Annotated in this window: 35 protein-coding genes and 1 pseudogene; 8 read left to right on the plus strand and 28 right to left on the minus strand. The window is 73.4% G+C overall.

Translation table 11 applies throughout. The features are described 5' to 3' along the window. Positions 1-64 precede the first annotated feature (64 nt). Positions 65-664 (plus strand): aminoacyl-tRNA hydrolase, encoded by a 600-nt coding sequence (pth, locus tag ACFWEG_RS13705; protein WP_387213724.1) that lies wholly within the window; start codon positions 65-67, stop codon positions 662-664. 91 nt (positions 665-755) lie between these two features. On the opposite strand, the gene ACFWEG_RS13710 is transcribed toward pth, so the two are convergent. Both ACFWEG_RS13710 and ACFWEG_RS13715 read right to left on the minus strand, forming a co-directional pair. After that, entirely contained in the window at positions 756-1,427 is a 672-nt protein-coding gene (locus ACFWEG_RS13710) for a TetR family transcriptional regulator (protein WP_387213727.1), read from the minus strand. Continuing rightward, entirely contained in the window at positions 1,427-2,410 is a 984-nt protein-coding gene (locus ACFWEG_RS13715; protein WP_387213632.1) for an acyl-CoA desaturase, read from the minus strand. Before ACFWEG_RS13715 ends, ACFWEG_RS13710 begins: the two co-directional genes overlap by 1 nt. Positions 2,411-2,772: 362 nt before the next feature. Between ACFWEG_RS13715 and ppc the strand changes: the two genes are divergently transcribed. Beyond that, complete coding sequence (ppc, locus tag ACFWEG_RS13720) at positions 2,773-5,451, plus strand: phosphoenolpyruvate carboxylase (protein ID WP_387213730.1); 2,679 nt, start codon at positions 2,773-2,775, stop codon at positions 5,449-5,451. Positions 5,452-5,515: 64 nt separating this feature from the next. Here the strand turns inward: ppc and ACFWEG_RS13725 are convergent, their stop codons facing one another. The 3 genes from ACFWEG_RS13725 to ACFWEG_RS13735 all read right to left on the minus strand — a co-directional run bounded on the left by ACFWEG_RS13725 (position 5,516) and on the right by ACFWEG_RS13735 (position 7,440). Beyond that, the gene (locus ACFWEG_RS13725; RefSeq protein ID WP_387213635.1) at positions 5,516-6,139 is read right to left on the minus strand and encodes a Uma2 family endonuclease; all 624 of its coding nucleotides are present in this window, start codon (positions 6,137-6,139) and stop codon (positions 5,516-5,518) included. 135 nt (positions 6,140-6,274) lie between these two features. Continuing rightward, positions 6,275-6,637, minus strand: a complete 363-nt coding sequence (locus tag ACFWEG_RS13730; protein ID WP_387213638.1) for a VOC family protein — start codon at positions 6,635-6,637, stop codon at positions 6,275-6,277. Beyond that, a complete protein-coding gene (locus tag ACFWEG_RS13735; RefSeq protein ID WP_387213641.1) occupies positions 6,634-7,440 on the minus strand; it encodes a trans-aconitate 2-methyltransferase in 807 nt (268 codons plus the stop codon). Before ACFWEG_RS13735 ends, ACFWEG_RS13730 begins: the two co-directional genes overlap by 4 nt. Before the next feature lie 88 nt (positions 7,441-7,528). On the opposite strand from ACFWEG_RS13735, the gene ACFWEG_RS13740 reads away from it, so the two are divergent. Continuing rightward, positions 7,529-8,026, plus strand: a complete 498-nt coding sequence (locus ACFWEG_RS13740; RefSeq protein ID WP_387213644.1) for a MarR family winged helix-turn-helix transcriptional regulator — start codon at positions 7,529-7,531, stop codon at positions 8,024-8,026. Here the strand turns inward: ACFWEG_RS13740 and ACFWEG_RS13745 are convergent. From ACFWEG_RS13745 to galT, 4 genes are all read right to left on the minus strand, one after another. After that, positions 7,985-8,788 (minus strand): LuxR C-terminal-related transcriptional regulator, encoded by an 804-nt coding sequence (locus ACFWEG_RS13745; RefSeq protein WP_387213647.1) that lies wholly within the window; start codon positions 8,786-8,788, stop codon positions 7,985-7,987. The genes ACFWEG_RS13740 and ACFWEG_RS13745 overlap by 42 nt on opposite strands. 326 nt (positions 8,789-9,114) lie before the next feature. Then, the gene (gene galK, locus ACFWEG_RS13750) at positions 9,115-10,359 is read right to left on the minus strand and encodes a galactokinase (RefSeq protein ID WP_387213650.1); all 1,245 of its coding nucleotides are present in this window, start codon (positions 10,357-10,359) and stop codon (positions 9,115-9,117) included. Positions 10,360-10,366: 7 nt separating this feature from the next. Then, a complete protein-coding gene (gene galE / locus ACFWEG_RS13755; RefSeq protein WP_387213653.1) occupies positions 10,367-11,347 on the minus strand; it encodes a UDP-glucose 4-epimerase GalE in 981 nt (326 codons plus the stop codon). Next, on the minus strand, positions 11,344-12,384 hold the full coding sequence (galT, locus tag ACFWEG_RS13760) for a galactose-1-phosphate uridylyltransferase (protein ID WP_387213656.1): 1,041 nt from the start codon (positions 12,382-12,384) through the stop codon (positions 11,344-11,346). Before galT ends, galE begins: the two co-directional genes overlap by 4 nt. Positions 12,385-12,662: 278 nt before the next feature. On the opposite strand from galT, the gene ACFWEG_RS13765 reads away from it, so the two are divergent. Further along, complete coding sequence (locus ACFWEG_RS13765; protein WP_387213659.1) at positions 12,663-14,366, plus strand: sodium:solute symporter family protein; 1,704 nt, start codon at positions 12,663-12,665, stop codon at positions 14,364-14,366. 20 nt (positions 14,367-14,386) lie between these two features. Then, complete coding sequence (locus ACFWEG_RS13770; RefSeq protein WP_387213662.1) at positions 14,387-14,686, plus strand: hypothetical protein; 300 nt, start codon at positions 14,387-14,389, stop codon at positions 14,684-14,686. 236 nt (positions 14,687-14,922) lie between these two features. Here the strand turns inward: ACFWEG_RS13770 and ACFWEG_RS13775 are convergent, their stop codons facing one another. From ACFWEG_RS13775 to rsmI, 10 genes are all read right to left on the minus strand, one after another. Further along, the gene (locus ACFWEG_RS13775) at positions 14,923-15,630 is read right to left on the minus strand and encodes a LuxR C-terminal-related transcriptional regulator (protein ID WP_387213665.1); all 708 of its coding nucleotides are present in this window, start codon (positions 15,628-15,630) and stop codon (positions 14,923-14,925) included. A 217-nt stretch (positions 15,631-15,847) separates the two neighbouring features. After that, positions 15,848-17,545: a PQQ-binding-like beta-propeller repeat protein gene (locus ACFWEG_RS13780; RefSeq protein WP_387213668.1), complete on the minus strand. Its 1,698-nt coding sequence runs from the start codon at positions 17,543-17,545 to the stop codon at positions 15,848-15,850. A gap of 58 nt (positions 17,546-17,603) precedes the next feature. Beyond that, the gene (locus ACFWEG_RS13785; protein WP_387213671.1) at positions 17,604-19,286 is read right to left on the minus strand and encodes a PQQ-binding-like beta-propeller repeat protein; all 1,683 of its coding nucleotides are present in this window, start codon (positions 19,284-19,286) and stop codon (positions 17,604-17,606) included. Positions 19,287-19,529: 243 nt separating this feature from the next. Continuing rightward, entirely contained in the window at positions 19,530-21,338 is a 1,809-nt protein-coding gene (locus ACFWEG_RS13790) for an ABC-F family ATP-binding cassette domain-containing protein (RefSeq protein WP_387213674.1), read from the minus strand. 102 nt (positions 21,339-21,440) lie between these two features. Beyond that, a complete protein-coding gene (locus ACFWEG_RS13795; RefSeq protein ID WP_387213677.1) occupies positions 21,441-22,493 on the minus strand; it encodes a 4-(cytidine 5'-diphospho)-2-C-methyl-D-erythritol kinase in 1,053 nt (350 codons plus the stop codon). Beyond that, positions 22,490-23,380, minus strand: a complete 891-nt coding sequence (gene rsmA / locus ACFWEG_RS13800) for a 16S rRNA (adenine(1518)-N(6)/adenine(1519)-N(6))-dimethyltransferase RsmA (RefSeq protein WP_387213680.1) — start codon at positions 23,378-23,380, stop codon at positions 22,490-22,492. The genes ACFWEG_RS13795 and rsmA overlap by 4 nt, the downstream gene beginning before the upstream one ends. 104 nt (positions 23,381-23,484) lie before the next feature. Beyond that, positions 23,485-24,867, minus strand: a complete 1,383-nt coding sequence (locus ACFWEG_RS13805; protein WP_387213683.1) for a ubiquitin-like domain-containing protein — start codon at positions 24,865-24,867, stop codon at positions 23,485-23,487. Between the two features lie 97 nt (positions 24,868-24,964). Next, the gene (locus ACFWEG_RS13810; RefSeq protein ID WP_387213686.1) at positions 24,965-25,834 is read right to left on the minus strand and encodes a TatD family hydrolase; all 870 of its coding nucleotides are present in this window, start codon (positions 25,832-25,834) and stop codon (positions 24,965-24,967) included. 69 nt (positions 25,835-25,903) lie between these two features. Continuing rightward, positions 25,904-26,287, minus strand: coding sequence for a hypothetical protein (locus tag ACFWEG_RS13815; RefSeq protein WP_387213688.1), 384 nt, complete (start codon positions 26,285-26,287; stop codon positions 25,904-25,906). A 186-nt stretch (positions 26,288-26,473) separates the two neighbouring features. Further along, complete coding sequence (gene rsmI, locus ACFWEG_RS13820) at positions 26,474-27,349, minus strand: 16S rRNA (cytidine(1402)-2'-O)-methyltransferase (protein ID WP_387213691.1); 876 nt, start codon at positions 27,347-27,349, stop codon at positions 26,474-26,476. A gap of 240 nt (positions 27,350-27,589) precedes the next feature. Between rsmI and ACFWEG_RS13825 the strand changes: the two genes are divergently transcribed. Next, positions 27,590-29,338 (plus strand): dolichyl-phosphate-mannose--protein mannosyltransferase, encoded by a 1,749-nt coding sequence (locus tag ACFWEG_RS13825; RefSeq protein ID WP_387213694.1) that lies wholly within the window; start codon positions 27,590-27,592, stop codon positions 29,336-29,338. 38 nt (positions 29,339-29,376) lie between these two features. Beyond that, positions 29,377-29,979 (plus strand): TlpA family protein disulfide reductase, encoded by a 603-nt coding sequence (locus ACFWEG_RS13830; RefSeq protein ID WP_387213697.1) that lies wholly within the window; start codon positions 29,377-29,379, stop codon positions 29,977-29,979. Positions 29,980-29,999: 20 nt separating this feature from the next. On the opposite strand, the gene ACFWEG_RS13835 is transcribed toward ACFWEG_RS13830, so the two are convergent. The 9 genes and pseudogenes from ACFWEG_RS13835 to ACFWEG_RS13875 form a co-directional block, all read right to left on the minus strand. Further along, on the minus strand, positions 30,000-30,500 hold the full coding sequence (locus ACFWEG_RS13835) for a DUF3515 family protein (protein WP_387213700.1): 501 nt from the start codon (positions 30,498-30,500) through the stop codon (positions 30,000-30,002). A 166-nt stretch (positions 30,501-30,666) separates the two neighbouring features. Beyond that, positions 30,667-31,512, minus strand: coding sequence for an EamA family transporter (locus ACFWEG_RS13840; RefSeq protein ID WP_387213703.1), 846 nt, complete (start codon positions 31,510-31,512; stop codon positions 30,667-30,669). Between the two features lie 209 nt (positions 31,513-31,721). Next, positions 31,722-32,228 (minus strand): annotated as a pseudogene (locus ACFWEG_RS13845) (YbaK/EbsC family protein); the annotation flags it as partial. A gap of 247 nt (positions 32,229-32,475) precedes the next feature. Next, positions 32,476-34,131 (minus strand): penicillin-binding transpeptidase domain-containing protein, encoded by a 1,656-nt coding sequence (locus ACFWEG_RS13850; RefSeq protein WP_387213706.1) that lies wholly within the window; start codon positions 34,129-34,131, stop codon positions 32,476-32,478. A gap of 146 nt (positions 34,132-34,277) precedes the next feature. Then, positions 34,278-35,942: a penicillin-binding transpeptidase domain-containing protein gene (locus ACFWEG_RS13855; protein ID WP_387213709.1), complete on the minus strand. Its 1,665-nt coding sequence runs from the start codon at positions 35,940-35,942 to the stop codon at positions 34,278-34,280. Between the two features lie 131 nt (positions 35,943-36,073). Further along, positions 36,074-37,210 (minus strand): serine hydrolase domain-containing protein, encoded by a 1,137-nt coding sequence (locus ACFWEG_RS13860; protein WP_387213733.1) that lies wholly within the window; start codon positions 37,208-37,210, stop codon positions 36,074-36,076. Between the two features lie 199 nt (positions 37,211-37,409). After that, the gene (locus ACFWEG_RS13865; protein WP_387213712.1) at positions 37,410-38,183 is read right to left on the minus strand and encodes an energy-coupling factor ABC transporter ATP-binding protein; all 774 of its coding nucleotides are present in this window, start codon (positions 38,181-38,183) and stop codon (positions 37,410-37,412) included. Continuing rightward, positions 38,171-38,932 (minus strand): cobalt ECF transporter T component CbiQ, encoded by a 762-nt coding sequence (gene cbiQ, locus ACFWEG_RS13870; RefSeq protein ID WP_387213715.1) that lies wholly within the window; start codon positions 38,930-38,932, stop codon positions 38,171-38,173. Before cbiQ ends, ACFWEG_RS13865 begins: the two co-directional genes overlap by 13 nt. A gap of 1 nt (position 38,933) precedes the next feature. Continuing rightward, positions 38,934-40,013, minus strand: a complete 1,080-nt coding sequence (locus ACFWEG_RS13875; protein ID WP_387213718.1) for an energy-coupling factor ABC transporter permease — start codon at positions 40,011-40,013, stop codon at positions 38,934-38,936. A 311-nt stretch (positions 40,014-40,324) separates the two neighbouring features. On the opposite strand from ACFWEG_RS13875, the gene ACFWEG_RS13880 reads away from it, so the two are divergent. Then, positions 40,325-40,762, plus strand: a complete 438-nt coding sequence (locus tag ACFWEG_RS13880) for an SsgA family sporulation/cell division regulator (RefSeq protein ID WP_387213721.1) — start codon at positions 40,325-40,327, stop codon at positions 40,760-40,762. The last annotated feature ends 34 nt before the right edge of the window (positions 40,763-40,796 follow it).

Raw genomic sequence — 40,796 nt, forward strand, 5'->3', positions numbered from 1 at the left:
CCTCCGAGCGGGACGGCGGTCGTGTCGTGTACGTGTCGCACCCGTGTAAGAAGGAGCCATGACGATGACGGACGCCGACCCCTCGGCCCCCTGGCTGATCGCCGGCCTCGGCAACCCGGGCCCGGAGTACGAGGCCAACCGGCACAACGTGGGGTTCATGGTCGCCGACCTGCTCGCCGCCCGGATGGGGGCGAAGTTCAAGCGGGCGGGCAAGGCGCAGGCGCAGGTCGTGGAGGGCCGGATCGGCCCGCCCGGGCCGTACAGCCGGCGGGTGGTCCTGGTGAAGCCGATGTCGTACATGAACCTGTCGGGCGGTCCGGTCACGGCGCTGCGGGACTTCTACAAGGTGCCCACCGCGCACGTCGTCGCCGTCCACGACGAGCTGGACATCGACTACGGGACGCTGCGGCTGAAGCTGGGCGGTGGCGACAACGGCCACAACGGGCTGAAGTCGATGACGAAGGCGATGGGTCCCGACTACCACCGGGTGCGGTTCGGGATCGGCCGGCCGCCGGGCCGGATGCAGGTCGCCGACTTCGTCCTGAAGGACTTCTCCTCGACCGAGCGCAAGGAGCTGGAGTACCTCGTCGACCGCGCGGCGGACGCGGCGGAGGCGCTGGTGGTCGAGGGCCTGGAGCGGGCGCAGAGCACGTACAACAGCTGAGCGCGCGTGGGCTTCCCGCCCACGACGAGGGGCCGCCTGCGCACCTGCCCGGGCGGCCCCTGCCCGCTCCCGGTCCCGCCGGATCGCGGGTTCAGTTCTTGCGGTGCCCTATCAGCCGCGGCTTCTGCTCCAGGCCGTCCAGGCCGTGCCAGGCCAGGTTGACCAGGTGCGCGGCGACCTCCGCCTTCTTGGGCTTGCGGGCGTCCAGCCACCACTGCCCGGTGAGGGCGACCATGCCGACGAGGGCCTGGGCGTAGAGCGGGGCGAGCTTGGCGTCGAAGCCGCGGTTCTTGAACTCGGTGCCCAGGATGTCCTCGACCTGGGTCGCGATGTCGCTGATCAGCGACGCGAAGGTGCCCGTCGACTGCGCGACGGGCGAGTCGCGGACCAGGATGCGGAAGCCGTCGGTGTACGTCTCGATGTAGTCGAGGAGCGCGAACGCCGCCTGCTCGCACAGCTCCCGCGGGTGGCCCGCGGTGAGCGCGCCGGTGACCATGTCGAGCAGCATCCGCATCTCGCGGTCGACGACGACCGCGTAGAGGCCCTCCTTGCCGCCGAAGTGCTCGTAGACCACCGGCTTGGAGACCCCGGCCTTCGCCGCGATCTCCTCCACCGACGTGCCCTCGAAGCCCTTCGCGGCGAAGAGCGTGCGACCGATGTCGAGCAGCTGCTCCCGGCGCTCCTTTCCCGTCATCCGGGTCCGTCGCGTGCGCCGGGTCTTTCCGCCGTCCTGACTGCTCTGCTCGATCGCCACGCTCTCCATCATGCCGCTTGCGCGGTGTCTTCCTTGCGGCGGGACGCGATCCGGGAGGCGGAGGGCCACCGGACGTCGTACGCCCAGCCGAGCTTCTCGAACCAGCGGATCAGCCGGGCGGAGGAGTCGACCTGGCCCTTCATGACGCCGTGCCGCGCGGAGGTGGGGTCCGCGTGGTGCAGGTTGTGCCAGGACTCGCCGCAGGACAGGACGGCCAGCCACCACACGTTCCCGGAGCGGTCGCGCGACTTGAAGGGGCGCTTGCCGACGGCGTGGCAGATCGAGTTGATCGACCAGGTGACGTGGTGCAGCAGCGCGACGCGGACCAGGGAGCCCCAGAAGAAGCCGGTGAAGGCGCCCCACCAGGACATGGTGACCAGGCCGCCGACGATCGCCGGGATCGCGAGCGACAGCATCGCCCACCAGATGAAGTCCCGCGAGATCCGCCGGATCGCCGGGTCCTTGATCAGGTCGGGGGCGTACTTGGACTGCGAGGTCTGCTCCTCGTCGAACATCCAGCCGATGTGGGCCCACCACAGGCCCTTGAGCAGGGCGGGGACGGTCTCGCCGAAGCGCCACGGGGAGTGCGGGTCGCCCTCCGCGTCGGAGAACTTGTGGTGCTTGCGGTGGTCGGCGACCCAGCGCACGACCGGGCCCTCGACGGCCATCGACCCGGCGATCGCGAGCACGATCCGCAGCGGGCGCTTCGCCTTGAACGAGCCGTGCGTGAAGTAGCGGTGGAAGCCGACCGTGATGCCGTGGCAGCCCCAGAAGTACATGCCGACCAGGAGGCCGAGGTCCAGCCAGCTCACCCCCCAGCCCCAGGTCAGCGGAACCGCAGCCAGCACGGCCAGGAACGGCACGACGATGAAGACGAGCAGCGCGACCTGCTCGATCGTCCGCTTCTGCTCCCCGCCGAGCGTGGCGGGCTCAGTGGGGTCCGTGTCCCCTCCTTGCGAGGTGTCGCGGATCAGGTCTGGACTGGTGGTCATGGGGGTCCCCTGGGGGGTGAGGGTGAGATGAGGTGCAGCCGTCTTCCGGCCGCCGAGCGGCTACGGGACCGTAACCTACGGCGTCGTAAGTATGGCAGCCCCCATCCGCTGGACAAGAGGTTGCGGGAACCCGCCGGTGGCGGGCACATATCCTGGGTGCGTCGTCGGACAGCGCGGTCCGCACATCGTTTCCGTGTTCGAGTTCCCTCCCAGACGTGCTCAAACTGCAAGGAGCCGCACCTGTGAGCAGTGCCGACCAGGCCGCCGAGGCTGTCAAGCCCGCCGAGACCCCGGCTGACCAGCCCGTCGTCTCCCCCACCCCGCCGACAGCACCCACGACAAGTCCCGAGCTCCGCGCCGACATCCGCCGACTCGGCGACCTCCTGGGCGAGACCCTCGTCCGCCAGGAGGGTCCCGAGCTGCTCGAACTCGTCGAGAAGGTCCGGGCGCTGACCCGCACCGACGGCGAGGCCGCCGCCCAGCTGCTCGGCGAGACCGAGCTGGAGACCGCCGCCAAGCTGGTGCGGGCGTTCTCCACCTACTTCCACCTCGCCAACGTCACCGAGCAGGTGCACCGCGGGCGGGAGATGCGCGCCCGGCGAGCCGCCGAGGGCGGGCTGCTCGCCCGGACCGCCGACCGGCTGAAGGACGCCGACCCCGAGCACGTCGCCCGGACGGTCGCCAACCTCAACGTGCGCCCGGTGTTCACCGCGCACCCCACCGAGGCCGCCCGCCGCTCGGTCCTCAACAAGCTCCGCCGGATCGCCGAGCTGCTCGAGACGCCCGTCATCGCCTCCGACCGCCGCCGCGTCGACCTGCGGCTCGCGGAGAACATCGACCTCGTCTGGCAGACCGACGAGCTGCGCGTGGTGCGCCCCGAGCCCGCCGACGAGGCCCGCAACGCCATCTACTACCTGGACGAGCTGCACGCCGGCGCGGTCGGCGACGTCCTGGAGGACCTGGCCGCCGAGCTGGAGCGGGTCGGCGTCGAGATCCCGGCCGGCACCCGCCCGCTGACCTTCGGCACCTGGATCGGCGGCGACCGCGACGGCAACCCGAACGTGACCCCGCAGGTCACCCGGGACGTGCTGATCCTCCAGCACGAGCACGGCATCACCGACGCCATCGAGCTCGTCGACGAGCTGCGCGGCTTCCTCTCCAACTCCATCCGCTACACCGGCGCCACCCAGGAGCTCCTGGACTCGCTCGCCGCGGACCTGGAGAAGCTGCCCGGCATCAGCCCCCGCTACAAGCGGCTCAACGCCGAGGAGCCCTACCGGCTCAAGGCGACCTGCGTCCGCGAGAAGCTCGTCAACACCCGCGAGCGGCTCGCCAAGGGCCTCGCGCACGAGCCGGGCCGCGACTACCTCGGCACCGCCGACCTCGTCGCCGACCTGACCCTGCTGCAGACCTCGCTGCGCGCCCACAAGGCCGGGCTGTTCGCCGACGGCCGGATGGACCGCACCATCCGCACGCTCGCCGCGTTCGGCCTGCAGCTCGCCACGATGGACGTCCGCGAGCACGCCGACGCCCACCACCACGCGCTCGGGCAGCTCTTCGACCGGCTCGGCGAGGAGTCCTGGCGCTACGCCGACATGCCGCGCGACTACCGGCAGCGCCTCCTCGCCAAGGAGCTGCGCTCGCGCCGCCCGCTGGCCCCCTCCCCGGCCCCGCTCGACGCGGCCGGCGAGAAGACCCTCGGCGTCTTCCACACGGTCCGCGACGCGTTCGAGCGGTTCGGGCCCGAGGTCATCGAGTCGTACATCATCTCGATGTGCCAGGGCGCCGACGACGTCTTCGCCGCCGCCGTCCTCGCCCGCGAGGCCGGGCTGCTCGACCTGCACGCCGGCTGGGCCAGGATCGGCATCGTGCCGCTCCTGGAGACCACCGACGAGCTGCGCGCCGCCGACGTCATCCTCGACGAGATGCTCGCCGACCCCTCCTACCGGCGGCTCGTCGCCCTGCGCGGCGACGTCCAGGAGGTCATGCTCGGCTACTCCGACTCCTCGAAGTTCGGCGGCATCACCACCTCGCAGTGGGAGATCCACCGCGCCCAGCGCCGGCTGCGCGACGTCGCGCACCGCTACGGGGTGCGGCTGCGGCTCTTCCACGGCCGCGGCGGCACCGTCGGGCGCGGCGGCGGCCCCTCGCACGACGCGATCCTCGCCCAGCCCTGGGGCACCCTGGAGGGCGAGATCAAGGTCACCGAGCAGGGCGAGGTCATCTCCGACAAGTACCTCGTCCCCTCGCTGGCCCGCGAGAACCTCGAACTGACCGTCGCCGCGACCCTGCAGGCCTCCGCCCTGCACACCGCGCCCCGCCAGTCCGACGAGGCGCTCGCCCGCTGGGACGCCGCCATGGACGTCGTCTCCGACGCGGCCCACGGCGCGTACCGGCGGCTCGTGGAGGACCCGGACCTGCCGGCGTACTTCTTCGCCGCGACACCCGTCGACCAGCTCGCCGACCTGCACCTGGGGTCGCGGCCCTCCCGCCGGCCCGACTCCGGCGCGGGGCTGGACGGGCTGCGGGCCATCCCGTGGGTGTTCGGCTGGACGCAGTCCCGGCAGATCGTCCCCGGCTGGTTCGGCGTCGGCTCCGGGCTGCGCGCGCTGCGCGAGGCCGGGCTCGACACCGTCCTCGGCGAGATGCGCGAGCACTGGCACTTCTTCCGCAACTTCATCTCCAACGTCGAGATGACGCTCGCGAAGACGGACCTGCGGATCGCCCGCCACTACGTCGACACGCTCGTGCCGGAGAACCTGCGGCACATCTTCGACGCGATCGTCGCCGAGCACGAGTTGACCGTCGCCGAGGTGCTGCGCATCACCGGCGAGGACCGGCTGCTCGGCGCGCAGCCGGTCCTGGAGTCCACGTTCGAGATCCGGGACGCCTACCTCGACCCGATCTCCTACCTCCAGGTCGCGCTCCTCAAGCGCCAGCGCGACGCGGCGGCCCGCGGCGAGGAGCCCGACCCGCTGCTCTCGCGCGCCCTCCTGCTCACCGTCAACGGTGTCGCGGCGGGCCTGCGCAACACGGGCTGACCGGTCCGTAGCGCGTCAGAAGGCCCCGGGACCTTGGTCCCGGGGCCCCTCCCGCGCGTCCGCCTCAGCCGCGCGTGACGCCCTTCCCGATCACGAAGCCCTTCGCCGGCCCCGACGGGACGACGGCGTCCGTCCCGTACGGGACGCGGTGCTCGTCGTTGTAGACGGCCTTCTTCGGATCGGGCGCGGCGAGGATCACGACGGCGCCGTCACCGTCGTGGTCGTCGACCAGCACGGAGACCGGAATGCCGGCCCGCGCGTACTCGCGGCGCTTGCGCTCGCGGTCGCGCTGGATGTTCCGGTGGCCGGGCGATACGACCTCGATCACGAGAGGGACGGCGGCGGCGCCAACGCCGAGATCGTCCTCGTCGGGAACCTCGTCAAGTTCGGCCGGAGCTACAACGATGTCCGGAATCCAGGCCTTCCGGCGATGGATGACGTTGATGTCCTGATAGGCCGTGAACTCGCCGGCCGCCAGATGCGCGTCCAGAGCGCGGCGGACCCGATTGATGAGTACGGCGTGACGCCGGCGACCGGTAGGTGACACCTCGATGGACCCCTCGATGATCTCGGCCCGGTATCCCTCGGGAAGGTCCATGGCCTTCCACGCCTGCCACAGGATCTCGTCCAGTTCGGATACGGAGTCGTCGGCCACGGTCGAGAACACCTCGGTTGCGAGAGCGGTCATCAGGAAGCACCTCCTCCATCAGTGTGGGCACGGCTGCCGTGACGGCACAAGCGATACGCCCACGCTACGAGCGCGCTGCGGCTCGCGGTCCTGAACGCCGGACGATCACCCGTTCGTGGAAGCTCAGGCCATGGCTCACGCCGCCGGCTCCAGGAACTCCAGGCGGTTGCCCGCCGGGTCGGTGGTGTGGAAGCGGCCGTGTCCGGGGAGCGCGGTGTCCCAGGTGAGGTGCACGTCGTGGGCGGTCAGGCGCGCCGCGAGGGTGTCGAGGGAGGAGACGCGGAAGGCGGGGTGGGCCTTGGGGGAGGGACGGTGGGCGGGGTCGATGCCGAGGTGGAGCTGGACGGGTCCGACCTGGAACCAGCAGCCGCCGCGGGCGGCGAGGGCGGGCGGTTTGGGGATCTCCGGGAGACCCAGGACGCCGGTGTAGAAGGCGCGCAGGGCGGGTTCGGTGTCGGGTGGCGCGGCGAGGAGGACGTGATCGAGGCCGATGATCATCGGAGGGTCTCCGTGCGGGTGGCGACGGCGAAGAGGCGGCGGAAGGGGAGGAGGGTCGTGCCGTCCGCGCCCGGCGGGTAGGCGTCGCGGAGGAGTGCGGCGTACTCCGCGAGGAACGCGGTGCGGGACGCCGGGTCGTCGGCGAGCGCGGTGAGGACGGGGCGCAGGGCGGTGCCCTTGACCCAGTCGAGGACGGGGTCGTCGCCGGTGAGGGGGTGGAGGTAGGTGGTCTCCCAGACGTCGGCCGTGCCGCCGAGCGCCGACAGGCGGGCGTGGTACTCCGCCGGCGTCGGGACGGAGTCGTGCCGCAGGAGGCCCCCGAGCCGGTCGGCCCACCGCGCCGACCCGCACAGCTCCCGCAGCAGCGTGTGCGACGGCGCGTCGAAGTTCCCCGGCACCTGGAAGGCGAAAACGCCCCCGGGCCGCAGGCCGGCGACCAGCGCCGGGAAGCGCTGCGCGTGCCCCGGCACCCACTGGAACAGCGCGTTCGACACGATCAGGTCGTACACGCCCGGCTCCGGCGTCCACTCCCCCGCGTCGGCGAACGCGAAGGACAGCCGGTCGCCCGCGTGGGCCGCGGCCCGCTCCAGCATCCGCGGCGAGTTGTCGTAGCCGGTGACCCGGGTCCGGGGCCACCGCTCGCAGAGCAGGGCTGTGACGTTGCCCGCCCCGCAGCCGAGGTCGGCGACGCGCCCGGCGGCATCGGGCGGGAGCGGGATCCGGGCGAGCAGGTCGAGGAAGGGGCGGGTGCGGTGGTCGGCGTGGCGGAGGTACTGGGCGGGGTCCCAGACGGGTGAGTTCATGCCGCGAGCATCCCGCCGCAACTATCTCGATGTCAAGACACTTGACGTCAAGAGACTTCACGTCGAGGCACCCTCTAGACTGATCCTCATGGAGGACGAGGTCGATCGACTGGTGGCGGCGTGGCGCCGGGAGCGCCCCGACCTCGACGTGGAACCGCTCGAGGTGCTCAGCCGGGTCAGCCGGCTCGCCCGGCACCTGGACCGGGCCCGCCGGCTCGCGTTCGCCGAGCACCAGCTGGAGCCCTGGGAGTTCGACGTCCTGACGTCGCTGCGCCGCGCCGGCGCGCCCTACCAGCTCTCCCCCGGACAGCTGCTGACGCAGACGCTGGTGACGTCGGGCACGATGACGAACCGGATCGACCGGCTCGCGAAGAAGGGCCTCGTCGAGCGGCTCCCGGACCCCAGCGACCGCCGCGGCGTCCTCGTCCGGCTGACCGCCCTCGGCCGGGACCGCGCGGACCAGGCGCTGGCCGGGCTCCTGGAGCAGGAGCGGGCCATCCTCGCCGAGCTGTCCCGCGCCCAGCGCGGCGACCTCGCCGGCCTGCTACGCCAGCTGACCGCCCCGTTCGACAACATCCCCGGCTAGCCCGGGCCCGCCGAGGTCGGCCGGCCCGACGCCCGCCCGCCGGGCGAGCGCGACCGCCGCGAGGGTGGAGTGCACCCCGAGCTTGCCGAGCACGTTCTGCATGTGGGTGCGCACCGTGTGCGGGGAGAGGAACAGCCGCTCGGCGACCGCCTTGCGGCCGAGCCCGGCGACCATGCACCGCAGCACCTCCCGCTCGCGCGGGGTCAGCGACTCCACCAGGCGCTCGCTCTCGGTGCGGTGCTTGCGCGCCGCGGTCAGCTCGCGCAGCACTCCGGTGAGCAGCGCCGGGGGCAGGTGCGTCTCGTCGCGCAGGACGCCGCGGATGACGGCGAGCAGCCGCTGCAGCGAGCAGTCCTTGGCGACCCAGCCCGACGCGCCCGCCTGGAGGGCGAGCGCGGCGCGGCGGGGGTCGTCGCGCTCGGCGAGGACGACCGTGCGCACGCCGGGCTGGTGGGTGCGCGCGCCGACGACCAGCGAGAGCCCGTCCACCAGGCCGTCGTCGCCGACCGAACCGACCGGGGCGGGCCGGTCGGGCACGGCGCGCGGGGCGGGGACGGCGGGGGCGGCGGCGCCCAGGTCCGCGTCGACGAGCATGACGTCGAACCGGCGGCCCTCGGCCGCGGCCCGCTCCAGCGAGCGCAGGGCGGCGGGGCCGCTGCCGGCCGCGGCGACGTCCACGTCGGGCTCGGCGGCCAGCGCGGCGGCCAGCGACTCGGCGAAGATGCGGTGGTCGTCGACCACCAGGACCCGGATGCGTACCACTTGAACCCCCATGGCGCCGGGGGACGTACCCGCGCGGGTGCGGCGCCCGTAGTCGGGACGGCGGCTCGGGCCGCGCGGCCGCCGCCGCGCAGCTCGCCGCAGGAGCCCGGTTCGGACGTCCTGCCCGGCGTTCGGGCGCGGTGCCCGCGGGTGTCGCCCCGTGATCGGCACCGGCCCCCACCGGTGCTGAGCATCAGAGTACGGGCCGGGGCGCGGGAGGGAAGGGGGTTCGCCAACAAAACGGACCGCCCGGGCGGGAGCGCGGGCGCCGCCCGCACGCCCCCGCCCGCCCGGCGGTCCGTCGCCGTGCGCCGTCGGGCTCCGCGTCAGCCCAGCCGGCGCGCCCCCGCGGAGGGGAGGGCGGGGAAGACCCGCGGGGCGCCGTACCCGGCCTCGGCGAAGGCCTCGGCGACCGCCTTGGTGACGGCGTCCTCCGCGTCCGCGTCGACCAGGACGATCGCCGAACCGCCGAAGCCCCCGCCGGTCATCCGCGCGCCGACCGCGCCCGCGGCCACGGACGCGGAGACCACCAGGTCGAGTTCGGGGGACGAGACCCGCAGGTCGTCGCGGAGCGAGTGGTGGCCCTCGATCAGGACCGGGCCGATCGACCGGATGTCGCCCGCCCCCAGCAGCTCCGCGATCCGCACCACGCGGTGGTCGTCGGAGACGATGTGCCGGACGTAGCGGACGACGTGCTCCTCGGCCTCGGCGGACAGCCGGTCCAGGGCGTCGGCGAGGCCGTCGAAGGGGACGTCCCGCAGATGGGTCACGCCCAGGCGCCGCGCGCCCTCCTCGCACCCCGCGCGCCGCTCGGCGTACGCCCCGTCGCCCAGCGCGTGCTTGACCTGGGTGTCGACGACGAGGAGGCGCAGGCCCTCGGCGGCCGGGTCGAACGGCACCTGGACGAGGCTCAGGTCGCGGCAGTCGAGGTGGATCGCGTGGCCCTCGACGGCGCAGGCGGAGGCCGTCTGGTCCATGATCCCGCTGGGCACGCCGACGAAGTCGTTCTCCGCGCGCTGTCCGATCCGGGCGATCTCCGGCCGGGTCAGGCCGAGGGCGTGCAGGTCGTTCAGGGCGAGCGCGGTGACGACCTCCAGGGCGGCCGACGACGACAGCCCGGCGCCGGTGGGGACGGTCGAGGAGAGGTGGACGTCCGCGCCGAGCCGGACCGCCTCGTGCCCGGCCTCGCGCAGCGCCCAGACCACCCCGGCGGGGTAGCCGGCCCAGCCGACGTCGCCGAGCGGGGACAGCTCGTCGACGCGAAGCTGGACGACGCCGCCGTCGACGTCGGCCGAGTGCAGCCGCAGCACGCCGTCGGTGCGCCGGGAGACGGCGGCGACGGCGGCGTGCGGGAGGGCGAGGGGCATGACGAAGCCCTCGTTGAAGTCGGTGTACTCGCCGATCAGGTTGACCCGACCGGGCGCGGCCCAGACGCCCTCGGGGGCGCGCCCGTAGAGCCGGGTGAAGTCGGCCGCGACCCGTGTCGCGGCGGCGGCCGGGTCGGGGGTCTCCCCCTCGGGGACGTCGACGGCGGGCTCGGTCGCGTCGGTCGCGGCGGTGTCGGTGCTCATGCGGTGCTCACTCCCCCTTGGGGCGCCGGGCGAAGTCCCAGGCGTCCGAGACGATGCCCGCGAGGTCCGCGCGGGACGGGTTCCAGCCGAGCCGCTCGCGGGCGGTGTCGGCGGAGGCGACCAGGACGGCCGGGTCGCCGGGGCGGCGGGCGGCGGCGGTCTCGGGGACCTCGTGGCCGGTGACCTTGCGGACGGTCTCGATGACCTCGCGGACCGAGAAGCCGTTGCCGTTGCCGAGGTTGCAGATCAGGTGCTCGCCGGGGACGGCCTTCGCGGCGGCGAGGAGGTGGGCCTCGGCGAGGTCGGCGACGTGGATGTAGTCGCGGACGCAGGTGCCGTCGGGGGTGGGGTAGTCGTCGCCGTAGACGTGGATGGAGTCGCGGCGGCCCTGGGCGACCTGGAGGACGAGCGGGATGAGGTGCGACTCGGGGTCGTGGCGCTCGCCCTGCGCGCCGTAGGCGCCGGCCACGTTGAAGTAGCGCAGGCTGACGGCGGCCAGGCCGTGGGCCGTGCACTCGCCGCTGATCATGTGGTCGACGGCGAGCTTGGACGCGCCGTAGGGGCTGGTGGGGCTGGTGGGGAAGTCCTCGGTGATGGGCGACGAGGCGGGTTCGCCGTAGGTCGCGGCGGTGGAGGAGAACACCAGGGTGCGCACGCCGGCCTCGCGCATGGCGGTGAGCAGGGCCATGGTGCCGCCGACGTTGTTGGCCCAGTACTTCTCCGGCTTCGCGACGGACTCGCCGACCTGGCTGGAGGCGGCGAAGTGCAGGACGCCGTCGTAGGAGGAGTCGAGCCAGCGGGCGGCGTCCTGGATGCGGCCCTCGACGAACTCCGCGCCGGCGGGGACGCCCTCGCGGAAGCCGGTGGACAGGTCGTCGAGGACGGTCACCCGGTGGCCGGCCTCCAGCAGGTGCTGGGCGACGACCCCGCCCACGTATCCGGCGCCGCCGGTGACCAGGTACTTCCGGGGGTTTTCCGCAGTGCTCACGTGCTGGCTACCTCTCGCAGTCGCTCGGCCGCGGTCTCCGGCGGCACGTCGTTGATGAACACGTTCATGCCGGACTCGGAACCCGCGAGGAACTTCAGCTTGCCGGAGGTACGGCGGATGGTGAAAAGCTCCAGATGCAGGGCGAACTCCTCCCGCCCCGGCTCGTCGACGGGCGCTTGGTGCCAGGCGGCGATGTACGGCGTCGGCGGTGCGTCCTCGCCGAAGATCCGGTCGAAGCGCTTGAGCAGCTCCAGGTAGATCCGCGGGAACTCCGCGCGCGCGTCCTCGTCGAGGGCGAGCAGGTCGGGGACCCGGCGGCGGGGGTGCAGGTGCACCTCGTAGGGCCAGTGGGCGGCGTACGGCACGTAGGCGACCCAGTGCTCGCCCGCCAGGACGACCCGCTCGCCGGCGAGTTCGTCGGCGAGGACGTCGTCGAAGAGGTTGCGGCCGGTGGCCTCGCGGTGCTCGGCGAGGGAGCGGAGCATCAGGGCCGTGCGCGGGGTGGTGAAGGGGTAGCCGTAGATCTGGCCGTGGGGGTGGCCGAGGGTGACGCCGATCTCGGCGCCGCGGTTCTCGAAGCAGAACACCTGCTGGACCGAGGGCAGCAGGGACAGCTCGCGGGTGCGGTCGGTCCAGGCGGCCAGGACGAGCGCGGCCCGGTCCTCGGAGAGGTCGGCGAACGACGTGTCGTGGTCGGAGGTGAAGCAGACGACCTCGCAGCGCCCGGAGTCGCCGGCGAGCGACGGGAAGCGGTTCTCGAAGACGGCGACGTCGTAGTCGGAGTCGGGGATCTCGCTGAGCCGGCCCTCGCGGCTGGGGCAGAGCGGGCACTCGTCGGCCGGGGGGTGGTAGGTGCGGCCCTGGCGGTGGGAGGCGACGGCCACGGAGTCGCCGAGCAGCGGGTCGCGGCGGATCTCGGAGGCGGTGGCGACGGCATCGAGGGGGCGCCGGTCGACGGCGTCGCGCGTGACGTCGTCGCGGGCGTCGTAGTAGAGCAGCTCGCGGCCGTCGGCCAGCCGCGTCACCGTCTTCTTCACTTCGGGGCTCCCCCAGGTCTCGCAGCTCGTCGCGGCATCGCCGTCATCCAACACAACCCAACATAACAAATCACCATCACACAGAGGCGTCAACAGGGTCAGCGGGGGCAGGAGGTTTCCGCGCCGGTCTGCGTGCGGGCAGCGGCACAGGACAAAAGGCACATCTCTGTCGACACGATCACGAACAAACAAAGATCCCCATCGGATCTGTTCAGTTCTTGGACGCAGAGGCGTAAGTTCCGGTCTGTTCCGTTCACGCAATGAAGCGAGTGCCCCCCATGCCACACGCGCAACTGACCCAGCAGGTGCACCCGGTGCACCTGGCCGACGGGCTCCGGCTCCCGACCAACGGCCTGGACTACGCGATCCTGGCCATCTACTTCGTCGTCGTCCTGGGCATCGGCTTCGCCGCGCGCCGCTCGGTGAAGACCAGCCTGGACTTCTTCCTCTCCGGCCGGTCCCTGCCCGCGTGGGTGACGGGGCTCGCCTTCGTCGCGGCGAACCTGGGCGCGACCGAGATCCTGGGCATGGCCGCGACCGGCGCGCAGTACGGCGTCGCGGTCGTCCACTGGTACTGGATCGGCGCCATCCCCGCCATGGTCTTCCTCGGCCTGGTGATGATGCCGTTCTACTACGGCTCCAAGGTCCGCTCGGTGCCGGAGTTCCTGCTGCAGCGGTTCGACAGGTCCGCGCACCTGATCAGCTCGTGGCTGTTCGCGGTCGCCGCGATCCTCATCGCGGGCGTGAACCTCTTCGCGCTGTCGATCGTCGTCGAGGCGCTGCTCGGCTGGCCGCAGTGGCTGTCCATCGTGGTCGCGGGCCTCTTCGTGCTCGCCTACATCACCGTCGGCGGCCTGTCCTCGGCGATCTACAACGAGGTCCTGCAGTTCTTCGTCATCCTGGCGGCGCTCATACCGCTCACCGTCCTCGGTCTGAAGAAGGTCGGCGGCTGGGACGGCCTGACCGACTCGCTGACGAAGCAGCACGGCGGTGACTTCCTCAACGCCTGGTCCAACACCGGCATCGGCGACGCCAACCCGCTGGGCGCGAACTGGCTGACGATCGTCCTCGGCCTCGGCTTCGTGCTCTCGTTCGGCTACTGGACGACCAACTTCGCCGAGGTGCAGCGCGCGCTGTCCGCGAAGAACCTCTCGGCCGCGAAGCGCACCCCGCTGATCGCCGCCTTCCCGAAGATCTTCATCGTCTTCATCGTGATGATCCCCGGCCTGGTCGCGGCCGTCCTCGTGCCGAAGATCGGCACCGCGGGCTCGGACCTCACCTACAACGACGCGATACCCCTGCTGATGCAGGAGCTGCTGCCCAACGGCGTGCTCGGCATCGCGGTCACCGGTCTGCTCGCCGCGTTCATGGCGGGCATGGCGGCCAACGTCTCCTCCTTCAACACCGTCTTCACCTACGACATCTGGGCGAAGTACGTGAAGAAGGACCGCGAGGACGCCTACTACCTGAGGTTCGGCCGGCTCATCACCGCCATCGGCGTGCTGCTCTCCATCGGCACCGCGTTCCTGGCGTCCAGCTTCTCGAACATCATGGGCTACCTCCAGACGCTGTTCTCCTTCTTCAACGTCCCGATGTTCGTGGTCTTCATCATCGGCATGTTCTGGAAGCGCGCCTCGATGAAATCCGCCTCCTGGGGGCTCGTCGCGGGCACCACGGCCGCGATGGTCAACTACTTCGTGATCTACAAGCAGGGCGTCATCGACATCCCGACCGACCAGGGCGCGAACTTCGTCTCCGCCATCGTCGCCTTCGTCGCCGGCGCGCTGGTCATGGTCGTCGTCACCCTGTTCACCGCCCCCAAGCCCGAGGCGGAGCTCCAGGGCCTGGTCTACGGGACCACCTCGCCGGGCATGCAGGAGGCGCCCGACGAGGGCGACGACGCCTGGTACCGCAAGCCGGCGCTGCTCGGCTGGGGCGCGATCGTCCTGGCGGCCCTGTGCTACATCCCCTACTCGTTCTGACCTGATCGGAGGCAGCCACCATGTCCCCAGCACCGCACGACCACGTCTCCGACCTGGAGTCCAAGTCGGCCACCGCGGCCCGGCTGTTCGACATCCGCCGGATCATCGGCGGCCTGTTCACCCTCTACGGCGTCATCGTCACGATCGCCGGCGTCTTCGCCTCCGACGCGGACCTGAAGAAGGCGGAGAACGTCAACATCAACCTGTGGACCGGCCTGGCGATGCTCGCCCTCGGCCTGTTCTTCCTGATCTGGCTGAAGCTGCGCCCCACCGCGGCACCCGAGCCCCCGGCGGCGCTGGAGACCGAGGCGGGGAAGTAGCCCGGCCCGCCGGCGATCCGCGAGGAGCCCCCACCTGTGCGGGTGGGGGCTCCTCACGGTCCAGCGGCCCCGGTCCGCCGGCCGCCGACGCGGGCGCCGTGGTCGGGCAGGTGGGCACGCGCGGCTGTGCGGCGCGGGGGGGGCGTCCATCGCGGGTCCCGCCGGCCGGTACGGGCCGCCGCCCACGAGGGCCGGCAGGCACGGCAGAGGGCGACCGGGCGGCGCGGGTGCCGGCGTCACTCCAGCTCGTGGGCCGCCGGTTGCCGGGGGAGGCCGGCGACGGGGCCGGCGTGGTCCAGGAGGCCGGTGCGGGCGGCGAGGGCGGCGGCCTCCAGGCGGGAGCCCACGCCGAGCTTCATCAGCACCCGCTGGACGTGGGTGCGGGCCGTGCTCGGGGCGATGCCCATGCCCGCGGCGATCAGCCGGGTGTCCTCCCCGTCCGCCACCCGCACCAGGACCTCGACCTCGCGCGGGGTGAGCAGCTGCAGCAGCCGCTGCCCCTCGTCGTCGGGCTGGGCGGCGGGGTTGAGCAGCTCCGTGAACGCGTCCCTGAGCAGCGCCGGGGCCACCGCGGCCTCGCCCGCGCGGGCCTTCATGATGGCCCGCTCGACGCCCTCGATCCGCTCGTCGTGCCGCACGTACCCCGACGCGCCGGCCGCGAACGCGGCGGCGATCCCGCGGGGGTCGGGCACCGGACCCAGCACCAGGACGGCGACCTGCGGCCGCTCCCGCTTGATCCGCACCACCGGGTCGAAGATGCCCGGCAGGGCGGGCGTCGCGGTGCCGATCAGGCACACCTCGGGCGAGCGGCTGACCACCAGCTCGGCCGCGCCCGCCGCCGGCGCGGCCGCGGCGAGCACCCGGTGCCCGCGCAGCTTCAGCGCCGAGGCGAGCGCCTCGGCGAGCAGGCGGTGGTCGTCCACCACCATCAGCCGCACTCCCACCGCGAACCCCCGCTTCCCCGTACGTCGTCGCCCGGTCGACAACCGCTGCTCCGGGACCCCCCGGCCCGTCTGCCACCGGAAGCTACACGCTTGTTCGACATCGCGCGCCCCTTCTTCCGCGAAAGCCCCCCGTAATGCCGAAATCTCCGCCCTTGACGCGTGATTCGGCATACGGGGGGCTTCCGGCCCCGGGGGTGCGCTCCCGCGGGTGCCCCGGCTACTTCGCGCCGAACCCGATCGCCAGGTACTCGACGTCGCCGTCCGACAGCGGCTTGCTCAGCAGGCTCTCCGAGAGGTAGAGGCGGCCCGCCCGGTAGAGCATCTCGGCGTACTTCGGGGAGAACCCGCGCTCGGCGTCCATGGTCGCCTCGTCGGACGGGTTCTGGAGGTGGACGGTCTCCTTGAACGTCTTCGCGTCGACGACGACGACCTGGCCGCCCTTGTCGTAGGGACCGCGCTTGTAGGCGAGGATGTCGTCGCCGTCCATCCGGAGCGGGATGAACTCGTAGTCGTCGCCGGAGTCGGCGCGTTCACCGGTGGACTTCCCCGTCGCCAGGTCGAACGCGACCAGCTCGTTGACCTCGGAGTACGAGCCGGTGCCGCCCTCGTGCGGCTCGGTGGCCACGTACAGCTTGTCGTTGCCGACGGCCATGAACTTGCAGCCGTCGTACTTGCCGACGTCGCAGGAGAGGTTGAACTTGCCGTCCTCCAGGGACACCTTGCTGCGCAGCTCGCCCTGGTCGTCGACGGCGAAGACGTCGGTGACGCCGGAGAGCGACTCGCCGGTGGAGTCGACGCCGACGGTCAGCGGGTCGGTCGAGATGATCTTCGCGCTCTTGACGCCCTCGGGCAGCTCGAAGCTGAACTTCGGCTTGCCGGTGCGGGGGTCGAGCGGCTGGATCTGGAACTTCGGCTTGTCGTAGCCGCCGCAGCGGCGGACGGCGACGAGGGCGGGGCCGCCGCCGTAGCCGAGGTCCAGGCAGTCCTGGGTCGGGTTCGGCTTCCACAGCTCGGAGCCGTCGGCGAGGCTGTACGCCAGGCCGCCGACGGAGGTCCCGCCGACCGCGACCGCACCGCCGGAGATGGCGACCTCGCCGTACATCGGGTCCAGGGCGCGGCTCTCGTACTTCATCGACTTCTTCCAGACCGGGGCGCCGGTGTCGAGGTCGAAGACGGCCAGCTCGGAGCAGGGCGCGTGCTCGCCCTTCTTCGCCGGGCGGCTCGCCTTGTAGACGACCGCGGTCTGGTTCTCCGTCGTGACGTACTTCGACCCGCCGCAGACCTCGCCGGGCAGCGCGTACGTCCACTTCACCTTGCCGGTGGCCGGGTCGTAGCCGTCGATGCCCTTGGGGGTGCTCTTGGCGTAGGTGTTGTCCGTGGCCCACGAGCCGTAGACCCTGGACAGGTCCTTCACCTCGGGCTGGGGCACCTTGAAGAGCGCCTTGCCGTCCGTCGAGGCGGGCTTCTTCTCCTTCGGCAGCGCGACGACGCTCTGCTCGGCCGCGGCCGGGGCGTCGCCCTTCTTCGCGCCGCCCTCGGCGTCCTTCTTCCCCTTCGCGTCCTCGCTCCGCCCGCTGCGCGCCGCGGTGTCGTCGCCCTTGGACGACGAGTACCAGATGCCGCTGCCGATGATCAGCGCGATCGCGACCACCGCGGAGACGACGATGAGCAGCTGCGTCCGGTTCAGCAGCTTCGGCCGGGGGGCGGGCTGCGGCGCGTTCGGGAACTGCGCGCCGTAGGGGGGCTGCGGGCCGGTCGGGGGCTGCTGGGGGTAGCCGTAGCCCTGCGGGGGCTGCTGCGGGTAGCCGTAGCCCGGCGCACCGGGCGGCTGCGCGGGCGGCAGCGGCGCGGACGCGGGCACGTCCTGCGGCGGACCGAACCCCTTGGGGGGCTCGTTGGGCGGGGGCTGGGTCATGGTCGTCCGTATCTGAGAGGGGTTCTGTTCCAGGGAGGGGCGGGGGTCCGGCCCCCGGTCACGGTCCGTAGACGAGCATCAGCAGCTCCCGCGCCTCGTCGTTGCCGTTGAGGCGGGAGGGGGCGAGCGTGACGCGCCCGGCGTCGAAGCCGATCTCCGGGTTGTAGAGCCGCCGCTCGACCGCCGAGGTCGCGGCGGGCAGCTGCAGCAGCTTGCGCGGCACCCCGTCCGCCCCGAGCGTCCCGACCATGCCGCCCTGGTCCGCGGACGGGCGGACGTAGACGACGAGTCGACCGTCGGCCTGGACCTCCAGCGGCCGCATCGTCCGCCCCTCGGGGGACTTCGCCCGCCGCGCCTCCTTACCCGTGCGGGTGTCGACGGCGACGATCGCGTTGCGGTTGTCCTCCGGCTTCGTCTGCAGGAAGATCAGGTCCTGCCGCGCGGCCACCCCGGTGCAGGACTGCAGTCCGCGCAGGGAGAGTGTGAACGCGCACTCGGGCTCGATCTGGTCCTTCAGGTCGACCTGCGAGCGGACCGTCCCCTTGTCGAAGACGGCGATGTTCCACTTCTTGTCCTCCTCGTGCTGCGAGTACACGACGAGCGGGTTCATCGAGAAGACCTTGTCGATCTTCCAGCCGGCGGGCAGCTTCTTCGAGGACCAGAGCTCCTTGCCGGTCCTGGGGTCGACGCCGCGGAGCTGGTCGCGCGCCTCGTCGAAGCCGCAGGTCGTCACCTGGACCATGCTCGTCCGGTCGGCCGCGTGGCCGCCGAACCGGCACTCGCCCTCGGTCTTGTCCACCCACAGCTTCTTGCCGTCGGCGACGGAGAACGCGGTGGCGGCGGTGTCGCGGGTGACGACGGCGACGTCCGCGCTCTGGGTCAGCTCGCTGGAGAGGAAGCTGTCGAAGTCGCCCTCCTCGGGGACCTCCTTCTGCCAGCCGACCTTGCCGGTCCGCAGGTCGAGCTGCATGAGGTGGTCGCAGGCGTTGACGTTGTCCTTCAGCTCGCCGTACGACAGCACGACCCGGTCGTCCGCGGTGGCCTCGCGCGGCACCGCGCACAGCCCGCCCGGCAGCGCGGTGCCCCAGGCCTTCCTCCCGGTCTTCGCGTCGTAGCCGACGACCGCCTTGTAGGCGGCCTTGACGACGAGGCCGTTGGAGGTGGTGAAGCCGTGCGGGACGGACGCGCCGCCGCTCGGCACGTCCGGGGCGTTCACGGTGAACAGGACCTTCGCCTCACCCGGCTTGCGCTTGGCGTTGTAGTCCTGGTCGTCGTCCGGGTCGCCGCCGTCGCCGAGGCCGTCGCCCTTGTCGATGCTCGCCGACGGGCTCGGCTTCGCGTCCTCGGTCTGCTTCGCCACCGGCTTCTTCGGCGCGGGGTCGTCCCCGCCCGCCAGCGCGACGTACCCGCCGACGGCGGCGACGATCGCGACGGCGACGGCCGCGGCTACCAGCACGGGGCCGCGTCTGCGGCGGGGCGGTTCGCCGCCGCCGGTCGGGCCGGGGAACTGCTGCTGGGGGTAGCCGAACCCGCCGGCGGTGGGGGGCTGGGAGGAGCCGTACCCGCCGTTCGGAGGCTGCTGCGGGTAGCCGTACGCCCCGGGCTGCTGCGGCGGCGCCTGCGCGTACGGGTTGTCCGCGACCGGCTGCGCGGGCGGCTGGTGCGGGTAGCCGTACGGTCCCTGCTGCGGCGGCCGGGGCGGCTGCTCCGGCTCCTCCGGCGGCGTGTGCGGCTGCGACATCGGTGAGTTCCCCCTAGGGTGCCGGCCAGTGGCGTCGGGCCCGCCCCGGGCGCCGGCGCTGCATGGCGGCCCCGGTCCGCCGGGCCGGACCCCGGACGGAAAAGGCGCTCCTTTCTATCACTGCGGCCGAACACGACGCCGGACCGGTCGCTCACCTGTTCCCAAGGGAGAACCCCGCCGTGACGGCCTTGTGATGTGACGCGCGATCAGGCAGGACCGGCCTCCCGTCAAGGGGGTGCGCTGCTACGCCTCCTCGGCCAGTTCCAGCCAGCGCATCTCCAGTTCGTCCTTCTCGACGACGAGTTCGCGCAGTTCGGCGTCGAGGCCGGCGACCTTGCCGAAGTCGGTGGCGTTCGCCGCGATGTCGGCGTGGAGCCTCGTCTCGCGGTCGGCGAGCTTGGTGAGCTGCCGCTCGACCTTCTGCAGCTCCTTCTTCGCGGCCCGCTGGTCCGCGGCGGACACGGTCCGCACGGCGGGCGCCGCGGCGAGGACCGGCGGGGCGGGGGTCTGCGCGGCGACCACCTTGCGGCGGCGCTCCAGGTACTCGTCGACGCCGCGCGGCAGCATCCGCAGGCGGCCGTCCCCGAGCAGCGCCTGCACCGTGTCGGTGGTGCGCTCGACGAAGAACCGGTCGTGGGAGATCACGATCATCGACCCGGGCCACCCGTCGAGGAGGTCCTCCAGCTGGGTCAGGGTCTCGATGTCGAGGTCGTTGGTGGGCTCGTCGAGGAACAGGACGTTCGGCTCGTCCATGAGCAGCCGCAGGATCTGCAGACGGCGGCGCTCGCCGCCGGAGAGGTCGCCGACCGGCGTCCACTGCTTCTCCTTGCCGAAGCCGAACTGCTCACAGAGCTGACCGGCCGTCATCTCCCGGCCCTTGCCGAGGTCGACCCGGTCCCGTACCTGCTGCACCGCCTCCAGGACCCGCAGCTTCGGGTCCAGTTCGCCGACCTCCTGCGAGAGGTAGGCGAGCCGCACGGTCTTGCCCGCGGTGATCCGCCCGCCGGCCGGCTGCTCCTCGCCGCCGGTCCGCGCGGCCGCGGCGAGGGCGCGCAGGAGCGAGGTCTTGCCCGCGCCGTTCACCCCGACCAGGCCGATCCGGTCGCCGGGGCCGAGCTGCCAGGTGAGGTGCTCGATCAGCACCTTGGGGCCGGCCTGGACCGTCACGTCCTCCAGGTCGAATACGGTCTTCCCGAGCCGGGCGTTGGCGAACTTCATCAGCTCGCTGCGGTCGCGCGGCGGCGGCACGTCGGCGATCAGCTCGTTCGCCGCCTCGATGCGGTAGCGCGGCTTGGAGGTGCGGGCGGGGGCGCCGCGCCGCAGCCAGGCCAGCTCCTTGCGCATCAGGTTCTGCCGCTTGGCCTCCTCGGTCGCGGCGATCCGCTCCCGCTCGGCGCGCGCGAACACGTAGTCGCTGTAACCGCCCTCGTACTCGTGGACCGCGCCGCGCTGCACGTCCCACATGCGGGTGCAGACCTGGTCGAGGAACCACCGGTCGTGGGTCACGCACACCAGCGCGGACCGCCGGGCCTGGAGGTGCGCGGCCAGCCAGGCGATGCCCTCGACGTCGAGGTGGTTGGTCGGCTCGTCGAGCACGATCAGGTCCTGGTCGGCGATCAGCAGCTTCGCCAGCGCGATCCGCCGCCGCTCGCCGCCGGACAGCGGGCCGATGACCGTGTCGAGGCCCTGCGGGAAGCCCGGCAGGTCGAGCCCCCCGAAGAGGCCGGTCAGCACGTCGCGGATCTTCGCGTCGCCCGCCCACTCGTGGTCGGCGAGGTCCCCGATCACCTCGTGCCGGACGGTCGCCGCCGGGTCGAGCGAGTCGTGCTGGGTGAGCACGCCCATGTGGAGCCCGCCGACCTGCGTGACCCGCCCGCCGTCCGGCTCCTCCAGCTGCGCGAGCATCCGGATCAGCGTGGTCTTCCCGTCGCCGTTGCGCCCGACGACCCCGATCCGGTCCCCCTCGGACACGCCGAGCGAGACGCCGTCGAGCAGGGCCCGGGTTCCGTAGACCTTGCTGACGTTCTCGACGTTGACCAGATTGACGGCCATTTCACTCCTGTACGCGCGGGCGGATCGGCCTCCAGGGTACGGCTCGCCGGGAGGCCGTTGATCGCCTGCTCCGCCCGCGGTCGCGGGTCAGTCCCCGGTGGGTCAGCCGCTCCCGACGATCCGCGCGCCCCGGGCGGGCGAGGTGGCCGTGCGGGCCGTGCGGCAGGTGCCGGAGGCCTTCAGGGCGGCGGCGATCCGGTCGGCGGTCACCGCGTCGGGGGCGAGGTGGGCGGTGGTCGGTCCCGAGCCGGAGACGAGCGCGGCGAGCGCGCCGGCCGCGCGGCCCGCGCCGAGGGTGGCGGCCAGGGAGGGGCGCAGGCTGAGGGCGGCGGGCTGGAGGTCGTTGGAGAGGGCGGCCGCGAGCGCGTGCGGGTCACCGTCGCGCAGGGCCGCCAGCAGGGCGTCCGAGGCCTTCGGGGCCGGGACCTCGACGCCGGCCGCCGCGGCCATGCGGTCGAACTCGGCGTAGACGGCCGGCGTCGACAGGCCGCCGTCGGCGACCGCGAACACCCAGTGGAAGCCGTCGCCGCCGACCGGCAGCGCGGTCAGCACGTCGCCGCGGCCGGTGCCGAGCGCCGCGCCGCCGACCAGGCTGAACGGGACGTCGCTGCCGAGCTCCGCGCAGATCGCGAGCATCTCCTCGCGGGTCGCGCCGGTCCGCCACAGCGCGTCGCAGGCGAGCAGCGCGCCGGCCGCGTCCGCGCTGCCGCCGGCCATGCCGCCGGCGACGGGGATGTCCTTGGCGATGTGCAGGTGGACGTCCGGCTCGCGGCCGTACATCTCCGCCAGCGCGATCGCCGCGCGGGCCGCGAGGTTGGTGCGGTCGAGGGGGACGCGGGCGGCGTCGGGGCCGGAGCAGGTGATCCGCAGGCCGTCCGCGGGGGCCGCGGTGATCTCGTCGTACAGGCCGACGGCCAGGAACACGTTCGCGAGGTCGTGGAAGCCGTCGGACCGCACCCCGCCGACCGCGAGCTGCACGTTGACCTTGGCGGGGACGAGGACGGTGACGGAGTCCGCACCGCCGACCCCGGTGCGGGTGCTGCCGGTGCGGACCGCGTGGGCGACGGTCGCGGGGGTGGGCGCCGCGGGCGCCGCGTCGGGGCGCACGCGCACGGGGGTGGTGCGGTCGGGGGAGAAGGGGTCGTGGTGCTTCATCGTGCCGTGGCCTCCGCGATCCGGGCGAACTCCTCGACGGTCAGCGACTCGCCGCGGGCCTGCGGGGAGATGCCGGCCTTCACCAGCGCGGCCTCCGCCTCGGCGGCGGAGCCGGCCCAGCCGGCCAGCGCGGCGCGCAGCGTCTTGCGGCGCTGGGCGAACGCGGCGTCGACCACCGCGAAGACCTCCTGGCGGGAGGCGGTGGTGCGCACCGGTTCGGTGCGGCGGACCAGGGAGACGAGTCCGGAGTCGACGTTCGGCGCGGGCCAGAACACGTTCCGGCCGATGGCTCCGGCGCGCTTGACCTCCGCGTACCAGTTCGCCTTCACCGACGGGACGCCGTACACCTTGTTCCCCGGGCCGGCCGCGAGCCGGTCGGCGACCTCCGACTGCACCATGACGAGCGTGCGCTCGATGCTGGGGAAGCGCTCCAGCATGTGCAGGAGGACGGGCACGGCGACGTTGTACGGCAGGTTCGCCACGAGCGCGGTCGGCGGGGGGCCGGGGAGCTCGTCCACGAGCATCGCGTCGGAGTGCACCAGCGCGAAGCGGTCCGCGCGGTGCGGGAGGCGTGCGGTGACGGTCGCCGGGAGGGCCGCGGCAAGGGTGTCGTCGATCTCCACGGCGACGACCCGGTCCGCGGCGTCGAGCAGCGCGAGGGTCAGGGAGCCGAGGCCCGGGCCGACCTCGACGACGACGTCGTCCGGGCGGACGGCGGCGACGCGCACGATCCTGCGGACCGTGTTCGCGTCGATGACGAAGTTCTGCCCCCGCTGCTTGGTCGGGCGCACGCCCAGCGTCGCGGCGAGATCACGGATGTCGGCGGGACCGAGGAGGTTGTCGTCGGGACGGTCTGGCTCGGTGCGGTCGGGCTCGGGGCTGCTCACCGGTTCAGGGTATCCAGCCCACGCCGCCTCCCTCGCTGCGCCCGGCGCAGCGTCGTCCGCGCCCGCTACGGTCGGCCCCCGCGGCGGAGCCGCACTCCGGGCACTCAGCCGTGCAGCCGCGCCCCGCAGTGCGGCCAGGGCCCCGCGCCCCGCTGCACGTACAACTTCTTCGCCCGGAACGTCTGCTCCGCCGCCGACGCGTCCTGGGGCCGCCCGGAGCCCCCCTGCGCCTGCCACGTGCCGACGTCGAACTGGTACAGGCCGCCGTAGGTGCCGGACGGGTCGACCGCGTCGGGCCGCCCGCCCGACTCGCACGCGGCGAGCGCGCCCCAGTTGAGCCCGTCCGCGCCCGCGACGGACGTGGGCGCGGGCTTGGTGCCGATCCGCACGACGCGGTCGACGGGCGCGGAGACCAGCTCGGAGGAGACCCGCCGCGGCTTCTCCCGCACGCCGTTGACGGTCCGCAGCGCGTAGACGACCCGGCGGACGCCGTACGCCCCGGCCTGGGTGACGACCTCCGTGCCCGCGAGGACGGAGTCGTCGCGGACCTCGCGGACCTCGTAGGGGACGCGCTCCTCGACGACCTCGCGCGACCCCGTGATCCGCATGACGGTGACGGTCTGCCCGTCGCGCGGGAAGCTGTCGGGCGCGACGGACGTGGTGTCCTCGCCGCGGAGGGTGATCCCGGCCTCCTCGATCACCTCGCGGACGGTCGCCGCGTTGGTGCGGACGGTCCGCTCCCGTCCATCGGCCATGACGGTGACGGCCCGCTCCGTGCGCACGTCGAGGCGGACGCCGGCCCGCGAGATCCGCTCGGACCGCGAGGTCGAGACGTACGCGCCCTCACCGCGCACGCCGAGCTGCCGCAGCGCCCCGCCGACGGTGTCCGCGGTGGTCCAGACCCGGCGCGGCTGCCCGTCGAGGGTGAGCTGGACGGGCCGGCCGTAGCGGACGACGACGCGGTCGCCGGCGGCGAGGGCGGTGCCGGGCGCGGGGGCGACGATGTCGTGCTCGCCGAACGCGACGCCCTCGTCGGCGAGCAGCTCGGTGACGTCGTCGGCGAAGGTGTGCAGGGTGCGGGGCTGCCCGTCGACGCTGAGCTCGACGGTCTTGTCGCTGGCGACGAACGCGGAGGTGCCGCCGGCGAGGAACGCCACGACGAGGGCCTGCGGGAGGATCCGCCGCGCCCCCTCGGGCCGGTCCGCGGCGGGCCTGCGCCGCCCGCCGGCCGCCCGCCGCGCCTCGGCCCGCCCGCCGGACGGCCGCGTCTCGTAGGCCGGCCGGTAGGTGTCGGACCCGCCGGACGTGTACGGAACCGTTTCGTACGTGGCGGAGGGGTACGACACCGTTTCGTACGGCTGCGCGGCGTACGACACCGTTTCGTACACCGGCTCGTACGGCCCGGGCACCCGCGGCAGCTCCTCCGTGGCCGTGGGCGCGGCGTGATCGGGGCGGGCGGGGTCCCAACTGTCCTGCGGATGGCTCACGACGCTCCAGGTGACCGGCCGGTGGGAGTGCTGCGGCCGCGGAGACTAGCGGAGCCGTCGTCACGCCACAAAGCGGCGCGGTGACACGGAGCGACGATCAGTAGCCGAACGCCCGCGCCGTGTTCTCCGCCAGCGCCGTCGCCATCTGGTCCTCCCGCAGTCCGCGCACCGCGGCCATCGCCCGGACGGTGACCGGAATCAGGTACGGCGCGTTGGGCCGTCCGCGGTACGGGGCGGGGGTCAGGAACGGCGCGTCGGTCTCGACGAGGACGAGCTCCAGGGGGGCCACGGCGAGCGCGTCGCGCAGCGGCTGCGCGTTCTTGAAGGTCATGTTCCCGGCGAACGACATGTAGTAGCCGTTCCGGGCGCAGATCTCGGCCATGGCGGCGTCGCCGGAGTAGCAGTGGAAGACGGTCCGCTCGGGCGCGCCCTCCTCCTTGAGGACCCGCAGCACATCGGCGTGCGCCTCGCGGTCGTGGATGACGAGCGCCTTGCCGTGCCGCTTCGCCATCTCGATGTGGGCGCGGAAGGAGCGCTCCTGGGCGGCCTTGCCGTCGTCCCCGGTGCGGAAGTGGTCCAGGCCGGTCTCGCCGACGGCGAGGACCTGCGGGAGGGCGGCGAGCCGGTCGATCTCGGCCAGCGCCTCGTCGAGCGCGGAATCGCCGCCCGGCGTCCTCGCCCCCTGCCGCGACCAGCCGTCGGGGTCACCGTGGACGATCCGGGGGGCCTCGTTCGGGTGCAGCGCGACCGCCGCGTGCACGGCCTCGTACGCCGCCGCCGTCTCCGCCGCCCACCGCGACCCGGCCAGGTCGCAGCCGACCTGGACGACCGTCGTCACGCCCACCGAGGCGGCCTTCGCGAGGCTCGCCTCGACGGACGCGTCCTGCATGTCGAGGTGGGTGTGCGAGTCGGCGACCGCCACCGGAAGGGGTTCCGGCAGCGGCGGTGCGGCGTCCTTGGAGGTCATGGGGACGATCCTACGAGCCCGCCGTCGGGGCCCGGCGGGCTCGTAGGGGGACCGGGGACCGGCGCGGGGTCAGGCGCTCCTGCGGTGGAAGAGGTCCGAGAGGTGCCAGGAGGTGCGTCCGACCCGCTCCCCCGCCGCGGCGCTCACCGGCGGCCCGGCGACCGACGGCTCGGGGAGGGTGCCGCGGGCGGTCGGGACGGAGCGCAGGCGGTCGTTGGCGGCGGTGACCTGGCCGGCGCGCAGGGTGCGCACGAGGTGCCCGCCGCAGTTGAAGCAGGTCGGACGGGTCAGCGGGGACGGCACCCGCTCGCCGTCGGCGTAGTAGACGGCGTGCTCGCGGCCGGTGGTGGGGTCGATGCGGTGCTCGATGGCGTAGGTCTGCTCCCAGCCGTGCCCGCAGCGCATGCAGGCGAAGGCGTACGACTCGTGGACGTCGGCTGTGGTGTCACTCATGGGCCAGCTCCTCAGGTCCCCGCTGTGCGTGTTGCTTCCTTTCCAGTGGACTCCTCGGGGCGCGGATCCGCGACAGAGCTGTGCGATGTTGGACGGGACTTGGCCCCGTCATGGGCTGCGCGGCCGGCCGGCGGTCCGGAACTTTGCACTCCGGCCTTCCTGGCATATACGCGGTATATGAGCGCTTTACCCTGCGGGTCGGTCGTTTTCCGCGTTCTTTGCCGCGTTTTTCGAGGCCACCACCGCATCGAACACGTCCCGCTTGGGCAGTCCCGCCTCGGCGGCGACCGCCGCGATCGCCTCCTTGCGCCGCTCCCCCGCCTCCTCGCGCACCCGCACCCGCCGCACCAGCTCCTCCGGGGTGAGCTCGCCGGCCGGCTTCTCCCCCGCCCCCTCGACGACGACGGTGATCTCGCCGCGCACCCCGTCCTTCGCCCACTCGGCCAGCTCCCGCAGCGGCCCGCGCCTGACCTCCTCGTAGGTCTTCGTCAGCTCCCGGCAGACCGCGGCGCGCCGGTCGCCGCCGAAGACCTCGGCCATCGCGGCGAGGGTGTCGTCGATGCGGTGCGGGGCCTCGAAGTAGACGAGCGTGCGGCGGTCCCGGGCGACCTCGCGGAGCCGGCCGAGCCGCTCGCCGGCCTTGCGGGGCAGGAAGCCCTCGAAGCAGAACCGGTCCACCGGCAGCCCGGACAGCGCGAGCGCGGTGAGGACGGCGGACGGGCCCGGCACGGCGGTGACCTTGATGTCGTGCTCGACGCACGCGGCGACCAGCCGGAACCCGGGGTCGGACACCGACGGCATCCCGGCGTCCGTCACGAGCAGCACCCGGGAGCCCTCGCGCAGCGCCTCGACCAGCTCGGGGGTGCGCGCGGACTCGTTGCCCTCGAAGTAGGAGACCACCCGGCCCGTGGTGTGCACGCCGAGCGCCTGGGTGAGGCGACGCAGCCGGCGGGTGTCCTCGGCGGCGATCACGTCCGCCCGCTCCAGCTCGGCGGCCAGCCGCGGCGGGGCGTCGGCGGTGTCGCCGATGGGGGTTCCTGCGAGTACGAGGGTTCCAGTCACGTGACCATCCTCCCAGCCGCGGGGGCGGGGTGCGGGGGCGCGGTGCCGGTCGGCGGGAGGGTGGTGCGGGGCCGGTGGGGCGGGAGGTGCGCGGCCGGAGGCGCGGGCGGGCCGCGGCCGGAGGGGCACCGGGTCCGCGGCCGGTGGGGCGGGTGGTGCGGGAGCCGCCGGCGTCGACGTTCCCCCACATGCCCGGACGGGGCACGGGACGTGGCCGGGCCCGTTCCCTACGATGACCCGGTGACCAGTACCGCGTCATCGACCGACGCCGCAGCCGAGGCCCCCCTGGACCCCGCCGCGGGCGGCCCCGGCCCGCAGCCTCCCGCCTGGCAGCACCGGCTGCGCCGGTTCGGGTACGTGGCCGGCCCGGTGGAGGGCGTGCGCGAGCGGCTGCGGCCGCCGTACAACCGGCCGGGTCCGGGCGTCTGGCGGCTCCTCGGCGTCTCCCCGGACCGCGCCGAGCGGCTGGTCCGCGCCTCGGCCTGGGGCGGCCCGCTGCTCGTCGCGCTCGTCGCGGGGGTGCTGCGGTTCTGGAACCTCGGCAGCCCGCACGCGGTGATATTCGACGAGACGTACTACGCGAAGGACGCCTGGGGCCTGCTGCGGCACGGCTACGAGGTCGACTGGGCCGAGAACGCCAACAAGCTCATCCTCGCCGACCCGTCGAAGGTCACCGCCGGCACCGAGCACGCGTACGTCGTGCACCCGCCGGTCGGCAAGTGGGTCATCGCGCTCGGCGAGGGGATGTTCGGCCTCGACCCGTTCGGCTGGCGGTTCATGACGGCGCTGCTCGGCACGCTGTCGGTGCTGATGCTGTGCCGGATCGGCCGGCGGCTCTTCCGCTCGACGTTCCTCGGCTGCCTGGCGGGCGCGCTGCTCGCCGTCGACGGCCTGCACTTCGTGATGAGCCGCACCGCGCTGCTCGACCTGGTGCTGATGTTCTTCGTGCTGGCCGCGTTCGGGGCGCTGCTGGTCGACCGCGACCACGCGCGCGCCCGGCTCGCCGCGGCGCTGCCCGTCGACGCGGACGGCCGGGCCCGGCCCGACCGGGCCACCGCGGACCTGCTGCGGCTGGGGTGGCGGCCGTGGCGGCTGGTGGCGGGCGTCTGCCTGGGGCTGGCGTTCGGCACGAAGTGGAACGGTGCGATCTATCTGGCCGCGTTCGGGCTGCTCACCGTCCTGTGGGACGTCGGCGCGCGCCGGGTCGCCGGGTCGCGCACCCCGTACCTCGCGGTCCTCAAGCGCGACGTGCTGCCCGCGTTCCTGCTGACCGTGCCGGTCGCGCTGGTGACCTACCTCGTGAGCTGGACCGGGTGGATCGCCACCAAGGGCGGCTACTACCGGGACTGGGCGACGACGGCGGGCAAGGACACGGAGTGGGGCTTCCTGCCCGACTGGCTGCGCAGCCTGTGGCACTACGAGACCCAGGTCTGGAACTTCCACGTCGGGCTCACCGACCCGCACCGCTACCAGTCCAACCCGTGGGCCTGGCTCGTCGACGCCCGCCCCGTCTCGTTCTTCTACGAGTCGCCCAAGCCCGGCGTGGACGGCTGCCCCGCGTCCGCCTCCGGGGAATGCGCCCGCGAGGTCCTCGCCCTCGGCACGCCCCTGCTGTGGTGGGCGGCCTGCGTCGCCGTCCTCTACGTCCTGTGGCGCTGGGCCTTCCGCCGCGACTGGCGCGCCGGCGCGATCGCCTGCGGCGTCGCCGCGGGCTACCTCCCCTGGTTCCAGTACCAGGAACGCACCATCTTCTCCTTCTACGCCGTCGTCTTCGTCCCCTTCCTCTGCCTCGCCGTCACCATGCTGGTCGGCGCCCTCCTCGGCCCCCGCACCTCCACCGAACTCCGCCGCACCACCGGCGCCATCGCCGCCGGCGTCCTCGTCCTCCTCATCATCTGGAACTTCATCTACTTCTGGCCGATCTACACCGGCACCTCGATCCCCTACGACTCCTGGCAGAACCGCATGTGGCTGGACACCTGGGTCTAGCTGCGCGGCCCTACGGGTGCCTGTGGGAACCTCGGCGCATGATTCCCGAGCACCCCGTTCGCGCGGCCGTACTGAGCGCGATGGCCACCGTCGCAGCGGCCTCACTCGCCGCATGCGGAGGGGATGACCCCTCGTCCGGCGGCCGCGGCATCAGCAACGCCCCCTACAAGGGGGGCGTTTCACGGGTTCCCGAGAGTGAGCGTCAGGAGCCGGAGGGGCCGATCAGAGGAATGACTCTGCACGGCCGAGAACTCGACGTCGCGGACTTCCGGGGCGAGGTTGTCGTCATCAACGTGTGGGGTTCGTGGTGCCCTCCGTGCCGGGCCGAGGCGCCGTATCTCGACAACGTCGCCAGGGACATGAAGAGCAAGGGGGTGCGGTTCGTCGGCATCAATACGCGCGATGGCGAAAAGGCGCCGGCAAAGGCGTTTGAAGAGGAGTACGACATCTCGTATCCGAGCCTGTACGACCCCGCCGGAAAGCTGCTGCTCTCAGCATTTCCGAAAGGCACGCTCAACACACAGGCACTTCCCGTCACCCTCACTCTGGACAGGGAAGGAAGGATCGCCGGCAGGGCGCTGGGAGGGGTGGACGAGGCCAAGCTGCGCTCGATGATCGACCCTCTGCTCGAAGGCGATTGAACCCTCTGGACGGCAGCGGGTCACAGGTCGCCCATGCCGACGCAGGTTCGCTTCTGCTGAAGCCAGGACACGGCGGCGTTGACGTCCACCAGGGCCCCGGTGGCCTCCTCGGGAGCGCCTGAGTACGTCAGCTCGACGGCGGGTGAGCGCCCGTATGTCGTGAAGGCCGCCACGCCCTCCTTCTCCAGCCTCTTCTCATCGAGAACCCAGTCGACACCGTTCGCGTTCACGCAGGGGTCGACCGTGGGCGGAATCTCTCCCACACCGCAACGGAGAATGATCCGCCCGTCTCCCCAGGACGCAACCCCCTGGCGAGCCGCACCGTCGAGGGAATCACCCAGCGTCTCCTCAGGGACGTTCTTCCCTACTTCCCTGCACGGCCCTGAGGACCCGAGCGGGGCCGGGTCCGTCTCAGCGCTTCGGGTCCAAATTGAAACCCCCGCACTTGCCGCTCCCAGCGTGCACAGCGATGCGACGATCACCAGCAACCTGCGCCCAGGCGACGAGGAACCGAGCGACATACCGTACCTCCGGAACGAAATGCAGGAAAAGGGTGATGTGCGCGCTTCGGTCGGGCGAGAGTCACGCCACCGGTCGAAGGTACTCGCCTCCCCGACGCACGGCCCGGAGCCGTGCAGGGGCGACGAGGTCGGGCTCGTGGTCTGAGGGTGTGCCTGGAGGGGCTGGTCAGCCGGCGGTGAGGATGAGGGTGGTGCCGAGGGTGAGGAGGGTGGTGGCGGCGATGCGGGGGGTGCCGAAGCGTTCGTGGAAGAAGAGGGCGCCGATGGCGGCGCCGATGATGACGGAGGACTCGCGGAGGGCGGCGACGGGGGCCAGCGGGGCGCGGGTCTGGGCCCACAGGACGAGGCCGTAGGCGAGCATGGAGAGCGCCGCGCCGGCGAGGCCGCGCGCGGCGTGGGGGCGGAGGGCCGTCCACAGCGCGCCGCGGTGGACGCGGAACGCCCAGGCGGGGATGAGGACGCCCTCGAGGACCATCAGCCACGCGATGTAGCCGAGCGGGGTGCCGGACGCCCGGACGCCGACGCCGTCGACGACCGTGTACGCGGCGATGGACAGCCCCGTCGCGACGGCCGCGGCGAGCGCCGGCCAGTGCGGCCGGCTGCCCCGCAGCCCCCACAGCGCGACCCCGCTCAGCCCCGCGGAGGCGAGCGCGACCCCGGCGAGCGCGAGCCCGCTCAGCGACTCGCCGACGAGGAGCACCGCGGCGGCGGTGACGACGAGCGGCGCCGTACCCCGTGCGATCGGGTACACCTGGCCGAAGTCGCCGAGGCTGAACGACCGCATCAGCAGCATCTGGTAGCCGACGTGCAGCAGCGCCGAGACGGCCAGGTACGGCCACGCCCCACCCGCCGGCAGCGGCGCGAAGCAGGCGACGACCGCGCCGAGGACCGCCGCGCCGCCGCCGATGAGCGTGAAGGCGACCAGTTGGTCGCGGATGGTGTGCGCGAGCGCGTTCCAGACGGCGTGCGCGACCGCGGCGGCCAGGACGGCCGCGACGACCAGCGGGGTCACGCGCCGGGCTCGTCCCCCGCGGCCCCGGCGGCGCGCCCGGCCGGAACGTGCGCGGCGGACCCGTCGGGCACGGGCCCGTCGGGAGCGTCGGGCGCGGCGGGCGCGGCGGGTGCGGCGGGCGCGGGAGCGTCGGGCGCGGCGGGTGCGGCGGGCGCGGGAGCGTCGGGCGCGGCGGAGACGGCGGAGGACCCGCCCGCCGCATCCTCCCCAGCCGGCCGCTCGCGGACGTCCGCGACCGTCGCCCCCGCGTGCGCGACCAGCGTGTCCGGGGCCATCGCGAAGACCGAGTGCGGGGTGCCCGCCGCCGCCCACACCTCGTCGTGGGCGAGCAGCGCCCGGTCGGCGAGGACGCGGGTGCGCGTGCGGTGGCCGAACGGCGGGACACCGCCGATCGCGTACCCGGTGGTCTCGCGGACGACCGCCGCGTCCGCGCGCCCGACCTTCGCCGCGCCCAGCTCCACCCGCACCCGCTCGACGTCGACCCGCGAGGCGCCGTCCATCAGGACGAGCACGGGCTCCCCGTCCGCCGCGAAGATCAGCGACTTGACGATCTGGCTGAGCTCGCAGCCGACGGCCGCGGCGGCGTCGACGGCGGTGCGGGTGCCGTCGGGGAACCGCCGCACCTCCACCCCGTCGATGCCGAGGGTGCTCAGGGCCTCGGCGAAGCGGGGGTGCGCGGCGAAGGCGATGTCAGCAGTGTCGTCCGAAGTGCTCATGTCCGCACGCTAGCGAGGGGGGCGGGCGCGGGTCGAACCCGTTCCGCGGACCGGACGGTCGCCCGCGGGCCCGCGCGAAACGACCCCGGCGGCCTCCGCCGGAGCCCGGATCACCGCCGCGCGGGCGACGGCCGGGCGACGGCCGGGCGACCAGGACCGGACGCCGTCGACCGCGCGACCACGTGGCTCCGGCGGGCACCCCCGGATCCACCGCGGCGAGCGCCCCGCGCCACCGTCCCGGACCCCCTCAGCTCCCCGCCCGCAGCACGTCCGCCACGATCGGCCCCGCCGCGTCGCTGCCGTGCCCGCCGTCCTGGACGAGGGCCGCCGCGGAGACGGAGTTGCGGTAACCGACGAACCAGCTGTCCGACGTCGCGCTCGTGGCGACCTCCGCCGAACCCGTCTTCGCGCCGACGTCCCCGCCGAGCCCGCTCATGACCTGCTGTCCGGTGCCGCTGACGGCGGTGCGCCGCATCATGTCCCGCAACTGCTGCGCGGTGGACCACTTCAGCTGCTGCCGCGAGGCGACGTCGCGGCCGTCGAGGGACTTCGGGACGATCACCGGCTGCCGGAAGCCGCCGGACTTGACCGTCGCCGCGACCGACGCGATGTTCAGCGGGCTCATCTGGACCTTGCCCTGCCCGATCAGCGCGGCGGCGGTGTCCGGGCCGGGGGTGACGGGGACGCTGCCGTCGAAGGACGGGATGCCGGTCGACCAGTCGTCGCGGCCGAGGCCGAAGTAGCGGTCCGCCTCGGTCGTCAGCGAGTCCGCACCGATCGTGTCCGCGAACTTGATGAAGGACGTGTTGCAGGAACGGGAGAAGCCCTCCGCGAGAGTGGAGTCGTCGTTGGGATCGAGCCCCTTGAGGTTGGCGAACGTCTGCCCCTCGGACACCGCCGTCATCGGGCAGGGCGCCGGTCCCTGCGCGGATGTCTGCCCGGTGTCGATCAGCATCGCCGCGGACACGATCTTCATCACCGAACCCGGCGCCACCTGCCCCTCGAACGCCGCGTTGAACTCGTCGTCCCGGTTGTTCGCCACCGCCAGGACCCCGCCCGTGTTCACGTCCAGCGCCACCACCGACGCCTGCGGGAACCTCTTGACCGCCTTCTCCGCCGCGGTCTGGACGTTCGCGCTGAGCGTCGTCCTCAGCTCCCCCGCCCTGCCCTTGCGCAGGGTGACGAGCGTCCGGTCGGGCCGCTCGGCGTCGACCGTGTCGTGCACGGCCAGCTCGATCCCGTTGGTCCCGCCGGCCTTCGCGCCGTACCGCTTGCGGAGCTCGGCGAGGACGGGGGCGAGCGACGGGTGGTCCTTCGCGTCGAGGACGGCCCCGTTGCGGTCGACGGCCCGGACGTCCGGCGCGTCGGCCTCGCCCGTGGTCAGGACGTCGTTCGCGCCGAGGTCCGGGTGCAGGACGGCGGGCTTCCAGTCGACGAGCGCCCGCCCGGTGGTCACACCGCGGACGAACGAGGCCTCCGAGGCGTACTTCAGCGGCTTGGTCACGCCGTCGTACGACACCTTCGCGGCGACGGTGAACGGCACGGTCGTGCCGGACGCCTTGCCGGGCGTGATCCGCACGTCGGTGAGGTGCGCGTCGCCGAAGTAGGCGTCGAGGCCGGCCGTGGCGCTCGCGCCGTTGTCGGTGAGGGCGGCCGCCACCTCCACCTCCCCCTTCGCCCACGCGGCGAAGAAGGCCTTGGAGACGGCCGCGACCTCGTCGCCGGTGACCGGTCCCGACCCCTTGCGGGTCGCCGCGGCCTGCACGGTCGAGTCGCCGTCACCCCCGCCGCTTCCGCCGCCCCCGTCGAGCGCGGTGTAGATGTTGAACATTCCGTACCCCGCGCCGCCGAGCAGAATGCTCAGCGCGCCGCCGACGACGGCGGCCTTTGCACCGTTTCGCATGGGTGCGATCCCCTCCCCAGGAGCCCTCCTGATCCCCCGCGTCCGTAGTTGAACACGTTCAAGAGGCTGTACATCGCACCCTAGACCACCCGTTCGATGGTTCGCCAGGGCAACAAGCGTCGATCCGGTAACCGCTTACCGGCCACTCACTCCCCGGCCAGCAGCACCTGCCGCACCACGGGACCGGCGTTCAACCCGCCGCGGCCCGCGCCCTGGACGACCGCCGCGGCGGCGACGTCCCCGCGCCACGCGGTGAACCAGGCGTTGGGCTTCTTCTGCCCGTCGACCTCCGCCGAGCCGGTCTTCGCTCCGACGTCGTCGCCGAGCCCGGCCATCGGCTCGGCGGCGCTGCCGTACTTCGCGGTGTACGTGAGCAGGGCCTTGAGCTGCGACTTCGTCGAGGGCTGCATGGCGCGCGGCGCGGTGGCGATGTCGCGGTCGTCGAGCGAGGGGGAGACCAGATAGGGCATCGCGAACGTGCCGGTCTTGGCGGTGGCGATCACCGAGACCATGTCGAGGGGGTTCATCCGCACCCCGCCCTGCCCGATCAGCGAGGCGGCCTTGGGCGCGTCCTTCTGGACCGGGACCGCGCCGTCGAAGGTCGGCACGCCGGTGGCCCAGTCGTCGCGGCCGAGCCCGAAGACGTCGCGGGCCTGCTCGGTCAGGTCGTCGTCGGCCAGCTCGCCGGCCTGGCTGATGAAGGCGGTGTTGCAGGAGCGGCCGAAGCTGTCGCGGAACGTGCCGCCCTTGATCTCGAACTTCTCGAGGTTCTGGAACTTCCAGCCCCCGTAGCTGGAGTACTTGGGGCACGGGTGCGGGCCGTCGGCCGTCGCGAGGCCCTTGTCGAGCAGCAGCGAGGCGGTGACGATCTTCATCGTGGAGCCGGGGGCGAGCGAGCCCTGCAGCGCGGTGTTGAAGCCGTCCGGCTCGGAGTTGGCGACCGCGAGGATCTCGCCGGTGCTGGGCCTCAGGGCGACGAGGGAGGTCTTCGGCTTGGCGGCGACGGCCTTCTCCGCGGCGGCCTGGACCGCCGGGTCGATCGTCGTCTCCAGGGTGCCGGCCTTGCCCTCGGAGACCCTGAACAGCGTCTTCGGCTCGCCCTTGTCGTCGGCCTTCCTGATGTACGTCTCGACGCTCGGCGTGCCGCCGGCGCGCTCGCCGTACGTCTTGCCGAGCGCCTTGGCGACGGTCGTGAGCGAGGGGTACTTCGCCGGCGTCAGCTCGCCGCCGTCGCGGTCCACCGCCTTGACGGGGAACGACGCCTCCTCGGTGACGAGCGTGTCCCCGCGCTTCAGGTCCGGGTGGAGGACGGCGGGCGACCAGCGCACCAGCGCGTCGCCCGTCGGCGAGTCCCGGACGACCTCCAGGGAGCCGTCGTACGCCCAGTCCCCCGCGACCGCGGAGTCCGTCCGGTCCCCCGACCTCGCGTACTCGACGCGCGCCTCGACGCGGAACGGGACGGTCTCCCCGTCCGCCGCCGCCGGCTCGATCGCCGCCTTCACGACGTGCGCGTCCTCGCGGTACGACTTCAGGGCGGCCTTCGCCGCGGCCTCGTCGTCGGTCAGCGCCGCCGCGGCCCCGTCGTCGCCCTTCGCCCACGCGGCGAGGAACTCCTCGGCGGTGGTGCGGATCTCGTCCGCCTGCAGCGGACCGCTGCCCTTGGGGCCGCCGTCGCCGTCGGCCTGCCGGACGGCCGACGGCCCGTCCGAGCCGCCGCCGTCGCTGACGAGCGCGTACGCCCCGTACCCGAGCCCGCCCATGACCACGGCGAAGACCCCGCCGATCACGGCGTTCTTTGCCCCATTGCGCATCGTGCTGTCCTTCCCCACACAGGGGTTCGCACTCTATGCGCTCACCCCCGCACGAGAAGAACCGCCCGTCACCTGTTACGGGCCCGGTACGTACGGGTGTTCGCACGCGGGCGCGGGGGCGGACGGCGCGGTCAGTCCGGCAGCGAGGCGAGCGAGGTGCGCAGGGCGCGGACCAGGGACTGGGCGCGGGGGTCGGAGGTGACGGAGGTGCGGAAGCCGTTGGTGACGTAGGCGAGGGACGTGCCGGAGTCCGGGTCGGCGAGGGCGAGGGTGCCGCCGCGGCCGGGGTGGCCGAAGGAGCCGGGGCCGAGCAGGGGGGAGGCGGGGGCGTGGAGCATGTAGCCGAGGCCGAAGCGGGTGGGGACGAGCAGGACGCGGTCGGGCCCCGCGGCGTCCTCGGTGCGGGCGAGGGTGAGGGTGGCGGGGGCGAAGAGGCGGTGCCCGTCGACGTCGCCGATGAGGGCGGCGTAGAAGCGGGAGAGGGCGCGGGCGGTCGCGACGCCGTTCGAGGCGGGGAGTTCGGCCGCGCGGTACGACGGCGCGTTCTCGTCGGGCAGCGGCCGGATCGCGGCGAACGCGCGCGAGGTGAGCGAGGCGGGGTCCGCGTAGGCGTCGGTCACCGCGCGCTTGGGGCGCAGCCGGAGCGCGCCGGGGGCCTCGGCGGGCGGCGGGTCGAGGGGCGCGACGCGCCCGACGCGGTGGGCCTCGTCGTCGGGGAGGCCGATCCACAGGTCGAGGCCGAGCGGGCGGGCGATCTCCTCGGCGACCCAGCGTCCGATGGTGCGGCCGGTGACCCGCAGGGTCAGCTCGGCGAGCAGCCAGCTGTAGGTGTGCGCGTGGTAGCCGTGGACCGTGCCCGGCTCCCAGAACGGGGCCTGCGCGGCGACGGCCCGCGGCCCCGAGACGCCGTCCGCGGCCTCGGCGGGGGTCAGCGGCCGGTCGAGCGCGGGGACGCCGGCCCGGTGGGCGAGCAGGTGGCGGACGAGGACGCGCTCCTTGCCGCCGGCCTTGAACTCCGGCCAGTACGTGGAGACCGGCGCGTCCAGGTCGAGGTGGCCGCGCTGGTGCAGCAGCAGCGGGACGGCCGCGGCGACGCCCTTGGTCGCCGAGCGGACGACCTGCGCGGTGTCGACCGCCCAGGGCGCGTCCCCGCGCGGGTCGCGGACGCCCGCCCACAGGTCGGCGACCTTGACGCCCCGGTGGTGCACGGCGAGCGCCGCGCCCCGCTCGCCGAGGTGGGTGAAGTTCCGCGCGAAGGCGTCCCGCAGCGGCTCGAACCCGGGCGCGACGCCGCCGCGGACGTCGACGGCCCCGGGCGCGCCGGCCGTACGGGGCGCCGCCCCGCCGCGGGCCCCCTCGCCCCGGACGTCCCCCGCCTCCCGGCCCTGCTGACTCACCGCGCACTCCCGTTCCGTCCGCCCCGGTCGCGGCGGCGTCTTCCATGGTGCATCACGCCACTGACAGCGCTCAGCGCGGGACGGCGAACCCGTAGGGGAGCTCCAGGCGGTGGGTGGCCATCAGCCCGGCGTCGGAGAGCAGCTCCCCCGTGGGCCCGTCCGCGGCGATGACGCCGTCGCTGAGGACCAGCGCGCGCGGGCAGAGTTCGAGCGCGTACGGCAGGTCGTGGGTGACCATGAGGACGGTGACGTCCAACGCCCGCAGGATGTCCGCGAGTTCGCGTCGCGACGCCGGGTCGAGGTTGGAGGAGGGCTCGTCCAGGACGAGGATCTCCGGCCGCATCGCGAGCACGGTCGCGACGGCGACCCTGCGCCGCTGCCCGAAGGACAGGTGGTGGGGCGGCCGGGCGGCGAACTCCGCCATCCCGACCTGTTCGAGCGCCTCGACGACCCGCGCCTCCAGCTCCGCGCCCTTGAGCCCCGCCGCGGCGGGTCCGAAGGCGACGTCCTCGCGCACGGTGGGCATGAACAGCTGGTCGTCGGGGTCCTGGAAGACGATGCCGACCCGGCGGCGGATCTCCGCCATGTGCTCCCTGCCGACCGGCAGTCCCGCGACCCGCACGCTGCCGGCGCCCGCCTCCAGGATGCCGTTGAGGTGCAGCACGAGGGTGGTCTTGCCCGCCCCGTTCGGGCCGAGCAGGGCGACCCGCTCGCCGCGTTCGACGCGGAGATCGACACCGAAGAGGGCCTGGTGGCCGTCGGGGTACGCGTAGGCGAGCCCGGCGACCTCCAGGGAGGGGGCGCCGCCGGACGCGGCGGGAGCATCGTTCGTCACAGCGTCCATCCCAGCAGACACACCGCCAGCGCCGCACCCGGGAGGGTCAGCGCGTACGTCCACTGCGCGCGCGAGGCGGTGACCTCGTCGATGACCGGCATGGTGCCGGCGTACCCGCGGCTGATCATCGCGAGGTGGACCCGCTCGCCGCGCTCGTAGGAGCGGATGAACAGCGCGCCGGCGGTCTTCGCGAGGACCCCCCAGTGGCGGACGCCGGTCGCCTCGAAGCCGCGGGAGCGGCGGGCGACGGACATCCTGCGGAGCTCGTCGGTGATCACGTCGCCGTAGCGGAGCATGAAGGAGGCGATCTGCACGAGCAGCGGGGGCAGCTTGAGCCGCTGGAGGCCGAGGAGCAGCGCGCGCAGCTCGGTGGTGGAGGCGAGGATCACCGACGCCGCGACGCCCAGGGTGCCCTTGGCGAGCACGTTCCAGGCCCCCCAGAGGCCGTTCTCGCTCAGGGCCAGTCCTAGGACCTCGGTCTTCGGGCCCGTCGCGACGAACGGCAGCAGCACGGCGAAGGCGACGAACGGGATCTCGACCAGCATCCGCTTCAGCAGGTGGCCGGCCGGGATGCGGGCCAGCGCGGCGACCCCCGCGAGCGCGACCGCGTAGAGCCCGAAGGCCCAGACCGCCTCGCGCGGCGTGGAGACGACCACGAGCACGAAGGCGAGGACGGCGGCGAGCTTGCAGTGCGGGGGCAGCTCGTGGACCGGCGAGACGCCGTGCCGGTAGAGCTGGTGCGCGTGACCCGCTCCCATGTCAGACGCCGGCCCGTTCGCGCTGGGCCTCCGGCGCCGCGTCCTCGTCCCGGCGGCGCTTGACCGCCCAGAAGACCCCGCTGCCGACGGCGATGGTCGCGCCGACGCCGATGACGCCCGCGAGCCCGCCGGAGAGTCGGGCGTCAGCGATGTCGCCGACGCCGTAGTCGGCGAGCGGCGAGTCGGCGCTCGCGTGGTCCTCGACCTTCTTGTCGATGCCTTGGTCGGCGGCGACCTTCTCCAGGCCGTCGGGGTTGGCGGAGGCGTAGAACGAGACGACGCCGGCGAGCAGCAGCGCGAGCCCCAGGCCGGCGGCCCAGACGCCGCGCACGGAGCGGGCCGGGCGGGCGGCGGTGGCGGCCGGGGCCGCGGTCCGGCGGGCGGCGGGGGCGGCGTCGACCAGCTCGCCGTTGACGCGCAGCTTGAGCGGCGCGGTCAGCCCGCGCGCCCCGTGCACCAGGTCGGGCCGTACGGCGATGACCGCGCCGACCGTCGCCGCCGTGATCAGCGCCTCGCCGATGCCGATCAGGACGTGGACGCCGACCATCGCGGTGAGGACGGTCCCGATCGGCACGTCGGTGGTGCCGCCGACCGCGTAGAGCAGCGTGAAGCCGGCCGCGGCCGCCGGCACCGACACCAGGGCGGCGACGAACGCGGCGACGGGCACGGTCCGCACGCCGCCGGGCAGCACCTTCACCAGGCCGCGGAAGAGCGCGTAGGCGACGACGACCGTGACGACGCCCATGAGGGTGATGTTCACCCCGAGCGCGGTCAGCCCGCCGTCGGCGAACAGCACCCCTTGGAGCAGCAGGACGACGGCGATGCACAGCACGCCGGTGTAGGGACCGACGAGTATCGCCGCCAGCGCCCCTCCCAGGAGGTGGCCGCTGGTCCCGGCGGCGACGGGGAAGTTGAGCATCTGCACGGCGAAGACGAAGGCCGCGACGAGCCCGGCCAGCGGGGCCGTCCGCTCGTCCAGTTCGCGCCGCGCGCCGCGCAGGCTGACCGCGACCGCGCCGGCGGCGGCGACACCGGCGGCGACGGAGACGGGGGCGTTGAAGAAACCGTCGGGCACATGCATGGCGGGTCTCCCGGGCAGACAGAGAGGGAGGGACGAGGGATGCGGGAAGTGCCGATCGCGGGGGTACGGGCGCAGGCGTGTACGACGCGTTCGAGCCACCTGATGCTAGCGCCCTCTTGCAAAGAGGTAGCAAAAGCCGAACCACAGCAGAAGAGGGCACGGGGGAGCGCACGGGAGGACGGGTCGCGCACCGGTGGGGGCGAGTCCGAGGGGGACTGCAGCACCCGATGTCGCATATCGGTAAATATGGGACATTGGGCATCCGAGTCCATGACCGACGCCCGACCGACCCGACCGACAGGAGCCGGACGATGAAGCCCGCCGCACCCGCCGTCGAGGACCACACCCGCGCCCACCTCGTCTCCGACACCGGCGCCCACGCGGCGTCCTCCGACCACCGCCCCGTGCCCGTCGCGCTGCGCCACGACCCGGCCGCCGACCCCGGCGCTCTGACGTTCGCGTTCCCCGACACCTTCCCCGGCGGCTCGGAGTGGTCGTTCCCCCGCGACCTCCTGGAGGCCGGCATGCGCTCGCCCGCCGAGGGCGGCGGGATCCGCGTCTGGCCGTGCGGCCGGGTGCAGACGGTGGTGGAGTTCCACTCGGCCCACGCGGTCGCGGTGGTGCAGTTCGACAACGCCCCGCTGATCCGGTTCCTGCGGCGTACGCACGCGGTGGCGGTGCGCACGGCCCCGGTCAGGCGGTCGTCGGAGCGGGCTGCGGCGCCCGCCCTGCGCACCCCCTCCGCCTGACCCCGCACGCGGAAGGGCCCGGACGGGCGGCCGA

The organism is Streptomyces sp. NPDC060194 (assembly GCF_042728285.1).
GTDB lineage: Bacteria > Actinomycetota > Actinomycetes > Streptomycetales > Streptomycetaceae > Streptomyces.

Bases quoted from the DNA above. Each gene is read 5' to 3' on its own strand.
- ACFWEG_RS13780 (WP_387213668.1), bottom strand. From the start codon at position 17,545: ATGACCCAGCCCCCGCCCAACGAGCCCCCCAAGGGGTTCGGTCCGCCG.
- galK (WP_387213650.1), bottom strand. From the start codon at position 10,359: ATGAGCACCGACACCGCCGCGACCGACGCGACCGAGCCCGCCGTCGAC.
- ACFWEG_RS13835 (WP_387213700.1), bottom strand. From the start codon at position 30,500: ATGTCGCTCGGTTCCTCGTCGCCTGGGCGCAGGTTGCTGGTGATCGTC.
- cbiQ (WP_387213715.1), bottom strand. From the start codon at position 38,932: ATGGGAGCGGGTCACGCGCACCAGCTCTACCGGCACGGCGTCTCGCCG.
- ACFWEG_RS13735 (WP_387213641.1), bottom strand. From the start codon at position 7,440: ATGAACTCACCCGTCTGGGACCCCGCCCAGTACCTCCGCCACGCCGAC.
- ACFWEG_RS13710 (WP_387213727.1), bottom strand. From the start codon at position 1,427: ATGGAGAGCGTGGCGATCGAGCAGAGCAGTCAGGACGGCGGAAAGACC.
- ACFWEG_RS13830 (WP_387213697.1), top strand. From the start codon at position 29,377: ATGATTCCCGAGCACCCCGTTCGCGCGGCCGTACTGAGCGCGATGGCC.
- ACFWEG_RS13810 (WP_387213686.1), bottom strand. From the start codon at position 25,834: ATGACCTCCAAGGACGCCGCACCGCCGCTGCCGGAACCCCTTCCGGTG.
- ACFWEG_RS13725 (WP_387213635.1), bottom strand. From the start codon at position 6,139: ATGACCGCTCTCGCAACCGAGGTGTTCTCGACCGTGGCCGACGACTCC.
- ACFWEG_RS13770 (WP_387213662.1), top strand. From the start codon at position 14,387: ATGTCCCCAGCACCGCACGACCACGTCTCCGACCTGGAGTCCAAGTCG.
- ACFWEG_RS13785 (WP_387213671.1), bottom strand. From the start codon at position 19,286: ATGTCGCAGCCGCACACGCCGCCGGAGGAGCCGGAGCAGCCGCCCCGG.
- ACFWEG_RS13730 (WP_387213638.1), bottom strand. From the start codon at position 6,637: ATGATCATCGGCCTCGATCACGTCCTCCTCGCCGCGCCACCCGACACC.
- ACFWEG_RS13765 (WP_387213659.1), top strand. From the start codon at position 12,663: ATGCCACACGCGCAACTGACCCAGCAGGTGCACCCGGTGCACCTGGCC.
- ACFWEG_RS13790 (WP_387213674.1), bottom strand. From the start codon at position 21,338: ATGGCCGTCAATCTGGTCAACGTCGAGAACGTCAGCAAGGTCTACGGA.
- ACFWEG_RS13795 (WP_387213677.1), bottom strand. From the start codon at position 22,493: ATGAAGCACCACGACCCCTTCTCCCCCGACCGCACCACCCCCGTGCGC.
- ACFWEG_RS13875 (WP_387213718.1), bottom strand. From the start codon at position 40,013: ATGCATGTGCCCGACGGTTTCTTCAACGCCCCCGTCTCCGTCGCCGCC.
- ACFWEG_RS13715 (WP_387213632.1), bottom strand. From the start codon at position 2,410: ATGACCACCAGTCCAGACCTGATCCGCGACACCTCGCAAGGAGGGGAC.
- ACFWEG_RS13855 (WP_387213709.1), bottom strand. From the start codon at position 35,942: ATGCGCAATGGGGCAAAGAACGCCGTGATCGGCGGGGTCTTCGCCGTG.
- pth (WP_387213724.1), top strand. From the start codon at position 65: ATGACGGACGCCGACCCCTCGGCCCCCTGGCTGATCGCCGGCCTCGGC.
- ACFWEG_RS13865 (WP_387213712.1), bottom strand. From the start codon at position 38,183: ATGGACGCTGTGACGAACGATGCTCCCGCCGCGTCCGGCGGCGCCCCC.
- ACFWEG_RS13815 (WP_387213688.1), bottom strand. From the start codon at position 26,287: ATGAGTGACACCACAGCCGACGTCCACGAGTCGTACGCCTTCGCCTGC.
- ACFWEG_RS13740 (WP_387213644.1), top strand. From the start codon at position 7,529: ATGGAGGACGAGGTCGATCGACTGGTGGCGGCGTGGCGCCGGGAGCGC.
- ACFWEG_RS13850 (WP_387213706.1), bottom strand. From the start codon at position 34,131: ATGCGAAACGGTGCAAAGGCCGCCGTCGTCGGCGGCGCGCTGAGCATT.
- ACFWEG_RS13880 (WP_387213721.1), top strand. From the start codon at position 40,325: ATGAAGCCCGCCGCACCCGCCGTCGAGGACCACACCCGCGCCCACCTC.